The sequence below is a fragment of the Rhizobium aureum genome (genome assembly GCF_030182495.1).
GTDB lineage: Bacteria > Pseudomonadota > Alphaproteobacteria > Rhizobiales > Rhizobiaceae > Rhizobium > Rhizobium tropici_C.
In genome coordinates this window covers 1-54,834 of sequence record NZ_JAQJCI010000007.1, presented here as the reverse complement: position 1 = coordinate 54,834, position 54,834 = coordinate 1, and the positions used below count along the sequence as shown (strand labels likewise).

60 protein-coding genes (1 of these 60 only partly in view) are annotated in these 54,834 nt (G+C 61.4%); 28 read left to right on the top strand and 32 right to left on the bottom strand.

Going from position 1 to position 54,834, the window contains the following annotated elements; translation table 11 throughout:
• The 3 genes from PH552_RS18050 to PH552_RS18040 form a co-directional block, all read right to left on the bottom strand.
• Nucleotides 1-233 carry the 5' portion of an SDR family oxidoreductase gene (locus PH552_RS18050; protein ID WP_112343581.1) on the bottom strand. 640 nt of this gene lie to the left of the window's left edge, so the window shows 233 of its 873 coding nt (coding positions 1-233); the start codon lies at nt 231-233; its stop codon lies off the left edge, out of view.
• Nucleotides 233-1,390: a tRNA epoxyqueuosine(34) reductase QueG gene (gene queG, locus PH552_RS18045; RefSeq protein WP_183762325.1), complete on the bottom strand. Its 1,158-nt coding sequence runs from the start codon at nt 1,388-1,390 to the stop codon at nt 233-235. The genes PH552_RS18050 and queG overlap by 1 nt, the downstream gene beginning before the upstream one ends.
• A gap of 76 nt (nt 1,391-1,466) precedes the next feature.
• A complete protein-coding gene (locus PH552_RS18040; protein ID WP_112343583.1) occupies nt 1,467-2,159 on the bottom strand; it encodes a glutathione S-transferase family protein in 693 nt (230 codons plus the stop codon).
• A gap of 148 nt (nt 2,160-2,307) precedes the next feature.
• On the opposite strand from PH552_RS18040, the gene PH552_RS18035 reads away from it, so the two are divergent.
• Nucleotides 2,308-3,108, top strand: a complete 801-nt coding sequence (locus tag PH552_RS18035) for an undecaprenyl-diphosphate phosphatase (protein ID WP_112343584.1) — start codon at nt 2,308-2,310, stop codon at nt 3,106-3,108.
• 70 nt (nt 3,109-3,178) lie between these two features.
• Here the strand turns inward: PH552_RS18035 and PH552_RS18030 are convergent, their stop codons facing one another.
• The 7 genes from PH552_RS18030 to dnaN all read right to left on the bottom strand — a co-directional run bounded on the left by PH552_RS18030 (nt 3,179) and on the right by dnaN (nt 8,324).
• Nucleotides 3,179-3,343, bottom strand: coding sequence for a hypothetical protein (locus PH552_RS18030; RefSeq protein WP_169644184.1), 165 nt, complete (start codon nt 3,341-3,343; stop codon nt 3,179-3,181).
• A 289-nt stretch (nt 3,344-3,632) separates the two neighbouring features.
• Nucleotides 3,633-4,613, bottom strand: coding sequence for a complex I NDUFA9 subunit family protein (locus tag PH552_RS18025; RefSeq protein WP_113251314.1), 981 nt, complete (start codon nt 4,611-4,613; stop codon nt 3,633-3,635).
• Nucleotides 4,614-4,725: 112 nt separating this feature from the next.
• Complete coding sequence (locus PH552_RS18020; RefSeq protein ID WP_075856622.1) at nt 4,726-5,013, bottom strand: DUF1330 domain-containing protein; 288 nt, start codon at nt 5,011-5,013, stop codon at nt 4,726-4,728.
• A gap of 27 nt (nt 5,014-5,040) precedes the next feature.
• On the bottom strand, nt 5,041-5,733 hold the full coding sequence (pyrF, locus tag PH552_RS18015) for an orotidine-5'-phosphate decarboxylase (RefSeq protein WP_169644189.1): 693 nt from the start codon (nt 5,731-5,733) through the stop codon (nt 5,041-5,043).
• A gap of 1 nt (nt 5,734) precedes the next feature.
• Nucleotides 5,735-6,322 (bottom strand): histidine phosphatase family protein, encoded by a 588-nt coding sequence (locus tag PH552_RS18010; protein WP_183762328.1) that lies wholly within the window; start codon nt 6,320-6,322, stop codon nt 5,735-5,737.
• Between the two features lie 19 nt (nt 6,323-6,341).
• Nucleotides 6,342-6,935, bottom strand: coding sequence for a phospholipid N-methyltransferase PmtA (pmtA, locus tag PH552_RS18005; RefSeq protein WP_112343587.1), 594 nt, complete (start codon nt 6,933-6,935; stop codon nt 6,342-6,344).
• A gap of 270 nt (nt 6,936-7,205) precedes the next feature.
• Nucleotides 7,206-8,324, bottom strand: coding sequence for a DNA polymerase III subunit beta (gene dnaN / locus PH552_RS18000; protein ID WP_112343588.1), 1,119 nt, complete (start codon nt 8,322-8,324; stop codon nt 7,206-7,208).
• A gap of 252 nt (nt 8,325-8,576) precedes the next feature.
• Between dnaN and rsmI the strand changes: the two genes are divergently transcribed.
• From rsmI to PH552_RS17970, 6 genes are all read left to right on the top strand, one after another.
• Nucleotides 8,577-9,485 carry a 16S rRNA (cytidine(1402)-2'-O)-methyltransferase gene (rsmI, locus tag PH552_RS17995; protein ID WP_169644195.1) on the top strand — a complete coding sequence of 303 codons (909 nt, stop codon included), beginning with the start codon at nt 8,577-8,579 and terminating at the stop codon, nt 9,483-9,485.
• Entirely contained in the window at nt 9,478-9,858 is a 381-nt protein-coding gene (locus PH552_RS17990) for a YraN family protein (protein WP_169644197.1), read from the top strand. Before rsmI ends, PH552_RS17990 begins: the two co-directional genes overlap by 8 nt.
• A gap of 102 nt (nt 9,859-9,960) precedes the next feature.
• Entirely contained in the window at nt 9,961-10,956 is a 996-nt protein-coding gene (locus PH552_RS17985; RefSeq protein ID WP_169644199.1) for an exonuclease/endonuclease/phosphatase family protein, read from the top strand.
• Nucleotides 10,957-11,052: 96 nt separating this feature from the next.
• Nucleotides 11,053-11,556 carry a cupin domain-containing protein gene (locus PH552_RS17980; protein WP_183762331.1) on the top strand — a complete coding sequence of 168 codons (504 nt, stop codon included), beginning with the start codon at nt 11,053-11,055 and terminating at the stop codon, nt 11,554-11,556.
• A 107-nt stretch (nt 11,557-11,663) separates the two neighbouring features.
• Complete coding sequence (gene gshB, locus PH552_RS17975; RefSeq protein ID WP_112343592.1) at nt 11,664-12,611, top strand: glutathione synthase; 948 nt, start codon at nt 11,664-11,666, stop codon at nt 12,609-12,611.
• 191 nt (nt 12,612-12,802) lie between these two features.
• A complete protein-coding gene (locus PH552_RS17970; RefSeq protein ID WP_183762333.1) occupies nt 12,803-14,335 on the top strand; it encodes a YifB family Mg chelatase-like AAA ATPase in 1,533 nt (510 codons plus the stop codon).
• Nucleotides 14,336-14,429: 94 nt separating this feature from the next.
• Here the strand turns inward: PH552_RS17970 and cysK are convergent, their stop codons facing one another.
• A complete protein-coding gene (gene cysK, locus PH552_RS17965) occupies nt 14,430-15,398 on the bottom strand; it encodes a cysteine synthase A (protein WP_112343594.1) in 969 nt (322 codons plus the stop codon).
• Nucleotides 15,399-15,533: 135 nt separating this feature from the next.
• Nucleotides 15,534-16,151, bottom strand: coding sequence for a LysE family translocator (locus PH552_RS17960; protein WP_183762336.1), 618 nt, complete (start codon nt 16,149-16,151; stop codon nt 15,534-15,536).
• 129 nt (nt 16,152-16,280) lie between these two features.
• Between PH552_RS17960 and PH552_RS17955 the strand changes: the two genes are divergently transcribed.
• From PH552_RS17955 to PH552_RS17945, 3 genes are read left to right on the top strand one after another with little or no spacing between them, the layout of a single operon-like run.
• Entirely contained in the window at nt 16,281-16,838 is a 558-nt protein-coding gene (locus tag PH552_RS17955; protein WP_183762339.1) for a cysteine hydrolase family protein, read from the top strand.
• A 24-nt stretch (nt 16,839-16,862) separates the two neighbouring features.
• A complete protein-coding gene (locus tag PH552_RS17950) occupies nt 16,863-17,495 on the top strand; it encodes a LysE family translocator (RefSeq protein ID WP_183762342.1) in 633 nt (210 codons plus the stop codon).
• The gene (locus tag PH552_RS17945; RefSeq protein WP_183762345.1) at nt 17,495-18,115 is read left to right on the top strand and encodes a hypothetical protein; all 621 of its coding nucleotides are present in this window, start codon (nt 17,495-17,497) and stop codon (nt 18,113-18,115) included. The genes PH552_RS17950 and PH552_RS17945 overlap by 1 nt, the downstream gene beginning before the upstream one ends.
• Nucleotides 18,116-18,145: 30 nt before the next feature.
• Here the strand turns inward: PH552_RS17945 and PH552_RS17940 are convergent, their stop codons facing one another.
• Nucleotides 18,146-19,060, bottom strand: a complete 915-nt coding sequence (locus PH552_RS17940) for a DMT family transporter (RefSeq protein WP_113249837.1) — start codon at nt 19,058-19,060, stop codon at nt 18,146-18,148.
• 108 nt (nt 19,061-19,168) lie between these two features.
• Here PH552_RS17940 and PH552_RS17935 point away from each other — a divergent pair, with 108 nt between their 5' ends.
• Nucleotides 19,169-19,633 (top strand): Lrp/AsnC family transcriptional regulator, encoded by a 465-nt coding sequence (locus PH552_RS17935; protein ID WP_183762347.1) that lies wholly within the window; start codon nt 19,169-19,171, stop codon nt 19,631-19,633.
• A gap of 9 nt (nt 19,634-19,642) precedes the next feature.
• On the opposite strand, the gene dut is transcribed toward PH552_RS17935, so the two are convergent.
• Complete coding sequence (gene dut, locus PH552_RS17930) at nt 19,643-20,113, bottom strand: dUTP diphosphatase (protein WP_169644209.1); 471 nt, start codon at nt 20,111-20,113, stop codon at nt 19,643-19,645.
• A gap of 91 nt (nt 20,114-20,204) precedes the next feature.
• Between dut and PH552_RS17925 the strand changes: the two genes are divergently transcribed.
• From PH552_RS17925 to tsaA, 3 genes are all read left to right on the top strand, one after another.
• Nucleotides 20,205-21,788 (top strand): peptide chain release factor 3, encoded by a 1,584-nt coding sequence (locus tag PH552_RS17925; RefSeq protein ID WP_112343600.1) that lies wholly within the window; start codon nt 20,205-20,207, stop codon nt 21,786-21,788.
• Nucleotides 21,789-21,898: 110 nt separating this feature from the next.
• On the top strand, nt 21,899-22,924 hold the full coding sequence (locus PH552_RS17920) for an iron ABC transporter substrate-binding protein (protein WP_183762350.1): 1,026 nt from the start codon (nt 21,899-21,901) through the stop codon (nt 22,922-22,924).
• Nucleotides 22,925-22,947: 23 nt separating this feature from the next.
• Complete coding sequence (tsaA, locus tag PH552_RS17915; RefSeq protein WP_183762353.1) at nt 22,948-23,478, top strand: tRNA (N6-threonylcarbamoyladenosine(37)-N6)-methyltransferase TrmO; 531 nt, start codon at nt 22,948-22,950, stop codon at nt 23,476-23,478.
• A 33-nt stretch (nt 23,479-23,511) separates the two neighbouring features.
• Here the strand turns inward: tsaA and PH552_RS17910 are convergent, their stop codons facing one another.
• Nucleotides 23,512-23,706, bottom strand: a complete 195-nt coding sequence (locus PH552_RS17910) for a TOBE domain-containing protein (RefSeq protein ID WP_183762356.1) — start codon at nt 23,704-23,706, stop codon at nt 23,512-23,514.
• A 7-nt stretch (nt 23,707-23,713) separates the two neighbouring features.
• Complete coding sequence (gene betC, locus PH552_RS17905; protein WP_183762359.1) at nt 23,714-25,228, bottom strand: choline-sulfatase; 1,515 nt, start codon at nt 25,226-25,228, stop codon at nt 23,714-23,716.
• 161 nt (nt 25,229-25,389) lie between these two features.
• Between betC and PH552_RS17900 the strand changes: the two genes are divergently transcribed.
• Nucleotides 25,390-26,292, top strand: a complete 903-nt coding sequence (locus PH552_RS17900) for a choline sulfate utilization transcriptional regulator (protein ID WP_183762362.1) — start codon at nt 25,390-25,392, stop codon at nt 26,290-26,292.
• Nucleotides 26,293-26,302: 10 nt separating this feature from the next.
• Here PH552_RS17900 and otsA read toward each other — a convergent pair whose 3' ends face one another.
• Complete coding sequence (gene otsA / locus PH552_RS17895) at nt 26,303-27,679, bottom strand: alpha,alpha-trehalose-phosphate synthase (UDP-forming) (RefSeq protein ID WP_183762365.1); 1,377 nt, start codon at nt 27,677-27,679, stop codon at nt 26,303-26,305.
• Between the two features lie 51 nt (nt 27,680-27,730).
• A complete protein-coding gene (otsB, locus tag PH552_RS17890) occupies nt 27,731-28,525 on the bottom strand; it encodes a trehalose-phosphatase (RefSeq protein ID WP_183762378.1) in 795 nt (264 codons plus the stop codon).
• A gap of 663 nt (nt 28,526-29,188) precedes the next feature.
• On the opposite strand from otsB, the gene PH552_RS17885 reads away from it, so the two are divergent.
• The gene (locus PH552_RS17885; RefSeq protein WP_183762381.1) at nt 29,189-30,004 is read left to right on the top strand and encodes a class II glutamine amidotransferase; all 816 of its coding nucleotides are present in this window, start codon (nt 29,189-29,191) and stop codon (nt 30,002-30,004) included.
• Here PH552_RS17885 and coaBC read toward each other — a convergent pair.
• Entirely contained in the window at nt 29,991-31,202 is a 1,212-nt protein-coding gene (coaBC, locus tag PH552_RS17880; protein WP_183762384.1) for a bifunctional phosphopantothenoylcysteine decarboxylase/phosphopantothenate--cysteine ligase CoaBC, read from the bottom strand. The genes PH552_RS17885 and coaBC overlap by 14 nt on opposite strands.
• 214 nt (nt 31,203-31,416) lie before the next feature.
• On the opposite strand from coaBC, the gene PH552_RS17875 reads away from it, so the two are divergent.
• Nucleotides 31,417-31,863, top strand: a complete 447-nt coding sequence (locus PH552_RS17875) for a nuclear transport factor 2 family protein (protein ID WP_183762740.1) — start codon at nt 31,417-31,419, stop codon at nt 31,861-31,863.
• Nucleotides 31,864-32,014: 151 nt separating this feature from the next.
• On the opposite strand, the gene PH552_RS17870 is transcribed toward PH552_RS17875, so the two are convergent.
• Nucleotides 32,015-32,779 (bottom strand): SDR family oxidoreductase, encoded by a 765-nt coding sequence (locus tag PH552_RS17870; protein ID WP_169644233.1) that lies wholly within the window; start codon nt 32,777-32,779, stop codon nt 32,015-32,017.
• A 119-nt stretch (nt 32,780-32,898) separates the two neighbouring features.
• Between PH552_RS17870 and PH552_RS17865 the strand changes: the two genes are divergently transcribed.
• Nucleotides 32,899-33,804 (top strand): LysR family transcriptional regulator, encoded by a 906-nt coding sequence (locus PH552_RS17865; protein ID WP_183762388.1) that lies wholly within the window; start codon nt 32,899-32,901, stop codon nt 33,802-33,804.
• On the opposite strand, the gene PH552_RS17860 is transcribed toward PH552_RS17865, so the two are convergent.
• Complete coding sequence (locus tag PH552_RS17860) at nt 33,805-34,680, bottom strand: LysR family transcriptional regulator (RefSeq protein ID WP_183762391.1); 876 nt, start codon at nt 34,678-34,680, stop codon at nt 33,805-33,807. It lies immediately after the preceding gene.
• Between the two features lie 98 nt (nt 34,681-34,778).
• On the opposite strand from PH552_RS17860, the gene PH552_RS17855 reads away from it, so the two are divergent.
• The 5 genes from PH552_RS17855 (at nt 34,779) to PH552_RS17835 (ending at nt 37,771) form a co-directional block, all read left to right on the top strand.
• On the top strand, nt 34,779-36,062 hold the full coding sequence (locus PH552_RS17855; RefSeq protein ID WP_183762743.1) for an MFS transporter: 1,284 nt from the start codon (nt 34,779-34,781) through the stop codon (nt 36,060-36,062).
• A gap of 14 nt (nt 36,063-36,076) precedes the next feature.
• The gene (locus PH552_RS17850) at nt 36,077-36,463 is read left to right on the top strand and encodes a VOC family protein (RefSeq protein ID WP_183762394.1); all 387 of its coding nucleotides are present in this window, start codon (nt 36,077-36,079) and stop codon (nt 36,461-36,463) included.
• A gap of 90 nt (nt 36,464-36,553) precedes the next feature.
• A complete protein-coding gene (locus tag PH552_RS17845) occupies nt 36,554-36,895 on the top strand; it encodes an ArsR/SmtB family transcription factor (protein ID WP_112343615.1) in 342 nt (113 codons plus the stop codon).
• Nucleotides 36,879-37,361 (top strand): SRPBCC family protein, encoded by a 483-nt coding sequence (locus PH552_RS17840; RefSeq protein ID WP_112343616.1) that lies wholly within the window; start codon nt 36,879-36,881, stop codon nt 37,359-37,361. Before PH552_RS17845 ends, PH552_RS17840 begins: the two co-directional genes overlap by 17 nt.
• A 5-nt stretch (nt 37,362-37,366) precedes the next feature.
• On the top strand, nt 37,367-37,771 hold the full coding sequence (locus PH552_RS17835) for a GFA family protein (RefSeq protein WP_183762397.1): 405 nt from the start codon (nt 37,367-37,369) through the stop codon (nt 37,769-37,771).
• Here the strand turns inward: PH552_RS17835 and PH552_RS17830 are convergent.
• The 11 genes from PH552_RS17830 to ubiE all read right to left on the bottom strand — a co-directional run bounded on the left by PH552_RS17830 (nt 37,768) and on the right by ubiE (nt 49,642).
• The gene (locus PH552_RS17830; protein ID WP_169644246.1) at nt 37,768-38,172 is read right to left on the bottom strand and encodes a type II toxin-antitoxin system VapC family toxin; all 405 of its coding nucleotides are present in this window, start codon (nt 38,170-38,172) and stop codon (nt 37,768-37,770) included. The two genes, PH552_RS17835 and PH552_RS17830, sit on opposite strands and share 4 nt — an antisense overlap.
• On the bottom strand, nt 38,169-38,411 hold the full coding sequence (gene vapB / locus PH552_RS17825) for a type II toxin-antitoxin system antitoxin VapB (RefSeq protein WP_112343619.1): 243 nt from the start codon (nt 38,409-38,411) through the stop codon (nt 38,169-38,171). The genes PH552_RS17830 and vapB overlap by 4 nt, the downstream gene beginning before the upstream one ends.
• Nucleotides 38,412-38,476: 65 nt before the next feature.
• The gene (locus PH552_RS17820; protein WP_183762400.1) at nt 38,477-39,151 is read right to left on the bottom strand and encodes a spermidine synthase; all 675 of its coding nucleotides are present in this window, start codon (nt 39,149-39,151) and stop codon (nt 38,477-38,479) included.
• Between the two features lie 123 nt (nt 39,152-39,274).
• Nucleotides 39,275-40,936, bottom strand: coding sequence for a thiourocanate hydratase (locus PH552_RS17815; protein WP_183762403.1), 1,662 nt, complete (start codon nt 40,934-40,936; stop codon nt 39,275-39,277).
• Between the two features lie 254 nt (nt 40,937-41,190).
• A complete protein-coding gene (locus PH552_RS17810; RefSeq protein ID WP_037149213.1) occupies nt 41,191-41,520 on the bottom strand; it encodes a TfoX/Sxy family protein in 330 nt (109 codons plus the stop codon).
• A 110-nt stretch (nt 41,521-41,630) separates the two neighbouring features.
• A complete protein-coding gene (locus PH552_RS17805; RefSeq protein ID WP_183762406.1) occupies nt 41,631-42,752 on the bottom strand; it encodes a thiohydantoin desulfurase in 1,122 nt (373 codons plus the stop codon).
• Nucleotides 42,753-42,755: 3 nt separating this feature from the next.
• Complete coding sequence (locus PH552_RS17800) at nt 42,756-44,030, bottom strand: Zn-dependent hydrolase (protein WP_183762409.1); 1,275 nt, start codon at nt 44,028-44,030, stop codon at nt 42,756-42,758.
• Complete coding sequence (locus PH552_RS17795) at nt 44,030-45,412, bottom strand: dihydroorotase (protein WP_183762422.1); 1,383 nt, start codon at nt 45,410-45,412, stop codon at nt 44,030-44,032. The genes PH552_RS17800 and PH552_RS17795 overlap by 1 nt, the downstream gene beginning before the upstream one ends.
• A 27-nt stretch (nt 45,413-45,439) precedes the next feature.
• Nucleotides 45,440-47,023: an aromatic amino acid lyase gene (locus PH552_RS17790; RefSeq protein ID WP_169644260.1), complete on the bottom strand. Its 1,584-nt coding sequence runs from the start codon at nt 47,021-47,023 to the stop codon at nt 45,440-45,442.
• Between the two features lie 205 nt (nt 47,024-47,228).
• The gene (gene ubiB / locus PH552_RS17785; protein WP_112343625.1) at nt 47,229-48,803 is read right to left on the bottom strand and encodes a 2-polyprenylphenol 6-hydroxylase; all 1,575 of its coding nucleotides are present in this window, start codon (nt 48,801-48,803) and stop codon (nt 47,229-47,231) included.
• 62 nt (nt 48,804-48,865) lie between these two features.
• Nucleotides 48,866-49,642: a bifunctional demethylmenaquinone methyltransferase/2-methoxy-6-polyprenyl-1,4-benzoquinol methylase UbiE gene (ubiE, locus tag PH552_RS17780; protein ID WP_112343626.1), complete on the bottom strand. Its 777-nt coding sequence runs from the start codon at nt 49,640-49,642 to the stop codon at nt 48,866-48,868.
• Nucleotides 49,643-49,887: 245 nt separating this feature from the next.
• Here ubiE and mutM point away from each other — a divergent pair, with 245 nt between their 5' ends.
• The 5 genes from mutM to tnpA form a co-directional block, all read left to right on the top strand.
• Nucleotides 49,888-50,778 (top strand): bifunctional DNA-formamidopyrimidine glycosylase/DNA-(apurinic or apyrimidinic site) lyase, encoded by an 891-nt coding sequence (gene mutM / locus PH552_RS17775; RefSeq protein ID WP_183762426.1) that lies wholly within the window; start codon nt 49,888-49,890, stop codon nt 50,776-50,778.
• 40 nt (nt 50,779-50,818) lie between these two features.
• Nucleotides 50,819-51,592 (top strand): enoyl-CoA hydratase, encoded by a 774-nt coding sequence (locus PH552_RS17770; RefSeq protein ID WP_112343628.1) that lies wholly within the window; start codon nt 50,819-50,821, stop codon nt 51,590-51,592.
• 192 nt (nt 51,593-51,784) lie between these two features.
• The gene (gene rpsT, locus PH552_RS17765; protein WP_004108374.1) at nt 51,785-52,060 is read left to right on the top strand and encodes a 30S ribosomal protein S20; all 276 of its coding nucleotides are present in this window, start codon (nt 51,785-51,787) and stop codon (nt 52,058-52,060) included.
• 869 nt (nt 52,061-52,929) lie between these two features.
• Nucleotides 52,930-54,480 (top strand): chromosomal replication initiator protein DnaA, encoded by a 1,551-nt coding sequence (gene dnaA / locus PH552_RS17760; protein WP_169644266.1) that lies wholly within the window; start codon nt 52,930-52,932, stop codon nt 54,478-54,480.
• A 174-nt stretch (nt 54,481-54,654) separates the two neighbouring features.
• On the top strand, nt 54,655-54,834 hold a 180-nt coding region (gene tnpA, locus PH552_RS17755), incomplete at its 3' end, for an IS200/IS605 family transposase (protein ID WP_285166204.1).

Below are 54,834 nucleotides of genomic sequence, written 5' to 3'. Positions count from 1 at the left end.
CCTGATTTGCCCGGCGCGATCGACTGCACCAGATGCGTCGCGGTTTGCATGGCCTCGGTCAAGGCGGGATCGAGCGTCTCGCCGTCGAAGACGAAGGCCTCGATGCCTTCTTTCGTCAGCAGCTCGGCCTTATCGGCGGAGCGGGTCGTGCCCGTGATGTGAACGCCTGCGCCGGCGAAAGCCTTGGCGATGGCTGTTCCCGAATAGCCGCAGCCGAAAATCATCACATGCATCATACTACTCCCGCCAATGTCCATTCCGCGCGAACCTCTTCGTTCGCTTCGTCGTCCCTTTCTGCCGCAAATGCTCGGAGCTCGCCAGCCGTCATCAGTCGCGACAGCGCCCAGATCGCCATGCCGCGTACGACGGGTGAGGGATCCCCAGCCAGTTGGCGGCATCTCTCGATAAAGGAACGCTCGCCCGAATTGCCGGCCGCGATCAATACATTGCGGATGAACCGGTCCCGGCCGATGCGCTTGACCGGCGAGCCGCTGAAGAATGTGCGAAAGGCCGCGTCGTCCAGATCAAGCAGAAAGGCGATCGACGGTTCCTTCAGATCGTCGCGGGCGACCAGCTTCATTTCCGAAGCGGCGCTTGCGAACTTGTTCCAGGGGCAGGCGGCAAGACAGTCGTCGCAGCCATAGATGCGGTTGCCGATCAATGGTCGTAGCTCAGGATCGATCGGTCCCTTGTGCTCGATGGTGAGATAGGAAACGCAGCGGCGCGCATCGAGCTGGTAGGGCGCAGGGAAGGCTGCGGTTGGACACACGTCGAGGCAGGCCCGGCAGGAGCCGCAATGGTCTATCTCCGGCTCATCGAGCTCGAGATCGGCCGTAGTGAACATCGAGCCGAGGAACAGCCAGGAGCCGAAGGCGCGGCTGACCAGATTGGTGTGCTTGCCCTGCCAGCCGAGGCCGGCAGCCTCTGCAAGCGGCTTCTCCATGACCGGCGCCGTATCGACGAAGACCTTGACGTCCTCCTTCGAGCGCGCGGCAAACCGGGTGGCGATCTCCTTCAGCCGGCCCTTGATGATGTCATGATAGTCGCGGTTTCTGGCATAGACGGAGATTGCCGCCTTGTCCTTCTTCTCCAGGATGCCGCGCGGATCTTCGTCGGGGCCGTAATTGAGGCCGAAGACGACGATAGAGCGTGTCTCGCTCCAGAGCACGTGTGGATTGCCCCGCCGGTCGCGCGTTTCCTCCATCCAGCCCATGGTGCCGTGATGACCCTGGTCGAGGAACTGCCCGAGCCGGACAGCCGCTTGCGGAATGGCATCCGGCCTGGTGATGCGACAGAGATCGAAGCCGTGCGCGCGCGCTTCCTCCCGCAGGAAAGCCGTCAGCGTGCTTCTGCGCTTGTCCGCTTTTTCCGTTTCGCGATCATCGGGCATGTCGAGCCCTCGTCATGGCAATTCCAGGATAAGATGCGTTAGCGGTTTTCCGGCCGGAATTGCGCAAAAAAACGCTCTAGAAATCCAGGTCGGCGTAGTGCGAGACCGGAGTGACACCGCGCACGCGCTCTGCCAGGATCGGGCGGAAGGACGGGCGCGATTTCAGCCGCTGATACCATTCCTTGGCCACAGGCGATTCCGTCCAGTCGATCTCGCCCAAATAGTCTAGCACCGAAACCGAGGCTGCGGCGGCAAGATCGGCATAACTCAGCCGTTCGCCCGCGAGCCACTGCCGCGAGCCCGCAAGCCAGGACAGATATTTCATATGCTGCCGGATATTGCCGCGCGCCATGCGCATCACCTTGGAATCCGGCGCGCCGCCGCCCTGTTCGGCGGTCATCTGCAGCTTGAACACACGCTCGCGCGTGAGCGGGCGGGTGACGTCCTGCTCCATCTTCTGCATGAACCACTCCGTCAGCCGGCGAATCTCAGCGCGCTGGAACGGATCTTCGGCCAGAAGCCGGCGATCCCGTTTCAGCACTCCATGCGTCTCGTCGAGATATTCGGAGATCACGGTTGCGCCACAGAGTGCCCGCATGCTGTCATCGACATACACGGGCAGGGTGCCGGCGGGATTGAGCGCCAGGAAATCGCGTCGCTTTTCCCAGGTCTGTTCCTCGATCAGTTCCGTCTGATAGCCGTATTCGGTCAGGATCAGACGAACGAACCGTGAGGAGGATGACATCGGGTGGTGATACAGCGTCGGCATTGGTACTCGGGTGTTTCTGATTGATGCTACGGAGCTTTTGGTCGCTATTCTGCGGCCCTAGTCATTTGTCATCGGTTGAAGCTATAGGATCTTGGCCTAGTTTGCACAAGCGAATCGGGCCGCCCGGCCGTTTGACAAAGGACACGATATGGCTGAACAAATTATTATCGCGCTGGTTTTGGGCCTTGTGGAGGGGCTTACGGAGTTCATTCCGGTCTCCTCGACGGGCCATTTGATATTGCTCGGACATTTTCTCGGCTTCAAGGAAGCCGCCACTTTCGACGTTTTGATCCAGCTCGGTGCGATTCTCGCCATCCTGCTCGTCTATTTCAATCGGCTCGTTCAGATTGCCAAGGCACTGCCCGTCAGCGTCAAGGCCCGCCATTTCGTTCTGGCCGTCCTGTTCGGCTTCCTGCCGGCCGCCGTCATCGGCGCCCTGGCGCATGATTTCATCAAGACCGTGCTGTTCGACTCGCCGAAGGTCATTTGTATCTCGCTGATTCTCGGCGGCATCGTCCTGCTTGTGATCGACAAGATCCAGTTCAAGCCGAAATACACCAGCGCCTATGAATTCTCCTGGCCGATGGCCATCAAGATCGGCTTCTTCCAGTGCCTGGCCATGATCCCGGGAACCTCGCGCTCCGGCTCAACTATCGTCGGCGCGCTCCTGCTCGGCGCCGACAAGCGCTCCGCCGCCGAATTTTCCTTCTTTCTCGCCATGCCCACAATGGCGGGCGCCTTTGCGCTCGATCTCTGGAAGAGCCGTCACGACCTGAGCATGGATCAGGGGCTGCTGATCGTCGTCGGCTTCTTTACCGCATTCATTTCGGCGCTGTTCGTGGTGCGCGCGCTGCTCGATTTCGTCTCGCGTCGCGGCTACGCGCCTTTCGCATGGTGGCGCATCATCATCGGCGTACTCGGCCTGATCGGTCTTTATACGATCGGCTGAGGCGAATCGCCTGATACCAGGATACCGAAGAGCAGGAAGGCCGGTGAGAACCGGCCTTTTTCGTGCCTGATCAGTTCTGGGAGGACGTGTCGATAGAGCCCGTTGTGCAGGGATCGACGCCGTAGGTCGGCGCACATTCGCCCTTTACCGAGGCGATGCTGCCGCGGGCTACGAAAGAGCCGGCGAGAATCACCAATGCCGCGCACGCAAACAAAAGCGCGATAGACTTGCCCATCGAAAAATGCCTTTCCGCAGAAGTGTGAAGCGCGCCGCGGACCGGTTCATTGTCCAAGCCTGAGACGCGCGGCTGTGTTAGTCAGTGAGATGAGCAATAGCAATAAATGTTCATGTTAAATTTGACGTTAATGCGACTATTTCCGCAGTGCGTCTTTTAGGCAACGCTAAGCTGTGAATGAGAGCGGGATTGCGGGGCACGCAAGCCCTCTGCCGCGGCATTCGAACGACAAAAAAAACACCGCGCGGCGGAGCCGGCGGCGTTTTGAATTCGTTGAGCTGCCGAATCGTCAGGCAGCCTTGCCGGAACCGGTGAACTGACCCTGCGGACGATAGCGGACGAGATAGGACGGCAGCACGGAGATGAGCAGCGTCGGCAACAGGCCGATGCCCTTCAGCGTGCGTCCTTCCGCTTCCGCCTGCTTGGAAACGACGTTGTCGCTCTTCAGCAGCGTGACCTGATCGGAGGTGATCGGCGGCGTAATGAGCGGCACGAGCGAAGCAACCGAGCCGATCAGCGAAGCCAGGCCGAAGGGAATGGAGACGAGCGACTTCTTGCGGTTGATGACGGAAAGCGTGGTCTCGAGACATTCGCGGAAGGACAGCACTTCCGGGCCGCCGAGCTCATAGGTCGTGCCGGCCTTCAGCTTGCCGTCGACGCTGCGGGCAACGGTCTCGGCAATGTCCCCGACGTAAACAGGCTGGAACTTCGTCTTGCCGCCGCCGATCAGCGGCAGGAACGGCGCGGTGCGCGACATGTCAGCGAACTTGTTGAAGAATTCGTCTTCCGGTCCGAACACGATCGAAGGGCGCAGGATGATTGCATCCGGCTTGATCGATAGGATCGCGGTTTCGGCGCGAGCCTTGGTTCGGGCATAGACCGAAGGAGAGTTGGCATCGGCGCCCAGTGCCGAAATATGCGTCAGCGAGGCACCGGCATTGCGGGCGGCTTCCGCAATCGCCTTGGCGCCGAATTCCTGCACGGCGTCAAAGGTGTTGCGGCCGCTTGGGGCAAGGATGCCGACGCAGTTGACGACATGCTGAGCGCCTTCGACCGCGCGGTCGATGGAATTGCGGTAGCGCACATTGGCCTGAACGATCGAAATCTGGCCGAGATTGCCGAGCGGCTGCAGGAAGCCGGCAAGATCGGGACGGCGCACGGCAACGCGAATGCGATAGCCGCGCTTGGCGAGCGCACGCACGACATGCCGCCCGATGAAGCCTGATCCTCCGAACACGGTCACGAGCGGCGGGAGGTTGGACAGGGTCATGGTAGGCTCCTCGAAAGGCTTTGATTGGGCTGATCTGGTTTCGTCTTAGCCGATCCCGGCGCCGAGGTGAAGTGCTATCGCGCTGCGTTGCAGCGTCGCGTTTTCAAAGGGTTTAAACCCCTTCGACGACGACCATTTCTGCATCCGCGACCTGCTGGCGGATTTTGGCGGCGATCTGGTATTCCGGCGAATTGTAGCAATCGACGGCATGCTGCAGCGATGGAAATTCGATGACGACGTTGCGGCCGCGTGCCTGTCCCTCAAGCGGGGTAAACGCTCCGCCGCGGGCAAGGAAATTCGCGCCGTATTTCTCGAAGGCAGGCTTCGCGGCGGCGACATAATCCTTGTAGCGCTCGGGGTCGCGGACATCCACGCGCGCGATCCAATATCCCTTTGGCATGTTTTCCTCCCTGATTGTTGTCGTGGTTTAGAGCGCGGCGTCCATCTCGGCGAGGATGGCGCGGACGGCTTCCTTCGGATCGGCCGCCTTGACGATCGGCCTTGCGACGACCAGATGGCTCGAGCCGGCCTTGATAGCAGCGGCCGGCGTCATCACGCGCTTCTGGTCGCCCTTGTCGCTGCCGGCTGGCCGGATGCCGGGGGTCACCAGCGCCATATCAGGCCCGATGATCTTGCGAACGGCGGCCGACTCCTCCGCCGAACAGACGATACCGCCCATGCCGGCGAGATGCGCCTGTTCGGCCCGGCGCAGCACCAGCGTATGCGGATCATATTCATATCCCGCGGCGATGAGATCGCCTTCGTCCATCGAGGTCAGCACGGTGACACCGAGCAGGCAGAGGTCGGAGCCCTTGGCCGCTTCGACAGCCGCCTTCATGGCTTTCGGATACGCGTGCAGCGTCAGCATCGACATGCCCATCTTGACGATATTCTCCACGCCGGAGGCGACCGTATTGTCGATGTCGAGCAATTTCATATCGAGGAAGATCTTCTTGCCGCTGGCGGCAAGGTCGCGCGCGAATTCCAGGCCGCCGGCAAAGGCGAGCTGATAGCCGATCTTGTAATAGAGGATATCGTCGCCGAGGGCGCCGACCACTTTTTCGGCCTCCTGAAGGTTTGGAACATCCAGTCCAACGATCAAGCGGTCGCGTGCGGTCATCTCAGGCCCATCCCATCCAATCTTCCATGGGTGTCCAGTCGCATGAGACGGCGCGCTTCGCAAGATCGAAACAGAAAAGATTGCCGCCACCCGGCGGCTGATCACCCTGGCGCGCGATCGGCTTTCCCTCCAGATGGCATTTCAGCAGCGTGCCGACGCCGCCATGGCCGACGAAGGCGATCGGCACGTTCGGATCGTGGCGCGCAAGAACGGCCTCGACATTGGAGACGATTCTCGCCTGCGCGTCGATGGCGCGCTCCCAGCCGTTGAAGCTTTCATGCGGGTTGGCGAAGAACCAGTCCGCTGCTTTCTCGAACTCCGGCGGCGCCAGAAAACCTGTGGCACTGCGATCGTTTTCATGCATGGCCTCGATGATCTCGATCGGCGCACCGCTTGCCGCCGCCAAAGCTTCGGCCGTTTCGATCGCCTTGCGTTCGCCGCTGGAGACGATCAGGCTCAGCTTGCTGGCCCAAGGCCGGCTCGCCGCCAGCCGCGCACGCTCGGCGCCAGTGTCGGACAAGCCCCATTGCGGCACCGGCACATTCGGGTCGATCCGCACCTGCGGGTGCGTGACATAAAGAGCGTACATGGATTTCTCAGCGATTGTCTCAGCCGCGGCTATAGACCCAGAGCTGGGCCGGCGGAATATTGCGGACGATGAAATCATAGTGGCGGATATGATAGCGGTCCGGCTTGGCGATAATAGGCGAAACCGGCCCGTAGGAAATCTGCACCACCGGCCGGCCAGGCGGAATGCGGTCCAGCAGGTTTTCCAAAAGCGCGACACGCGCCTTCATGGGAAAATTGAGCAGAGGAATGCCTGAGACGACGGAATCGAAGGTCTGGCCGCGCAGCACGCCAAGCGTCGTATCGAGATCAAAGGCGTCGCCATTGATGAAATGCACGCCGGGATAAAGTTTGACGAGGTGGTTGTAGAAATCGGTCGAGTATTCGATGGCGACGAGGTTTTGCGGCTCGACGCCACGTGCCAGGATCGCCTTGGTGATGGCGCCAGTTCCCGGCCCGAGTTCCAGCACGGGCAGGCCCGATTGCGTGTTGATGACACCAGCCATCTTGCGCGCCGTGATCGATGAGGTGGGAACGATCGATCCCACGGTCTTCGGCCCTTGCATCATGCCCTTGAAGAAACGGATCTCCTCGTCGAACTTCTTGCCCAACCGTTCCTTGAGACGCAGCGCCATGCTCTCCCCCACCAGATGTTACGATCGCGACTTACATACCGCTTCTCTAGGATCTTGCAATGCGATGACGTAAAAACAAGAGAAAATGTCGCAATTCACAAAGGATCAAATAAAAGCGCCCTTGCGTTGCATAAACGCATGAAAGGGCGCTTTGGTTTCGCAGAGCCGGATGATTTCAGGTCGAACAGACCTGAAATCATCCGGCTCTTGAATCAAAAAAGTGGAGCATGATGTCGTCAGAAAACAGCTCACACTTTTCGGCATCATGCTCTACACGCGCATCGGCATCAGCACATAAAGCGCGTCGTCGCCGGCCGTGTCGCGGATGAGCGTCGGCGATCCGGCATCGGCCAGCAGGAACACGGCCGCGTCGCCGGAAAGCTGCGCGGTAATGTCGAGCAGGTATTTGGCATTGAAGCCGATTTCCATCGGATCCATCTCATAGCCGACGGCAACCTCCTCGGTCGCGCTGCCCGAATCCGGATTGTTGACGGTCAGCAGCAGCTGGCCGTCGGATAGTGCCAGCTTCACGGCACGGCCACGCTCGGACGAAATCGTCGAGACGCGGTCGACGGCCTGGGCGAAGGTCTGGCAATCGACCCGCATTTCCTTGTCGTTGTTGGCCGGAATGACGCGCTGATAGTCCGGGAAGGTGCCGTCGATCAGTTTCGAGGTCATGACGATGGAGCCGATCGTCAGGCGGATCTTGGCGTCGGAGACTTCGACGGTGACGATCGCATCCGGCGTGTCCACGAGCTTCTGCAGCTCGCCGACTGTCTTGCGTGGGATGATGATGCCGGGCATGCCTTCGGAGCCGGAAGGGGCGCTGACATCGGCGCGGGCCAGGCGATGGCCGTCCGTGGCGACAGCCCTGAGCTTCAGGTCGCCGCCGCTCTCGATCGTGTGGAAGAAAATGCCGTTCAGGTAGTAACGAGTCTCTTCGGTGGAGATCGCAAATTGCGTGCGGTCGATCAGCATCTTCAGATCCGAAGCCTTCAGCTTGAACGAATGGCTGAAGCTACCGGCGGTGAGATCCGGAAAGTCCGATTCCGGCAGGCATTGCAGCGAAAACTTCGAACGGCCGGAGGCGACCGTCATCGAGCTGCCGTCGGTGTTGGTGGCGAGAAGCACTTCCGAGCCGTCGGGAAGCTTGCGCACGATGTCGTAGAGCAGATGCGCAGGAACCGTGGTGGCGCCGGCCTGTTCGACATTGGCGGGCGTCGCCTCGGTGATTTCGAGATCGAGGTCGGTCGCCTTCATGTCGAGGTTCGTGCCATCGGCCTTGAGCAGCACGTTGGACAGGATCGGGATCGTGTTGCGACGCTCGACCACGCGATGCACGTGGTTCAGCGACTTCAGGAGGTTCGACCGCTCTATTGTAATACGCATGGATGCTACCGCTTTCGACCGTGACTAGCCGGGCGGCCCGAGGCGCCCGAGCGACATGTTTTCGGACAAGGCCCGAAAGATTGGACAGGCAACTTGGCAGACTTCTCCATCCGAATGCAAGAGGCATGGATCAATTGCCAGGCGTCAATTCGCCATTTCGTCGGCAATGCTCCACAGGAATTGCACCGCTCTTGCCGTCCGTGCGCGCCTCGCCCATAAAGGCTGCTTATCCCAAGTGAATTCAGGACCGGCATGAACGAAGAGCAATCAGACGGCGGGACACGCAGTTTCCGCCTGCATAACAATCAGATCCCGGCCCGCCCCCTCGAACCGGCGCTCTATCTGGTCGCTACGCCAATCGGTAATCTCGGCGACATCACGCTGCGGGCGCTGGAAACGCTGGCCGGTGCCGACGTGCTCGCCTGCGAGGATACGCGTGTGACGCGCGTCCTGCTTGATCGCTACGGCATCCAGAACAAGCCCTACTCCTATCACGAGCACAATGCCGACGAGGCCGGCCCGCGGCTGCTGCAGGCTTTGGAGGCCGGCCGCTCGGTGGCGCTCGTCTCCGATGCCGGTACGCCGCTCGTCTCCGATCCCGGCTATCGGCTGGCCGTGCAGGCGATCGAGGCGGGTTATAAGGTTGTGCCCATTCCAGGCGCCTCCGCGCCGCTGGCGGCCCTTGTCGGTTCCGGCCTGCCGAACGATGCCTTCTTCTTCGCCGGTTTCCTGCCCGCCAAGGACAAGGGCCGCCGCGACCGCCTGGCCGAGCTGGCAACCGTCCCCGCGACCCTCATCTTCTTTGAATCGCCGCATCGCATCGCCGCGACCCTTGCCGCCGCCGCCGATGTGCTTGGCGGTGAGCGCACAGGCGCCGTCTGCCGCGAGCTGACGAAGACCTTCGAGGAATTCCGCCGCGGCACGTTGTCCGAACTCGCGTCGTTCTATGACGCCGTCGACAATGTGAAGGGCGAGATCGTCTGGCTCGTCGGCCCGCCCGGCGAAAGCGTTGCGGCAGAGGCCGATGTCGATGCCATTCTCGCCGATCTCTCAGGGACGATGCCGACCGCCAAGGCGGCAACCGAAGCCGCGCGTCTGACCGGCCTGCCGCGAAAGGAGCTTTATCAGCGCCTGCTGGATATGAAGGAGCGTCATGGCTGAGCCGAGGTTTGAGGTTGGCGAAAAGCTCAAACGGCAAAAGGCCTGGCGTCGCGGCCATATGGCCGAATATCTCGCCGCCGCCTTCCTGATGCTCAAGGGCTATCGCATTCTCGCCATCCGCCACCGCACCAAGCTCGGCGAAATCGATATAGTCGCCCGCAAGGGTGATCTCGCCATCTTCGTCGAGGTCAAGTCGCGGCGCGGCGCACAGGAGGCGATCGACGCGGTTTCCTTCTCCTCGCAAAACCGCATCCGTGCCGCGAGCGACCTATGGCTCGCCCGACAGCCGGATTTTGCCCGCCTGTCACAGCGCTATGACATCGTCGCCATGTTGCCCGGCCGCTGGCCGCAGCATTTTCCGGATGCGTTTTGAGCACGGCGTTACAGGACCGTCACAAAATCATCCTATTGCCGAGCGATCAACGCTCGCGATTTTCCCGCCGGCGCGCATCATCTCGTTTCGACAGGCCTTATCATGATCCGCAACATCGTTTCCGCCTTTACCGTTCCCTCACAGGAGGAGCGCAGGGGCTTCGTTTCGCTTGAAAAAACCGCGGCCATTCATGCCGAGAAGCTTGCATCGCTCGCCTGCCTGAATGCGGTGCGCATCGGCGGGGCGGGCGCCAGGATCGAGGCTCTGTCCTTTCCGTTTACGGTCGCGGCCTGGAATCTCGAGCGCTGCCTGTTTCCGGAGGAAAGTGCGGCCAAGCTGCGGGAAACCGGCGCACCGCTGGTGCTGCTGTCGGAAATGGATCTGGGCATGGCCCGCACAGAACAGCGGGATCCGACCACCATCATCGCCGGCGAACTCGGCATGAGCCATGCCTATGGTGTCGAGTTTCTGGAGTTGAGCCTCGGTTCGGAGATCGAGCGCTCTTACTGCCGCGATGATTTCAATGAGAAGGGCTTTCATGGCAATGCCTTGATGGCTTCGGTCGCCCTGAAGGATGCTTTCTTGTTCCGCCTGCCGGGCGAGGCCGTCTGGTTCAACGACAGCAACGAGCAGCCGCGCATCGGCGATCGCTGTGCCGTTGGCGCGATCGTCGAGACCGAGGCGGGTCCGATGGTCGCCGTTTCCGTTCACCTCGAAAGTGTTGCGACCGCTGCCTATCGCGAGCGGCAGATGGCGGCACTGATCGATGAGGTCGAAGCCTTCGCACCCGGCCTGCCGATCCTGATCGGCGGCGATCTCAACACCGGCAACCATACCGGCGGCGATTATTCGACGGATACGCTTTTCGCCATGGCCGAAGGCCGTGGTTTCGAATGCCATGGCGGGCCGCTCGATCAGACGAGCACGCGTCCGAGCCTGATCACGCGTTTCCCTGACCGCGCCATGAAGCTCGATTGGTTTATCACCCGCGGCTTGAAGATCGGCCAAAGCCATCTCGTGTCTTCTCTCAATGGTGAGGGCAAGCCGCTCTCCGACCACGATATGGTCGTATGCACGATCGAAGGCTTTTCAGCCTGATCGCTGCAATCGTTAAAATGCGCTGGGTTTCATGAACCGCGCCGTTACCGCTTCCATGCGATGAGGTCGCAGACGCGCATGGAATTGGGGGATTGCATGGTCTTGAAACTGATGTTGGCGAGCATGGCGGCTTTTGCCGCGCGTGCCGTCCCGGCCGTAGTCGCGCTGCCGCAGTCGAAAAGCTTCGTAGCTGGCGCCAGCAACGAAATGGAAATGAAGCCGTCGCCGATCGAACCCTCCTGGGTTTTGTCGGGTAATCCGGTCGCCCGCATCGCCGAGCATTCGCGCGGGCAGGACGATGCCGCGATGACGGCGTTGTGGGATTGCACCGCTGGCGAGTTCCGCTGGTATTTCGGCTGGGACGAAACGGTGATGATCCTCGAGGGTGAGGTGCATATCACTACGGAAGACGGCGTCGAGCGGACGCTCAGCGCCGGCGATGTCGCCTATTTCGCCGGCGGCACCTGGGCGACATGGCGCATCGATCGCTACCTGCGCAAGGTCGCCTTTCTGCGCAAGCCGTTCCCGAAGCCTCTGACGATGGCTTATCGCCTGCGCAACTTCGTCCGCCAGGGCGGCGCACAGGGTCTTGCCGCCTGAGTGCGGCAGGCCTGTCGAGCAAACCTCCGGCGGAAGCCCTTGAATAGTCGTTGCGTTTGGATGCGGGCCGACCTACATCTGTGCGCAAATCCGAGCGAGGGCTGATTATGGCTGGTATCAAGAATGTTGCGGTCCAGATGGACCATGTGAAAAGCATCAACATTGCGGGTGACTCCACCTTCGCCATGAGCCTCGAGGCGCAGAACCGTGGCTACAAGCTCTTCCATTACACGCCAGAGCGGCTGAGCATGCGCGACGGCAGGATCTATGCCTCCGTCGAGCCGATGATCCTGCGCGACGTCAAGGGCGATCACTTCGAACTCGGCGAACCCGAGCGCGTCGATCTCTCGACGATGGACGTGGTGCTGCTGCGCCAGGACCCGCCCTTTGACATGGCCTATATCACCTCGACACATCTGCTCGAACGCATCCATCCGAAGACGCTCGTCGTCAACGATCCGGCATGGGTGCGCAACTCGCCTGAAAAGATCTTCGTCACCGAATTCGCCGATCTCATGCCGAAGACGCTGATCACCCGCGATCCGGCTGAAATCCGCCGTTTCCGCGATGAAATGGGCGATATCATCCTGAAGCCGCTCTACGGCAATGGCGGCGCCGGTGTGTTCCACTCGACCCGCGACGACCGCAATCTCTCGTCCCTGCTCGAGATGTTCGGCCAGCTCTTCCGCGAACCCTTCATTGCCCAGCAATATCTCCCCGACGTGCGCAAGGGCGACAAGCGCATCATCCTCGTCGATGGCGAGGCCGTCGGCGCGATCAACCGCGTGCCGGCCGAGCATGACGCCCGCTCCAACATGCATGTGGGCGGTCGCGCCGAAGCGACCGAGCTGACAGCGCGCGAGAAGGAAATCTGCAAGCGCATCGGACCGGCCCTGAAGGAGCGCGGCTTCCTGCTCGTCGGCATCGACGTCATCGGCGACTATATGACCGAGATCAACGTGACGTCGCCGACCGGCCTCCGCGAAGTCAAGCGCTTCGGTGGCGCCGATATCGCCAGCCTGCTCTGGGATGCGATCGAAGCCAAGCGATCCTGACCGGCAGTTCCCGCCACGCTTTCAGCTGAATGATCTATTTACCCCCGCATGTCGATAATTTCGACATGCGGGGTGAAATTTTTGTTCGTTTATTGTTCTTGTTTCATTCCTTGTCTTATGCCAGATTGCAACCCGAAGTTTGCTGATCGGGGCACGTAACGGCAAACGGGTTCGGCGACAGGGGATAGGGCATGGTAGCGCGCGTCAGTACGGTGGCGTTTCAGGGGATCGAAGGCGTACCCGTCGAAGTGCAGGTGATGATCGCGCCGGGCAAGGTGCTGATGCATATCGTCGGCCTGCCCGACAAGGCGGTGGCCGAGAGCCGGGAGCGGGTTCAGGCGGCGCTGCACGCCTCCGGCCTTGCCCTGCCGCCGAAGAAAGTCACGGTCAATCTCGCGCCGGCGGACCTGCCCAAGGAGGGCAGCCACTTCGATCTTGCCATCGCGCTTGGGCTGATGGCGGCGCTCGGCGCGATCCCCGCTGATGCCCTGTCGTCCTACACCGTTATCGGCGAACTCAATCTGGATGGCACGATTGCACCCGTTGCCGGCGCGCTTCCCGCCGCGATCGCCGCCAATGCCATGGGCAGAGGGCTGATCTGCCCGGCCGAAAGCGGCCCCGAAGCCGCCTGGGCCGGCAAGGAGATCGATATTCTGGCGCCGCGTAGTTTGATCGCGCTCGCCAATCATTTCCGTGGCACACAGGTCCTGTCACGGCCGGAACCGTCAGTCCGCGCCAATGCCGCCAACCTGCCCGACCTCGCCGATATCAAGGGGCAGGAAAGCGCCAAGCGCGCCCTGGAAGTGGCGGCCGCCGGCGGCCATAATCTGCTTTTCGTCGGGCCTCCCGGCTCCGGCAAGTCGATGCTCGCCTCGCGCCTGCCGTCGATCCTGCCGCCCTTGTCGACGAATGAACTGCTGGAAGTGTCGATGATCCATTCGATCGCCGGTCAGCTTTCCGGCGGCAAGCTCTCGGACCGGCGGCCTTATCGCGCGCCGCATCATTCCGCCACTATGGCGGCGCTCGTCGGTGGCGGCTTTCGCGCTCGGCCAGGCGAAGTGTCGCTCGCCCATCACGGCATTCTGTTCCTTGACGAACTACCGGAGTTTTCGCCGCAGGCGCTCGATGCGCTGCGCCAGCCGCTGGAAACCGGCGAATGCGTCATCGCCAGAGCAAACCACCGTGTCTCCTATCCGGCCGGCATTCAGCTCGTGGCGGCGATGAACCCGTGTCGTTGCGGCATGGCCGGCGAGCCGGGGCATACCTGCGCCCGTGGGCCGCGTTGCGCATCCGATTATCAAGGCCGCATTTCCGGCCCCTTGCTCGATCGTATCGATATCCGCATCGACGTGCCGGCGGTCTCCGCCGCCGACCTCATCCGGCCGACAGCCTCGGAAAGCAGTGCTGATGTCGCGCTCCGCGTCGCCCGCGCCCGCGAACGGCAGCGGGAACGCTTCGAACGAGCCGGCATGAAGGACGTCGCCACCAACGCCCGCTGCTCGACAGCGGTGATCGAAACCATCGCCGAGCCGGATGCCGCCGGCCTGCAATTGCTGCGCGACGCGGCCGAGAAGATGAAATTCTCCGCCCGTGGCTATCATCGCATTCTCAAGGTGGCGCGTACCCTTGCCGATCTCGATGACAAGCCGACCGTCGGGCGCATCCATCTTGCCGAAGCCATCTCCTACCGGATTGCCGGCGAGCGACTGACCGCGCATGCCTGACAATTCGAGACTCTGCAGCACCCGATCGCCTTCAGCCTGCTCAAATAAAAAGGGCGCCGCAGCACCCCTTTCTCAATCAATTACTGCCGTTAACTCAGCCGCCAAGTCCTTCGAACAGCGCCGTCGAGAGATAACGCTCGGCGAAGGACGGGATGATGACCACGATGGTCTTGCCTTCGTTTTCGGGACGCTGGCCGATCTTGATCGCGGCCGTCAATGCTGCACCCGAAGAAATACCGACTGGCACGCCTTCGAGCTTGGCGACGAGCCGCGCCTGCTGGAACGCCTCGTCATTGCTGACGGTGACCACCTCGTCATAGACATGAGTGTCGAGGATCTTCGGCGCGAAGCCGGCGCCGATGCCCTGGATCTTGTGCGGGCCGGGATTGCCGCCGGAGAGAACAGGCGAATCCGTCGGCTCGACAGCGATGACCTTGATGTCGGGCTTGCGGGCTTTCAGAACTTGGCCGACGCCGGTGATCGTGCCGCCAGTGCCGATGCCGGCAACGAAGATATCGACCTTGCCTTCGGTATCGTTCCAGATTTCCTCGGCTGTCGTCTTGCGATGGATTTCCGGATTGGCGGGATTTTCGAACTGCTGCGGAATGATCGCATCCGGCAGGCTCGAGGCCAGCTCTTCCGCCTTGGCGATCGCACCCTTCATGCCCTTCGGTCCCTCGGTCAGCACCAGCTCGGCGCCGAGCAGCGCCAGCATCTTGCGCCGCTCGATCGACATGGTCTCGGGCATGGTGAGGATAAGGCGATAACCCTTGGCGGCGGCGGCGAAGGCGAGCGCGATGCCGGTATTGCCCGAGGTCGGCTCGATCAGCACGGTCCTGCCGGGAGCAATCTTGCCCTGCGATTCCAGGCTCTCGATCATGGCGACACCGATGCGGTCCTTCACGGACGCGATCGGATTGAAGAACTCGAGCTTTGCCAGGAGGTTGGCCTTGACGCCCTTCTCCTTCGCCAGCTTGTCGAGGCGGACGATCGGCGTGTCACCAATGGTCTCGGTGATCGAGGTATAGACGCGGCCGCGACCGGGTTTGCGGGTGTCGGACATGGGTAGCTCTCCCTACGTTTGAATTATGCGGTGACAATAGGATCAAACGCCTGCGGACACCAGAGTGCGCGCCCTTTGTGCCGCATCGGCCGTGAGAAAAGAATCTCCGGGAACCTTTCTCCGGGGATGTTTATTTCACGCGGCACGTGCCGCGATGAAGGCGGCCGTAGCGGCGAGGATGCTGGCCGCGACCCGGTTCAGGATCTGCAGCGCCCTCGGCTTCTTGAGGAAGGTGCGCGCCCGCGACGCCAGCAACATATAGGGCACGAGAACGATCAGAAGGACGACGAAGGTCGCCGCCACCAGCGTCGCATATTCGCGCAGCCCGATGCTGCCGATATCGATCAGGGTCGGCACCAGCGCGACATAGAAAAGCATGGTCTTGGGGTTGCCGAGCGTGACAAGCAGGCCGGAGAGGAAGGACATGCCGGCGCCGTTCGATTTCTTCGCGGCAACGTCGGTTGCAAGCAGGCCCGCTGTCCAGAGCTTCCAGGCGATATAGCCGAGATAAAGCGCACCGGCGATCTTGATGAGGATGAAGACCTCGGTGAAAGTCTGCGCGACAAAGGCAAGCCCGAGAACGACCGCCGTCAGGTAGATGGTGTCGCCGAGCACGAGGCCGAGGCCCATGAAGAAGGTCTCGCGAAAGCCGGAGCCGAGGGCGCGCGCCACGATTGCCGTGATGCCCGGGCCGGGAATGGCCGCCGCGACGAAGAGCGCGCCGCAATAGGCGAGCAGGGATGCGAGCGTCATGACTATTTCCTCCTCAGATGGTGCCTGCTCTATCGCACCACCTTTGCGTTTTCAAGCGATTGCGCTGATGCTGCGAACATACTACCAAGGCGTTGACGACGCGTCGAAACCGCTCTGCCCAAGGATATCATGTCTTCCGCATTGCTCCTGATCGATCTTCAGAATTCCATCCTGACCGGCCTCGGCACGCCGGAGCGTCAGCCTGATATCGATGCTGCGTTGGAGGCTGTTATCGCCAAGCTCGCGGCGCTGAAGCACAGCGCCCGCGCCGCTGGCATTCCCGCCTTCATCGTCCAGCATGACGGCACCCCAGGGCATCGCCTGGCGAAACGCGGCGAAGGCTGGCAATTGCGCCGGGAAATCGCCCCTGAAGCCGGCGATGTCGTGGTGCACAAGACGAGCTGCGATTCCTTCTTCGAGACGGATCTGGAGGTGCGGCTCAAGGGCCGTGGCGTCACCCATCTCATCGTCGGCGGCTGCATGACCCAATTCTGCGTCGATACGACCGTGCGGCGCGCCGTTTCGCTCGGTTTCGACGTCTCGCTGATATCCGACGGGCACACGACGGCGGATATGGGCAAACTGAGCTTCGAAGAGATTGTCACCCACCACAATATGCTGCTTGACGGCTTCGATGCCGGGCCGCATGAAATCAAGCTGGTCGCATCCACCGACATCTCCTTCTGAAGCCCTCTCTCCGCCGGAGTCTCCATGCCGCATCTGACCAGTATCATCACCTTTGCCCTGATCGCCGTCGGAATGGTGGTGACGCCAGGGCCGAACATGATTTATCTGGTGTCGCGGTCGATCTCGCAGGGGCCGGCGGCGGGACTGATCTCGCTTGGCGGCGTGGCGCTCGGCTTCGTCTTCTATATGCTTTCGGCTGCGCTCGGTATCACGGCCTTCCTGTTCGCCGTGCCCTTTGCCTATGACGCGCTGCGTCTTGTCGGTGCGGCCTATCTCGCTTGGCTCGCCTGGAATGCCTTGAAGCCGGGCGGTCGGTCCGCCTTTCAGGTCCGCGATCTCCCAAAAGATGGGCCGCGCAAACTCTTCGCTATGGGCCTGGTGACCAGTCTGCTGAACCCGAAGGTCGCGGTCCTCTATCTTTCGCTGCTGCCGCAGTTCATTGATCCCGCTAACGGCAGCGTCTTCAGCCAATCCGTCATTTTCGGCTTTACCCATATTGCTGTCAGCCTCACGCTCAATTCCATCTTTGCGCTGACGGCCGGCTCCGTCTCGCTGTTCTTCTCAAGCCGCCCGTCCTTCATGCTGGTGCAGCGCTGGCTGATGGGCACGGTGCTGGCCGGGCTCGCCGTACGAATGGCTTTCGAGGCGCAGCGCTGATGCGAGCCGTCATCGTCGGTCTTCTGACGCTCGCCTCGCTCGCAAGCCTAGCGCCGCTCGCTTTGGCGGCAGAGAAGGGAACGCAGACGATCGTCTTCATGCGCCATGGCGAAAAGCCAGAAGCAGGTCTCGGCCAGCTGAGCTGCCAAGGTCTTAACCGGTCGCTTGCCCTGCCGCCGGTGCTCAGCAAGCTCTTCGGCAAGCCTGCGGCGATCTTTGCGCCGGATCCGTCGAAGCGGAAGGAGGATTCAGGCATCTCCTACGACTATATCCGTCCGCTCGCCACCATCGAGCCGACTGCCGTTGCGTTCGGGCTGCCTGTTGATACCAGCTTCGGCTATGAGGACATCGATGATCTGAAAGCCGAGCTGAAGAAGCCAGTCTATGCCGGCAAGCTCATCTTCGTCGCCTGGGAACATAAGCAGATCGTCGATCTCGCCCGCCAGCTGATGAGCGAGAATGGTGGCGATGAAAAAGCGGTGCCGAAATGGCATGGCAAGGATTTCGACAGCCTCTATGTGCTGCACATCGGCGGCAAGGCTGGATCAGGCGCGACCTTCGAGAAGATGGCTGAGGGGCTCGATGGCCAACCGCAGAGTTGCCCGCAGCCGGCTAAGTAAACCTGGAACACCGGCCACATGAGCAGGTGATCATTCGGCGGCGCCTTTGGAAAGATGGTGATTTCTATTCCAGGGCAGGGGGATCGTCCATCCCAGGTTCATGCCGGCGGCAGCCGCGAGGATGATGATCGCGCCGATGACCTGGGCTGCGCCGAGCACATGGCCGAAGGCGAAGCGATCGACCACGATGGCGGCGATCGGATAGATGAAGGATAACGCGCCGGTCAGATGCGTCGGCAGCTTCTGGATGGCGCCGTAAAGCAGCACATACATCAACCCGGTATGGACGACGCCCATGGTGACGAGGATCGACCAGCCGCCGACATCCTGGGGTGCGGCCGAGAAATTGGTGAAGGGCGCCAGCATCAGGATGCCGGTCGAAACCTGGATGAGAGCGATCAGGTGCGGCGGCGTGCCCTTCAACCATTTGGCGGCGATGGCTGCCAGCGCATAGAAGAAGGCCGCGCCCAGCGAAAGCAGGATGCCGATCGTATAACTACCGGTGCCGGCTCCCTCGCTCGGCTTGCCTTCGACGATCACAGCCATGCCGGCAAAGGCGAGAGCCAGCCAGAAGAGCTTGGTGAAGGTGATCCGTTCGCCGAGGAACAATGCGCCGAGCCCCAGCAGCATGAAGGGCTGCGTATTGTAGACGGTCGTGGCAATAGAAATGGAGGCGTGCGAATAGGCGGCGAACAGCAGCAGCCAGTTGAGGACGATGGCAATCCCGCCACCGACGGCGATGGAAAATGTCTTGAGATTGACGATGCCGGGGCGGAGCAGGCCCATGGCAGCGCAGATGACGAGCAGTGTCAGCGCGCCGAAGAAACAGCGCCAGAAGACGACCCCGCTCACCGCCTGTCCGGACATCAGCACAAACCAGCCGATCGTCCCTGAAATCAGCATGGCTGCCGTCATTTCCACTGTGCCGCGTTTTATCTCGTTCATCACCTTGACTCCCATCTATCGGAGCCAATCATATTGCGACGGGAGCATGGATAATATAGATTTATTTAGGCAAGGAAATCTCATCACCTAATTAAGTAAGGCTATATCATGAGCGCCCCTAACGCTTCCCTCAATCTCGACGAGATCGATCAGCGAATGCTCGAGGCATTGGCGCGCAATGCCCGGATATCCTTGAAAGAGCTGGCGGAAGTAGCCGGCCTGTCGTCGCCGAGCGCGGCGGAGCGGCTGCGGCGGCTGGAGGAGCGGGGCATCATCTCGGCCTTCACCGTCGATATCGCGCCGGAGGCGATCGGCTATCCGCTACAGGCGATCGTCCGCGTCCGGCCTTTGCCCGGTCAGCTCCATGTCGTCGAACGGATCATCCAGGAGACGCCGGAATTCATCGAATGCGACAAGGTCACCGGCGACGATTGCTTTATCGGAAGGCTTGTGGTGCGCTCCATGGGCGAACTCGATGGCATACTGGACAAGATCACCGAGCGCGCGGAAACCAACACCTCGATGATCAAGGCGACACCGGTCAAGCGCCGGCTGCCGCCGCTTTCCCGCTAAATTCTTGCGTCAAACGCCGGTCGAGCCGAAACCGCCTGCGCCGCGCGTGGTTTCGCTGATCTCCGCAATCTCGGCGATACGCACTTGCATGACTGGCGCTATGACCATCTGCGCGATGCGCATGCCGCGGGTGATCTCGAACGGCTCCTCGCTGAGGTTGGCCAGCAGCACCTTCACTTCGCCGCGATAGTCGCTATCGATGGTACCGGGAGAGTTCAGGCAAGTGATGCCATGCTTGAAGGCAAGCCCGGAACGGGGGCGGATCTGCGCCTCGAAACCTTCGGGAACTTCGAAAATAAAGCCCGTTGGAACGAGAACCCGATTCCACGGCGCGATCGTCAGCGTCGCACCGTCGTCGATGGCGGCGCGCAGGTCCATACCGGCCGCGCCCTTGGTTTCGTAGGCCGGCAGTTCCAGGCCCTCGCCATGCGGCAGGCGGATGAGGTTCAGGGTCGGAGTGATATCGGTGTGAATGGTCATGCCGCAATAGTTTGCGCTCGAAAGCCGGAGGTCAATTGCATTTAGGACTTTGAGTCGCTAGATACGGCGCCAATTCACAGGATTCACAAGCATGGCCGAAAGTCTCGCCGAGGCGGTCTCCCGCCGCCGCACATTTGCTATTATCGCTCACCCGGACGCGGGCAAGACGACGCTCACCGAAAAGCTGCTGCTGTTCGGCGGCGCCATCCAGCTCGCCGGTGAGGTCAAGGCGAAGAAGGATCGCATGCAGACGCGCTCCGACTGGATGAAGATCGAGCGCGAGCGCGGCATCTCGGTCGTCACCTCCGTCATGACCTTCGAGTATGAAGGCAACGTCTTCAACATCCTCGACACACCCGGCCACGAAGACTTCGCCGACGATACCTATCGCACGCTGACGGCCGTCGATGCCGCCGTCATGGTCATCGACGCCGCCAAGGGTATTGAGCCGCGGACGCTGAAGCTGTTCGAAGTCTGCCGCATGCGCGACATCCCGATCATCACCTTCATCAACAAGATGGACCGCGAAAGTCGCGATCCTTTCGAAATCCTCGATGAGGTCGAAGAGAAGCTGGCGCTCGATACGGCGCCGGTCACCTGGCCGATCGGTCGCTCCAAGACGTTCTGCGGCTCTTATCATCTGGCTGACAATACGGTTCGCGGTTCCGATACCGAGGTCGAGGCGACGAAGGTGAACGGCCCGCAGGCGGTCGCCGACCGGTTGCCGGAAAACGAGCGCCAAGCCTTTATCGACGAAACGGAACTGGCGATCGAAGCCTGCCGCCCCTTCGACCGGGACTCCTTCCTGGAAGGTCATATGACGCCGGTCTTCTTCGGCTCGGCGCTGCGCAATTTCGGCGTTCGCGATCTCATCAATGCGCTCGGTGCATTCGCGCCGCCGCCGCGCGATCAGGTCGCCGACATCAGGACGGTGCACGCGACCGACGACAAGATGACGGCCTTCGTCTTCAAGATCCAGGCCAACATGGACCCGAACCACCGCGACCGCATTGCTTTTGCGCGCATCTGCTCCGGCAAGCTGGAGCGCGGCATGAAGGCGCGGTTGTCGCGCACCGGCAAGCAGCTCGGTCTCACCGCGCCGCAATTCTTCTTCGCCTCGCAGCGCCAGCTCGCCGATACCGCCTATGCCGGCGATGTCGTCGGCATTCCGAACCACGGCACGCTGCGCATCGGCGATACGTTGACGGAAGGCGAATCGCTGGTCTTCCAGGGCGTACCGAACTTCTCTCCGGAAATCCTGCGCCGCGTGCGCCTTGAGGATGCCATGAAGGCAAAGAAGCTCAAGGAAGCCCTGCAGCAGATGGCCGAAGAAGGCGTCGTGCAGCTGTTCTCGCCCGAAGATGGCTCGCCCGCCATCGTCGGCGTCGTCGGTGCCCTGCAACTCGACGTCTTGAAGGAGCGGCTGATGGCCGAATACGGCCTGCCGGTTTCCTTCGAAATGTCGCGCTTCTCCGTCTGCCGCTGGATCTCGGCCGATCAATCCGCCGACCTCGAAAAGTTCGTGACCGCACGCCGCGGCGACATCGCCCGCGATCTCGATGGAGACCCGGTCTTCCTCGCTCAGGACGGTTTCTCGCTGCGCTACGAGGCGGAACGTTACCCGGCTATCAAGATGGCCGCGATCAAGGAATATCATGCCGTCAAGGCGGCATGACCGGTTCGGATGCGTTTCGTTTTGGAATAGTGCCTTCGCGATGTTCCATCCGATATAGCGCTATGCCATAGTGCCGCCCGATGATCTCCTTGATCGGAACAGGCATTTTCATGATGAAATTTCTTGCGGTTCTTGCTCTGGCCTTCGTCGGCCTGATGCCGGTCGCAGCCGAGGCGCGAATCATTACCGATGCGGCCGGACGCACGGTGTCGGTGCCGGACAAGATCAACCGTATTTTGGTGGCCGGGCCACCCGCCGCCGCACTGGTCTATGTGCTGGCGCCGGAAAAACTGGTGGGTTGGGTCCATGCGCCCGATGATGCCGCCAAGGCCTATCTGATGCCGTCCGTGCGATCGCTGCCGACAGTTGGCCGTTTGACGGGCAAGGATGGAACCATCAGCTCGCAGACGGTCGTGGACGCCAAGCCCGATATCATCCTCGATGCCGGCACGGTCGATCCCACCTACAAGGCGTTGGCAGACAAGGTGCAGAGCGAGACGGGCATTCCCTATATCCTCATCGACGGCAGCTTTGCCCGCACAGCCGATACGCTTCGCGACGTCGGCGCCCTGATCGGCGTCGAGGGTCGCGCCAACAAGCTGGCCGATTATGCCGATGCCGAGATCAAGGATCTGAACGAGAAGCTTGCGACATTGCCCAACGATCCGCGCCCGCGCGTCTATTATGGTCGCGGCGCCGATGGGCTGGAGACAGGCCTTTCCGGCTCGATCAATCTGGAAATCCTCGATGCCGTCGGCACGATGAATGTTGCCGCCGCCGCCGGCAAGGGCGGCCTTGCCAAGGTGACCGTGCAGCAGGTCGTCAGCTGGAACCCGGATATCATCATTGCCGAGAGCCCCGCTTTCGCCGCTTCGGTGAAGAGCGATCCGCAATGGGCTGGGATCAAAGCAGTCAAGGACGGCAAGATCTTCGTGCCGCCCTCCTTGCCCTTCGGCTGGTTCGGTTCCCCGCCCGGCGTCAATCGGCTGCTCGGCGTGCGCTGGATGGAGAAGCTCATTTATCCGAAGCTCTTCCGCAGCGATTTTTCCGATGATGTGAAGCAATTCTACCAGCTGTTCTATCAGGTCGATCTGACCAATGATCAGTTGGCAGCGCTATTGAAGGGCATGAAGTAAGCTCTGTAGTCGAGGAGGCATTCATGGTCCGGGAAAACGAAATTCGCGAAAATGAGGTGGCCGTCGAGCCGCCCGCAGTTGTGGATGCCGGTCTCACCTTCATCGGCCGTATTTTCACGCCCTGGACCTCGCGCATGGAAACGCCGCGCCAGGGTCGGCATGATGGCCCCATCTGCCGGATCGAGATCTTCGAGCCTTGGGTGGCGGCGCTGCAGGGCGTGGAAGCCTTCGAGCGGCTGGAGGTTCTCTATTGGTTGGATCGGTCGCGCCGGGACCTCGTGCTGCAGAGCCCGGCCAATAGCGGCAAGGTGCATGGCACCTTCTCGCTGCGCTCACCGGTTCGGCCCAATCCCATCGGTACATCCATCGTCAAGCTGGAAGCGGTCGAGGGGAACGTATTGCTGGTGCGCGGCCTCGATTGCCTGGATGGTACGCCCTTGCTGGACCTGAAGCCGGACCGCACCCTGTTCAAACCGATCGCGCCGCCGCAGCCCGGAGATTTCCAGACCGGCGACGGCGAGACGGCACATTACTGCCGGAAGCGAGATGCTTAGGGCGCGTCATGAAACCGCTCCAAGCTATTGCTATCAGTCCACCGCGACCATGACGTCCGATGCCTTGATGACGGCATAGGCCGAGGAGCCCGTCGTCAGGCCCAGCTCGTCCACGGCCTCGTTGGTGATCGAGGAGGTGACGATCGAGCCGTTGCCGATGTCGATGCGGACATGCGCCGTCGTCGCGTGACCGGCGCGACAATATCGTCCTCTCCGGCGACAGGCCATCGAAATCCTACTCGCCGCGCGGATAGCGCTGGTTCTCTTCCAGCACGTTGAGGTCCATATGGTTGCGCATGTAGCGCTCCGATGCCTTTTGCAGCGGCTGGTAGTCCCAGGGATAGTAGGCGCCGTTGCGAAGCGCGGTGTAGACCACCCATCGCCGTGCCTGGCTCTCGCGCACGGCAGCGTCGAAGCTTGAAAGATCCCAGCGCGCCATGGCCTGCGCCGTCAGCCGGCTCAGCGTTTCCACGTAGGCCGGATCGCCGGCCAGATTGGTCAGCTCCTTCGGGTCGGCGTCGATGTCGAAGAGCATCGGCGGATCCTTCTCGCAAAGGATCAGCTTGTAGCGGCCGTCGCGCAGGCCTACGAGCGGCGCCTCGGAGCCCTCTGCGGCATATTCCATCGGCACGGGACTGCGGCCTCCGGTTCCAAGAACCAGCGGCGTCAGGTCCTCGCCATCGGTCCAGCGGCGCAGCGATGCGATGTCGATGCCGGCAAGGGCGGCGAGCGTCGGCGTCACGTCGAGCGTCGAAACCGGCTGGTCGATCCGCTTCGGCTGCCAGCCGGGCGCTGAGATCATCAGCGGCACGCGGGCGGAACCTTCGAAGAAGTTCATCTTGAACCACAGGCCGCGCTCGCCGAGCATGTCGCCGTGGTCGGAGACGAAGAGGATGATCGTGTTGTCGGCCATGCGGCCGCGCTCGAGCGTGTCCAATATCTCGCCGATCTTCTCGTCGACATAGGAGATGTTGGCGAAATAGCCGCGGCGCGCCCTGCGGATCTGTTCCGGCGTGATGTCGAAGGCGGTGTGGTCGCAGGCCTTCATCAGCCGCTGCGAATGCGGGTCCTGCCGTTCGAAGGGAATTTCGCCGACTTGCGGGTCGAGCGCCGGGCAATCCTCATAGAGATCCCAGAAGCGCCGGCGCGCGACATAGGGGTCGTGCGGATGCGTGAAGCTGACGGTCAGGCACCAGGGCCTTTCGTCTTGGCGGCGGGAGAGATCGTAGAGCTTGCGGGTCGCGTGATAGGCAACCTCGTCGTCATATTCCATCTGGTTGGTGATCTCGGCGACACCGGCCCCGGTGACCGAACCGAGATTGTGATACCACCAGTCGATACGCTCGCCGGGCTTGGTATAGTCCGGAGTCCAGCCGAAATCGGCGGGGTAGATGTCTGTGGTCAGCCGCTCCTCGAAGCCATGCATCTGGTCCGGGCCGACGAAATGCATCTTGCCGGAGAGCGCCGTCTGATAGCCGGCGGCGCGCAGGTGGTGGGCGAAAGTCGGAATATCCGAGCAGAATTCGGCGGCATTGTCATAGACGCGCGTGCGGCTCGGCAACTGCCCGGACATGAAGGAAGCCCGCGCCGGCGCGCAGAGCGGGCTTGCCGTATAGCTGTTGGCAAAGCGCACGGAACGCTTCGCCAGAGCCTTCAGGACCGGAGCATGCAGGAACTCGGCCGGGCCGTCGGGAAAGAACGTCCCGTTGAACTGATCGACCATGAGGATGAGGATATTCGGGCGGGACATGCCGGTGTCTTTCTCGATAATCAGAGGCCGATGGCTGCGAGGCGGCTCATTGCAGGCAAGCGCATGGCGGTGATTCCTTGTTATTGGATTATTTTATTGAACATCACTGGAGTTCCCGCTGTGAAGCAGGCATTTTTCGATAGATGCCAAAAGGAAATTTTATGGTTGAACGTCTCGTCGATCTTGGTTGGCTGCGGATATTTCTGGAAGTGGGCCGCTCCGGCAGCCTCTCCGCCGCCGCTGCAGCGCTTGGCCTGACGCAACCGGCCGTCAGCTATCAGATCCGCCGCATCGAAGAGCAGATGGGCGTATCCCTGTTTCGCCGCCAGCATCGCGGCGTCGAGCTTTCGCCGGAGGGCCGGCGCCTGTTCGAGATCGTCGAAAAATCCGTCGGCAGCGTCGACCATCTGGTGCGCAGTTTCCGCGCCGAGGCGGAACGGCCATCCGTCCGCCTGCGCACGGATTATGCTTTTTCCGCGCTGTGGCTCATTCCGCGCATGCATGCATTCCGGTTGCTTCACCCGGAAGTGGATATCCAGATCGTCGCCACACAGCGGCTGGATCGTGGCGGGCCGGAAAGTGGCGATATCGCCGTCTTCTTCGGCACGCGCAACGAATTCGGTCCTGACGCCACCTTGCTTCTGCCGGAAAAGGTCGTGCCGATCTGCACCAGGGGTTTCGCGGAGCGCCACGGCCCGTTCACTGATCCCTCGCAGCTAGCAGGCACCACGCTCGTCCATCTCGATACGGAGATCCCGTCGCCCTGGTTCGACTGGGAAAGCTATCTTTCTGCCTTCAGCATTGCCCGCGACGCCTATGCCGGCCGCGGCGATCTGCGCTTCAACACCTATTCGCTGGTCGTGCAGGCAGCGCTCAGTGAGCAGGGCGTTGCCATCGGCTGGATGGGCCTTGTCGATTCCCTGCTCTCCGCGCGGACGATGGTGACGGTGGGTCCCATGCTGGAGGCGCCGGAGCGCGGCTATTGGCTGCTGCCACCGGCCGCCGCGAACCCGGAGGCGGAGCAGCTGGTGCAATGGCTGCTCACCGAAGCCGCCACCGGATGATCATCATGGTCTATTCCGCCGTAAGATCGGCAAGAAACGTCTCGCACCAGCGCGATACGTCATTTTCCAGCAGATAATCCATCATGCCGCGCCAGCGCTCCTGCCGCTCCTGTAGCGGCATGTTGATGGCGCGCGCCAGCGCGTTGGCGGTGCCGTCGACATCATAAGGATTGACCAGCAACGCGCCCTTCAGCTTGCGCGCGGCCCCGGCAAAGCGCGATAGCACCAGCACGCCCGGGTTTTCAGGGTCTTGCGCCGCGACATATTCCTTGGCGACGAGGTTCATACCGTCGCGTAGCGGCGTCACGAGCCCGACCTTCGCAAGCCGGTAAAGGCCTGCCAGGATCGGGCGGCTGATCGAACGGTTGATATAGCGGATCGGCACCCAGTCGACCGTCCCGATCGCGCCATTGACCCGGCCCGCCTGTTCGGCAACCGCGTTCTGCATCGCCTCATATTCGGGGACTTCCGAGCGAGATTTCGGCGTGATCTGCAGATAGGTGATGCTGCGTTGGTGAGCGGGGTTGTTGGTGATGAAGCGTTCGAAAGCGTCGATGCGCTGCGTGATGCCCTTGGAGTAGTCGAGCCGGTCGACGCCGAGGATCAGGTCGCGGCCTTCAATGCTTTGCCGCACCTTCTGCACCATGCTGTGCGACGCGGCCCTGCGGGCAAATTCGGCAAAACCCGCCGTCTCGATACCGATCGAGTAGGCGCCGCCGCGAAAATCATGGCCGTGGGCGCTGAAATGGCCGGGACTTCTCTCGATGCCCATCCCCTCGCGCTTCAGGCAGCCCGCAAAGTTTTCAAGATCGTAATCGGTTTGGAAGCCGAGCAGATCGTAGGAGGAAAGGCCACGCATGATCTCCTCATGCACCGGCATGGCAAGCACGACATCAGCCGGCGGCCAGGGAATGTGCAGGAAGAAGCCGATGCGGTTCTTCAAGCCCATCTGCCGCAGCTCCGCCGCAAGCGGAATGAGATGATAGTCATGCACCCAGATGATGTCGTCAGGCTCGATCAGCGGTGCAAGCCGGTGGGCGAAGAAGCGGTTGACCCGGAAATAGCCGGTCATTTCCTTGCGGGCATATTCGGCGAGATCGAGCCGGTAATGGCAGATCGGCCAGAGCACGCGGTTCGCAAAGCCCTGATAATATTCTTCGACATCGGTCTGGGTCAGATCGGTCAGCGCATAGGTGATGTTGCCGTCCTGCGTCATCTTCAGCGGCTCGGGCTCGACGTCGCCGCTCGATTTGCCGGACCAGCCCATCCAGATGCCGCCGCGCTCGGCAAGAGCTGCTTGCAACGCCACGGCAAGGCCGCCCGCAGCTGCTGCACCCTTGTGATCGGGCACGGAAACGCGGTTGGAAACAATGATGAGACGACTCAACGGTAACTTCCTTTCGAGAAGGCTGGGATCGGTGTCGACGTGATCGACTGATTACTTGACGAGCGTTCCCAGCACGTCCCTTAAACGCGCAGGCGAGCCAATGGATGCACGCGCAAGCGTTTTTCCGTTGGCATCGCCGATGCGCACGGATTGGCCGCCGAGACGGTTGGCGGCGGCAAACATCGTCTCGTCGGTCACGTCGTCGCCGATCGCAACCGGGCGGCGCCCTTCGAAGGGCGTTTCGGCAAGAAACGCCTCGACGGCGTATCCCTTGCTGGCATGCGCGGGGCAGATTTCGATCACCATCTTGCCGCGCTGCAGGTTCCAGTCGGAACCGGCTTCCTCCAGATGGCGTTGCATGACCTCGCCGATTTCGGCCTCGTATGCGGGTGCATGCCGGAAGTGAACCGCAACCGCGGCCCCCTTGTCCTCGACGATGGCGCCGGGCCAGGCTTGGGCCTCGTAGGAGATGGTCTGCTTCATTGCTTGGAAGGCTGGCGGAATATGCGCTCGCCGCAGCCGCCCGGCCGCATCACGCCGCTCCGCGCCATGCAGGCCGGCGACAGGAAAGCGGAAGGGCGCGAAAAGGGGATCGACGAATTCGATGGCGCGGCCCGTCACCAGGGCGAGCGCGCCGCCGAGCTGGCGGGAAAGCGCATGCAGCGTGCCGGGCAGATAGTCGGGCACGACGATCGCCTCCGGCCTTTCGGCGAGATCGAGCAGGGTTCCGTCGATATCGAGGAACAAGGCCCAGTCCTGCGGATACAATGAGAGTGCGGTAAGGGCCGGCTCATTCAGCGGCCTCGGTTTGGCTTCACCCTGTTCGGGCCGTTCCTGAGAAGACATGCTGGGTTAGCTAAGGCGCTCTTCCCATTTGGCAAGACAAAAAATAGCAGCTCAAAATCAAAAGGGGCCGCCTTAAGCGACCCCCCATGAGCTTTGGCCCGTAACTGGCCTGAAGCGACGAACGCTTCGGGAAGGTGCTGGTCAGAGCGAGGGCTGCCTCGCAACGTTCACAACCATTTCCATGCCGTATACAAAGACCGAAATCTCACTAGACATTGGATCACCTTCCTTTCGTTACGTTTCAGACAAGCTAAACGTAGCTCAAATTTGACCTGATGCAAGAGGCACGGTCTTGAAGAGCTTCACACTTATTGTCGCAGTGAAATGTGTTGCCCGCCGCATGTCGGGCAAGAGCCCTGCCGCAGCGGCCTTCACAAAGAAAATGTTGCGATGCGAAACGTGAACGGACGAAGCGTCAAATATCTGTCATCTTGCACCGCGCGGCATGGAAAATTAAGACTTTATTATCCATTCCGCATAAACAATCGTCCTAGAGCCGGATGATTTTAGGTCGGCTCGACCTAAAATCTGAATCCGCTCTAGAATCGAAGAAGTAGAGCGTGATGTCGTCCGAAAACCGCCTACACATTTCGGCATCACGCTCTGGATTTGCCATTCTCCCGCGAGACAGGAACACAGGCGGGAATCGGAGTATTAAGACACATGTGTCGCTGGGCAGCCTATCGTGGAGACCCCCTCTATCTGGAGGAGCTGGTGTCTTCGCCCGCCCACTCCCTGATCGAACAATCCCATTGCGCCACGCGCGCCAAGACGGCGACCAACGGTGACGGCTTCGGCATCGCCTGGTATGGCGACCGACCGGAGCCTGGCCGTTACCGCGATATCCTGCCGGCCTGGTCCGATTGCAATCTGAAGAGCCTGGCGCGGCAGATCCGTTCGCCGCTCTTCCTCGCCCATGTCCGCGCGGCCACCGGCGGCGGCACACGGCGCGACAATTGCCATCCCTTCGTCTTCGAGAACTGGTCCTTCCAGCACAATGGCCAGATTTCCAATTTCGACCGCCTGCGCCGGCCGATGGAAGCCATGCTCGACGACCGGCTGTTCCATGCCCGCAGCGGCACAACCGATTCCGAACTCCTGTTCCTGTTGGCGATGCAGTTCGGTCTTACGACGAACCCGACGGCGGCGATCGCTCAGACCATTGGTTTCGTCGAGGGCTTGTCGCTGCATCTCACGGGCTCGGTGCTGGTGCGCTTCACGGCGGCCTTCTCCGACGGCAAGTCGCTCTACGCCATCCGCTATGCGACAGACCGCAAGGCGCCGACGCTGTATGCCTCGCCTGTCGGGTCAGGCTACTGCCTCGTATCGGAGCCGCTGAACGACGATGTCGATGCCTGGCGCGAGATCCCCGATGGCAGCGCCGTTCTGATCGACGACACGGGCGTCCATGTCACGCCCTTCCAGCCGGAAGAGCATGCCGTCGGAGAGATCCGGACACCGGCTGCTATCCCTGCTTGAACTGTTCCGATATCAGCGCCGCCAGCCGCACCGCCACTTCATCCTTGTCGAGATCGGGCCACTGCTCGACGCCGCCGTGACTGACAATCTTCACGCGGTTTCGTGTACCCCCCATGATGCCGGTTGCTGGCGAGACGTCGTTGGCGACGATAAAGTCGGCGCCTTTGCGTTCGAGCTTCGCGCGGGCATTGCTCTCGACATCCTGGGTTTCGGCGGCAAAGCCGATGACGAGTTTCGGCCGCTGCGTATGGTGGCCGACCGTTTTCAATATGTCGGGATTTTCGGTGAGCGCCAGCGTTGGGATCGATTCGCCCGGATGTTTCTTGATCTTCTGGTCCGATGCGGAAGCGACGCGCCAGTCCGCGACCGCCGCCACCATCACGGCGATATCAGCCGGAAGGGCCGCAAGCACCGCGTCGCGCATCTCATCCGCCCGCTCGACATGGATGACGTTGAGGCCGACCGGATCGGGTATGGTGACCGGGCCGGAGACGAGCGTGACATCGGCGCCGAGCGCAGCAAGCGCCGCGGCGATCGCATGTCCCTGCCGTCCCGACGAGCGGTTGGCGATGTAGCGGACCGGGTCGATCGGCTCATGTGTCGGTCCCGAAGTGACGACCGCCTTCTTGCCGGCTAGCGGCTTGGCGCCGTCGTCCAGCCGACGCTCGACGGCTGCGACGATATCGAGCGGTTCCGCCATCCGGCCAGCGCCGCTTTCGCCGCTCTCGGCCATTTCGCCGGTCATAGGGCCGATGAAGGCGATGCCGTCGCTGCGTAGAGTTTCGACGTTGCGCCTAGTCGCGGGATGGGCCCACATCTTGGGGTTCATGGCGGGGGCTGCGAGGACTGGTCTGTCCGTGGCGAGCAATATGGTCGAGGCGAGATCATCGGCCAGCCCGTTTGCCATCTTGGCGAGCAGATCGGCAGTCGCGGGCGCGATCAGCACGAAGTCGCAGTCGCGCGCCAGCCTTATATGGCCGACATCCTGCTCATCCTGCCGCGAAAACAGATCGGTGAAGACATGGTCGGCGGCAAGCGCGCCGACGGCAAGCGACGTGATGAACTCCTGTGCGCCCGATGTCATAACGGGCCGCACGCTTGCGCCGCGCTCGCGCAGCCGGCGGATGAGATCGAGGCTTTTATAGGCCGCGATACCGCCGGAGATGATGAGGAGGATGCGCTTTCCTGCGAGAACCATGCCTGAACCCGTCGCCTGTTCTTTTGTTCACAAGCCTAAGCCTTTGGCGTGTCATAGGCAATCGGGGCATTGCCATATGATGGTTGTGGGCCACGCTCGCCTCCATTTTCAGCGTGTAATCACGTGGGTCTCACGTCCTTGTCATTTGCGAGTGCCTTCCGTCCCGAACAACACTGAACGCATTAACGATCGAAGGAGTAACGTCTTGAAACTGATGAAAGTCGCTGTCATCGCCCTGCCAGTCATGGCTGCCGCCGTGCCGGCCTTTGCCGAGCGTGCCTATTCGCCACAGGAGCAGAAGAACAAGGAAATCGTTCTGGATTTCTACCAGAAGGCGCTGAACGACAAGGATTTCGACGCGGCTTCCAAATATCTCGGCAAGTACATCCAGCATAATCCTCTTGCAGCCGATGGCCCCGAAGGCCTGCGCGGTTTCCTGGATTACCTGAAGAAAAATTATCCGCAGTCGAAGAGCGAGATCAAGCGCGTGATGGTCGATGGCGATTATGTGATCCTGCGCGTCCACGCCATTCGCCAGCCGGGCGATCGCGGCAGCGCCATCGTCGATATCTTCCGCGTCGAGGACAACAAGATCCAGGAACATTGGGATTCGGTGCAGCCGATCCCCGAGACCTCGAAGAACGACAATACGATGTTCTGAGCGGAGGGGTCGCAAGGGATATAGAATCCACGGCTCATTCAAAGCATTCAAGCAACATGATCCCGCAACCATTTCATATGTTGCGGGATCATGTCCGCGTTCCGATCATCGCCGATGTGGGCGACGATAATCGCGCCGAGAAAAGGCGCCGTCAGGTACGTGTGATCGAAAGGCCACCGTCCACCAGCGAAGCGGTGCCGCTGACGAAGCTTGCGTCATCGGAGGCAAGATAGAGAACCGAGCGAGCGATCTCTTCGGGGCCGGCGACGCGCTTCAGCGCATGCAGATTGGTTATGAAAGCCTGCTTTTCGGCCGTATCGTTCATGTCGCGATACATATCGGTATCGACCGCACCCGGCAGTACGGCATTGACGCGCACATTCTGCGGGCCGAATTCCGCAGCCAGCGTTTGCGTCAGGCCGATCAGGCCGGATTTGCTGGCGGCATAGGCGGCGACGCCCGGGAAGCTGACGGTATGGCCGACAAAGGTCGATGTGAAAATCACGGAGCCACCGCCGTGCTTGATCATTTCGCCGATCTGGTGCTTGGCGGCCAGGAAGGACGCAGTGAGGTTGATCGCCAGCGCTTCGGAAAAGCCTGCCTCCGAAACTTCGGTGCTGGGGCCGGCCTCGCCGATTGTGCCGGCATTGTTGAAGGCAATATCAAGCTTGCCGTAACGCTCGACTGCAAGGGCGACCAGAGCTTTGTGATAGTCTTCCGAGCGTACATCGCCGGCCAATACGGCTGCTTCACCGCCGGCTGCCTTGATCTCGGCGGCAAGGCTTTCCAGCTCTGCCGCGCGGCGAGCGCCGACGACAACCTTGGCACCTTCGGCGGCGAAGAGCTTCGCGGTGACGCGGCCGATACCGGAACTGGCGCCGGTGACGATTGCGACTTTTCCATTCAAGCGGTTCATTGTTCCATCTCCTGTGTGAGAATGTGTCTTTCGGTTTGTCCGATACGAGGAAGATGGCCTTTTCCGATCGTTCGGATTAGTCTTTAAAAAGAGGAATTCGAATTCGGAGTTTCCGAACGATGCTGAAGATCGACGGGATCGTGACGTTCGTGACTGTAGCCGAGGCCGGCTCGATCAGCGAGGCGGCGCGGCGCCTGCGCCTGTCGAAATCCGTGGTCAGCGAGCGCCTGTCGGAAATGGAGAAAGCATTGGGGGCAACCCTGCTTCACCGCACGACCCGCAAGCTGACCCTAACGGAGGACGGCACCGCTTTTCTGCAGCGCGCGACGCGCATCGCGCAGGAGGTTCGTGAGGCGGCGGCCGATCTTGCCGAACGGCGCGGCACGCTGATGGGACCGCTGCGCATCGCCGCACCCGTCACCTTCGGCCGCCTGCATCTGGGGCCGGCCCTCTATCCGTTTCTCGCCGATCATACGGAGATCGAGCTGACGCTCGATCTCGATGATCGTCGGGTCGATGCCGCTTCGGATGGCTATGATGCGATCATACGCCATGGCCTGATCGCCGACTCGCGCCTCGTCGCATGGAAGCTCGCCCGCAGCCGCCGCCTTCTCGTGGCCTCGCCGGATTATCTGAGCCGTCACGGCAAGCCCGCTTCGCTCCCCGATCTTGGGGATCACCGCGGGATTTTCTACACGAATCGCGGCGTCGCGGACTGGCGTTTCGAGCGACCAGAGGGCGCTGTGGTCATCCGTGCGAAGCTGGCACTGGGCGTCAACAATGGCGATGTCCTCCACGATGCAGCGATTGCCGGGCTCGGCATTGCCCTGCTGCCGGCCTTCATTGCCGGGCCTTCGGTGCGGGAGGGGCGCCTCGTCGAGATCGATGTCGGCTACCGCCCGGAACCGGAATTCATCTTCATGGCCCATCCGGAAGGCCGCAATCCCTCGGCCAAGCTTCGAGCCCTCGCCGATCATCTGAAAAAAGCGTTCGGCGATCCACCCTATTGGGAGCGGAACAAATAATTACGCAATCAGGCTCATGAGGTTGGCGATGACGGGCGATCGCTGCGCCTTAAGGCTGGCAAGGCCGAGCCGCGCCACGACGGGCGGCCCATCGATTTGCCGATAGGCGACGCCGTCGAGCTTGATCTGTGCGATCGAAGCCGGAACGATGGAAACGCCCAAGTTTGCGGCGACGAGATTGACGACAGATGGGATCTGCGGCGCTTCCTGCGTCACCACGAGGTCGAAGCCGGCTTCGCGGCAAGCGGCGACGATATCGTCATAGAGGCTGAGCCCCACCATGCGCGGGAAGAGAATGAAGGGCTCGCCCGCGAGCGCCGCAATCGGCACGCGTTCCTTTTTCGCCAGCGGATGATGGGCCGGCAGCGCGATCAGCATCGGTTCGTCGGCAAAGCGTTTCAGGCGTACGTCTCTGGGGTCTTCAAGGCCTGGCCGAATGAAGGCCGCGTCGATCTCACCGCGCATCAGCCGCTCCATCAGCGCATTGGTATTCATCTCTGTGAGCGATATCAGCACTTCCGGCCAGTGCCGCCGAAACTCGCGAATGGTCGATGTGACGATTGTGTTGAAGGCGGAAGAGGCGGTGAAGCCGAGCGACAGGCGGCCGATCTCGCCGCGATTGGCGCGCTGGGCGGCAAGCTTCGCCTTTTCCGCCGCATCGACCGCCATTTTCGCTTCCGCGAGAAAGGCCTCGCCCGCCGCCGTCAGTTCTGCGCCATGCGGTACGCGGTGGAACAGTTGGGCGCCCACCTCGTTTTCCAGGTCCCGGATCTGCTGGCTGAGCGGTGGCTGGCCGATGCCGAGACTGGCCGCCGCACGGGTGAAGTTTCCCGCTTCCGCCAGCGCTAGAAAATAGCGGATATGACGCAGCTCCATCGCTATCTCCAAAAGCTATTAAGATCGCCTGTTCCATATATTGGACTAATGGAGTGGGTCTGGCTAGATTCCAGGGCAAGAAAGGTCAGGTGCCACCGATGTTTCGCGCCGTAAGTCAGCAGCAAACCACTGCGTCCGAAGTTCCTTCCCGCCCCGAATTGACGCTCGTCAGGAACGAGCCGCCAACCGAGACCCGCCAGTTTCTGACGCGCGGCACGCCTGCCTTCCGCCGCGCGACCATTGGGCTGTTTCTCTCCGGTTTCGCCACTTTCTCGCTGCTCTATTGCGTCCAGCCGCTGATGCCGATCTTCGCCGAAGATTTCGGCGTCACGCCGGCAGCAAGCTCGTTATCGCTCTCGCTTTCCACAGGCTTCCTGGCCTTCGCGATCTTCGGCGCTGCCGCTGTTTCCGAAAGCCTCGGCCGCCGCAGCCTGATGTTCATCTCGCTGCTCGGCGCGGCCATCTGTACGATCGTCTGTGCGGTGTCGCCGAGCTGGCATATGCTGCTCGTCGTTCGTGCGCTCGAGGGCTTTCTGCTGGGCGGCGTGCCGGCTGTCGCCATGACCTATCTGGCTGAGGAAATCGAACCGCGCGGCCTCGGCGGCGCCATGGGCCTCTACATCGCCGGCAATGCCTTTGGCGGCATGGCCGGGCGCGTGGTGACCGGTACGATCGCCGAATATCTGAGTTGGCGGCCGGCGCTGGCAACGGTCGGCATTCTCGGCCTGATCGCTGCTATCGGCTTCCTCTATCTCCTGCCGCCGTCGCGCAATTTCACCCCGCGCAAGGGCTTTGATGTGGCCTTCCACCTGAAGGCTTGGAGCGGTCACTTCGGCAATGCGGCGCTGCCGCTGCTCTTTGCCATCGGTTTTCTCGTCATGGGCTCCTTCGTCACAGTCTATAACTATGCCGGCTTTCGTTTGGTCGCTGACCCCTATGATCTCAGTCAGACCGAATTGGGCCTGATCTTCACCGCCTATCTCTTCGGCATCGGCGCCTCCTGGGCGGCTGGTCTGCTCGGCGATCGCATCGGCCATTTCGTCGTGCTGCCGGTGGGCGTGCTGATCGCCGCGCTCGGGGCGGCGGTGACGCTTTCCAGCTCCTTGCCACTGATCATTCTCGGCATCGTTCTGGTGACGATCGGTTTCTTCATGACGCATTCCGTTGCCAGCGCGCTGGTGGGGCGGCTCGCCCATGGCTTCAAGGGGCACGCCTCCTCGCTCTACCTGCTCGCCTATTATCTCGGCTCCAGCATAGCGGGCTCGGTCGGCGGCTATTTCTGGCTTGCCGATGGTTGGAATGCCGTGGTTGCCTTTATCCTCGTCATGCTGGCACTCTGTCTCGTCAGCGCTTTTGCCGTTGCCAGGCTGGCGCGTGGTTGAGTCAGGAGGCCGCCATGATCCGCATCGACCATCTCGATCATCTGGTGCTGACGGTCGCGAGCATTGAGGAGAGCTGCGATTTCTACACCCGGGTTCTCGGCATGGGCATAGAAACCTTCGCAGAGGGCCGCAAGGCCCTGACCTTCGGTAACCAGAAGATCAATCTGCATCGCGCCGGACATGAATTCGAGCCCAAGGCCGAACGGCCGACACCGGGCTCGGCCGATCTTTGCTTCATCAGCACAACGCCTCTGGGTGATGTCATCGCTCACTTGCAAGCTGAAGGCGTTGCGATTGAGGAAGGCCCGGTGCGCCGAACCGGCGCGACCGGCCCCATTCTCTCGGTCTATTTCCGCGATCCGGACCAGAACCTGATCGAAGTGTCCAATATCATTTCCTGAGATTGCGCGGCGGTCGGCGCTTCTTGACACAGCTCGTTGCAGCCTGTAGTAAACCAGTAAGTTAATTAACTTTTTGGTTTAATAAGTCCTATGGATGTATTGAGCATGACCCTCTCGGCCCTTGCCGATCCGACCCGCCGGGCAATCCTGGCGCGGCTGGCGGCCGGCGAGGCATCCGTCTCCGAGCTGGCCGAACCCTTCGACATGTCGCTGGTCGCCGTCTCCAAGCATTTGAAGGTGCTGGAGAAAGCCGGCCTGATTTCGAAGGGCAGGGAGGCGCAGTGGCGCCCCTGCCGGCTGGAGCCCAAGCCGCTCCGGCAGGTGGACGACTGGCTGGAGAGCTACCGGCTATTCTGGAGCGACAATCTCGATCGCCTGGAAGCCTATGCGGCACTATTGCAAAAGGGAGAAAAGAATGACCCCAGCAACTGAGGGCGGCAGCATACGCTCACCGCGCGAGATCGTGCTGACCCGCGAAATCGCCGCGCCGCGCGCTCTGCTGTTTCGTCTCTGGACGGAGCCGGAGCATATGGTGCGCTGGTGGGCGCCCCAGAACATGACCGCGCCATCCGTCTCTGTCGATTTGCGGGAAGGCGGTGCCTGGCGGCACTGCATTCTGACACCGGAGGGCAAGGAATATTGGAGCCATGGCCGCTATCTGGAGATCGTCCCACCCGAGCGCCTCGTCTTCACCTTCGCCTGGGAAAACCAGGAGGGGAGGCCCGAACATCCGATGCAGGTGACCGTCGAATTTCACGAGCGTGGCGAGAAGACGTACCTCGTCTTCCGCAAGGTTGAGCTACCCGACGACACCGAGCTGAAGCTGCAAACCGGCGGCTGGGAACAGGCGCTCGACAAATATGTCGCTTACGCAGAAGCCACCTCAAGGGAAGGATGAGAGTGATGAAGAAGACTTATCACGGAAGCTGCCATTGCGGCGCCGTCGCTTACGAAGCCGATCTCGACCTGCAGGGCGGCACCTTCAAGTGCAACTGCTCGATCTGCAAGAAGAAGCGCAATTGGCTGGCTGTCGCCACACCCGCCGATTTCCGCCTGACCTCGGGCGAGGAGAGCATCGGCGAATATCAGTTCGGCCCGCGCATCCTGCATCACCTCTTCTGCAAAAATTGCGGCATCAGTTCCTTCAACTGGGGTGAAAACCCGGCACTTGGCGGCAAGTTCTATGCGATCAGCATCAGCTGCCTGGACGATGCCACCGACGAGGAACTCGCCTCGCTTCCCGTCGGCTATTTCGATGGCCGCGACGACCGCTTCGATCGTGCACCGGAAGAAACGCGTTATCTTTAGCCGCTCGACGAGGATTCCCAGTCTTCGAAACGTAGATTGGGAACGCGTTCAAACTCTCTGACATTGTGCGTTATCAGGATCAGATCGCGGGCGACGGCTTGTCCCGCGATCAAAACGTCATAGGCACCGATCGGTGTGCCGAGAGAAGCAAGGCCTGCGCGAATTTCGCCGGCCGCACGGGCATCTTCCTTATCGAAATCCAGCGTCTCGAATTGCAAGGCATCGACACGTGCCAGATTGTCGGAAACGCGCTGACCCTTGTAGGCGCCATAAAACAACTCATGTACGACGATGGCCGGAATGGCGAAATCCTGCGGCTTGTGTCTGCGAAGCTCGCTGACGAAGCCGGAATGTCCTTTCATCAGGGCGATGACAGCATTGCTGTCGAGTAGATATTTCACTTGAAGATATCCAGCTCGGGGCGTTGCTGCTCAGCCGGCTCTTCCTCGGTTGCTTCTACGAAGTCTTGATCAACTGGCCCCGTAACAGACTCCAGCCAATCCCAATCTTCGGCGATCGGCTCCAGAATGATTGCTTTTCCCTGCCGGCGGATGCGCACTTCCTCGCCATCGAGCCGGAATTCCTTCGGCAAGCGTACGGCCTGCGAGCGGCCGGACCAGAAGATCTTTGCGGTGTCCATGCCATGGCTCCCTTGAGATATGACATTGATATATAGCATCTCGAGCGCTATTTCAATTCGAGGCGTTATGATCCCGATTTTGTCGCCAGCCAGATGACATGGCGTGCACCAGTCTTACCATTGGCGCGCGTGTTGACCACCTCGGCGGTAAAACCACTGTCGCGCAACCGCCTTGTGAAGCGCTCGTCAGGCCCTGAAGACCAGACCGCGAGCACGCCTCCCGGGCGCAGCGCATCGCGCGCTGCCTTCAGGCCCTGATAGTCGTAAAGGCCGTCATTGGCCTCCGACGTGATGCCATCCGGGCCGTTGTCGACATCGAGCAGGATGGCGTCGTAAGCTGTCTTTCTGGCACGGATGAGCGGACGCACATCGCCTTCGTGGATCGCGACGCGCGGATCGTCGAGACAGCCGTCGAAGACCGTTGCCATCGGTCCGCGTGCCCACGTCACGACAGCCGGAACCAGCTCCGCAACGGTGATCTTGGCGTCCGCACCGAGTTCGCCGAGTGCCGCGCGCAAGGTAAAGCCCATGCCGAGGCCGCCGATCAGGACGTGCGGCGCCTTCCGGCCCTTGATCTTCTCGCAGGAAAGCGTGGCCAGCGCCCGCTCGGAGCCGCTCAGGCGACTGTTCATCAGCTCGTTGGTGCCAAGCATGATGGAAAATTCCTGGCCGCGCTGCTTCAGGCGCAGCTCGCCGCCGCCGGGGATTTTCGCAGTATCGAGCAAGGTCCAGGGGATCACGGGCAAATTCTCCAAAGCAATTCCAGAAAAACTGCGTAGCGGTTTTCCTGGAATTGCATGCAAACAGGTCGTTTCGAATTGCCCGGGACCATAGTCTCTGGAAGCTGCTAAGAACAGACGCGCCTATCCCAAACGGATATAGGGCACATCCTTTTTCGCGACTTCGTCTAGCGCTTCCTCATAGCCGGCATCGGCGTATCGCATGACGCCTAGCGCGGTGTCGTTGGTCAGTGCATGATCGAGCCGTTCGTCGGCGGCAGCCGTGCCGTCGGCAACTACGGTGACGCCGCAGCTCGTCATATAGCCGGCATAGCCGCCGCCGCCGGAGTGGACGACGACGAGATCGGCCATCGAGGAGCAGAGCATCATGGCGTCGATCAGCGGCCAGTCGGCGATGGCGTCGGAGCCGTCCTTCATGCGCTCGGTCATGATGTTCGGGTGTGCCATGGCGCCGGCATCCAGATGGTCGCGCGAGAAGGCGATCGGACCTTTGAGTTCGCCGCTCGCCACGAGCTCATTGACGCGGCGGGCAAGCGCTGTCCGCTCGCCATGGCCGAGCCACGCGATGCGTGCCGGCAGTCCTTCGAAAGGCACGTGCTGACGGGCAAGCTTGATCCAGTTGGTGATAATCTTGTTGTCCGGGAACATGTCCAGCAGCAGATCGTCGATGCGGGCGATATCGCTCTCCTCGCCGGAAAGAGCCATCCAGCGGAAAGGCCCGATGGCACGGCAAAAGAGCGGCCGCAGATAGGCTTCGGTAAAGATCGGAATATCGAAGGCATTGGCGACGCCGCCTTCCTTCGCCTGCGTGCGGATGAGGTTGCCGTTGTCGAAGACTTCGGAACCCTTTTTCTGGAAATCCAGCATGGCCTTTACATGCTCGACGATCGAGGCGCGGCTTGCCGCCATGAGCTGGCCCTGACCGTCGTCGCGCAAGTCCCGAACCTGCTGCAGGTTCATGCCTTTCGGCACATAGCCATAGACGAGATCGTGCGCCGAGGTCTGATCGGTGACGATATCGGGCACGATGCCGCGGCGTGCAATCTCGGGATAGATCTCGGCCGCATTGCCGACGAGGCCGACGGAAAGCGCCCGCTTCTCCTTGACGGCCGCATCGATCATCGCCAGCGCCGAATCGAGATCGGGTGCGATTTCCTGCAGATAGCCGATCTCCTGACGCTTCCTGGCGCGCTCCGCATCGATATCGACGCAGAGGATAGCGGCCCCCGCCATGCGGCCGGCGAGCGGCTGCGCGCCGCCCATGCCGCCGAGACCGGCTGTGAGTACGAAACGGCCGAAGAGATCGCCGCCGAAGCGGCGCTCGGCGATGCGCATGAAGATTTCATAGGTGCCCTGGATCACGCCCTGGCTGCCGATATATTGCCAGGCGCCGGCCGTCAGGCCGCCCCAGCAGATCAGGCCCTTGCGCTGCAATTCGTAGAAGACTTCTGCCTTCGCCCACTGCCCGACGATATTGCAGTTCGCCATGATGACGAGCGGCGCCTTGTCATGCGTGCGAATGAGGCCGATCGGCTTGCCGGACTGGATGAGCAGCGTCTGGTTCTCATCCATTTCGGTGAGCGCCTTGACGATGCCCTTGTGCGCAGCCCAGTTGCGGGCCGCCTTGCCGAGGGCGGCGTAGACGACGAGATTGTCGGGATCTTCGCCGACCGAGAGCACGTTTTCGAGCAGGCGCAGCAGAGCCTCCTGCCGCCAACCCCTGGCACGCAGCTCCGGACCGCCCGGAATGGGGAATTTCGGGTGACGTGGATTGGCTTTCGGCATGATTGCTTTTCCTCTTGTTTGATAGTCTCCCCTTCTCCCCGGCGGGGGTCCGAAGGACGGTCGAGACGAGTGGCTCGACCCCGGTTGGTGGCCCGCCCTTCGGCAGGCGCAGTGTCCGGATGAGGGGGCGATGCGGCACATATCGTCTTCGCGTACCGCTCAGACGTTCGCTCCTTAGTCGCTCACCCCCTCATCTGTCCTGACGGACATCTTCTCCCCGCTGCGGAGAAGAGGAGTGTTCTTCAATACTCATTTCATTTCGGCGGCAGGCCTTCGACGAAGTCCAGCGCGGCCAGAAGCAGCCGCTTGCGCAGCATGTCGTTGCCATAAGCTTCCGGCCCGGCGCGCACCCAGCCCTGCATTGTCCGTCCGCCCATCTGCATGCGGTTGACGTCGTGCTGCTGAACCGCCCAGCTATCGTTGCCCTTGCCGAGGCGGATCAGCATCCCATCTTCGCGCGCGCCGCACAGTAGATGGCCGTTGAGAAGAAAAGCCCAGCCGCCGAACATCCCTTTTTCGCTAAGCCCGGGCCGTGGTCCGAGCTCCTCTCTCAGCAATTCTTCGAGACCTGCGTCACGCGCCATCTGCGCCTCCTGCGCTTTTCAGGCTTTCTTGCCGGCCAGAGCGTGATGCCGAAAAGTGTATGCGGTTTTCGGACGACATCACGCTCTACTTCTTTGTCTCGAGAGCGGATTCAGATTTTAGGTCGAACAGACCTAAAATCATCCGACTCTAGGGCGTATTTGGCGATCTCGATCCCCATGGCCTTTTCGACGGAGGGATAGACCGTTGGGTCGAGCACGCTGGCAGACAGCGGAATGATGTCCATCGGCACATGCAGGATGAAGACCTTCATGCCTTCATGCAGCTGGCCGACGCTCAAAGGTTCGCCTTCCGGCGACAGCGTGGTGATGACGGAGGGGAAGGTTGCCAGCCGCTTTCCGCCGGCATCCTCGACCGCCATGTACTCGTTCATCACATGCATGATGACGGCCTTGTCGCCGCTGCCGACCGTGATGGTGCCGATGTCGAAGGCTTCCTTCGTATAGACGACGTCCTTCTTGGTGATCGTGCCTTCGGCCAGGATATGGCCGCCGGTGGTCTTGCAGATGGCGTCGATGACGGCGCTGCCGCCTTTCTTTTCCGCCTCGATGATCGCCTCGCCGAGCGAAAGCGCCATGGAGATGCCGCCGAGCGCCGCATGCGTGCGGACGTAGGAAGCGCGAAGTGGGTTGCGGCAGGAGGCGATGAAGCCGCCGGACTGGTCGGAGGCCGCACGCAGGATCGGCGAAATCTTTGCCGTCGCGCCCTTCACGACGAGCTCGATATAGCGGTTCTCGGCGCGATTGCCGCCGACGGCGGTCTGGATCATCTGCTCGGGCGAACCGGCCATGCCGATCGAGCCCATATCACCAGTCGGATGGGCACGGATGTCGCCGACCGCGTCCACCACCTTCGTTCCGAGAATGGCCGACGGCAGCCAGCCGTTCAATGTTGAAGACCGGCCATTCTGGCCGATGATCAGGCCGGAAAGCTTTTCGCCAAGCTCGTCCTGCAGGAGTTGCACGGCTTTCACATAGTCGATGCCCTGCATTTCCCACGGAGTGGTGGAGGCCGGCGCGCCGATGGCTGCGGCCGTCGCGATCCAATCGCTATCGTTCAATTCCTCGATCGACACCAGTTCCGGCTTGCCGACATTGACGGCTGCGTAGCCGAGCATGCGGCCATGATCGGCCCAGCCGCCACCGCCTGCTGCGTAAACGGAGCCGCCCTTGACGGCCGCTTCAACATCCTTGGCAACGAGTATGCGTCCCATCGGCTACTCCCGGTTCTGTGTGAGATTCTTGTCCATGTCGCGCACCGCTTCGAAAAGCACGGCGGCACCCATGGCGATGTCGTCATTCTCGGCCCATTCCTCGGCACAATGGCTGCGGCCTTCCTTGCAGGGCACGAAGATCATGGCGGCAGGGGCGACCTTGGCGATCCAGGCCGTGTCGTGGCCGGCGCCGGAGGCCATGCGGCGATGCTTGGCGCCGACAGTCTCGCAGGCGCTCTCGAGCGTTTCGAGCAGCACCGGAGCACCCGGCGTCGGCATATTGTCGGAGACGCGAACCGGCGGGTTGATCGTCACGCCATAATCGGCGGCAATCGTCTTCACCTCATCGTCGATCCAGGCCAGGAAATCCTCCATGTCGCTGCGGATTTCGGCGCGGCCGTCGATCAGGAGCACGACCTTGGACGGCACGACATTGGCAGCATTCGGCTCGATGCGGAATTCGCCGACGGTTGCAGCAAAATGGCCCGGCGTTTTCGCCTGCTCGGCAGCGCGTTGACGAATATCGAGTACCAATTGCGAGGCCGCTACCAGCGCATCCGCACGGCGATCCATTGGCGTCGTGCCGGCATGGTCGGCGCGGCCTTCCACGGTGATTTCGATGCGGGTGATGCCGGCGATCGCGGTGACGATGCCGATGTCCTTATTCTCGGCCTCCAGCACCGGACCCTGCTCGATATGCAGCTCCAGGAAGCCGGCGAGATCCGGCCGCTTCTGGGAGAGCAGCACGGAGGGATCGCCGCCGACTTCGGCAATGCCTTGAGAAAGCGTGCGGTCGCCGCTGACACGGGAGAGCCACGCCTCGGGGATCTGTCCGGTCATGCCGCGGCTGCCGATGCAGGAGACGCCGAATATGCTGACTTCTTCGGCGAGGAAATCGACGATCTCCAGATCATGGTCGAGCTCGATGCCGCGATCCCTAAGGGAGCGCGCGACTTCGAGCGCTGCGATCGTGCCGGCGATACCATCGAAACGGCCGCCATCGGGCACGGTATCGGAATGTGAGCCGACAAGGATCGTGCCGAGGTCAGGCTTGGCGCCGGCGCGCCGGCCGATCAGATTGCCGGCGGCGTCGATGCGGGTCTCAAGTCCTGCCGCCTTCATCCGTGCTTCGATATAGGCACGCCCTTCGAGGAAGAGTGGCGAGAAGGCGCGGCGCGTCCACGGGTGGCCCGGATCGGTAATCCTTGCCAGCGCATCGATATCCTCGGCGATGCGATCGGCGTTTACGGGCAGGTTGTGGCGCTTGGGGTCGGTCATCAGGCTGCATCTCCGGCAAGAATTTGGCGAGGCAAGGGACGGACGAAGCTGCCGGAGCCAGGTTCGGCCAGCACCTTCTGTCCCTCGGTGATCTGCTTGCCTCTAAGATAGGCGGCGGACACAGTCCAGGGCAGGCGAATGCCGTTATAAGGGCTCCAACCGACGACGTTGTTATCGCTGGCCGCCGCGTCATAAACCATTTCGCGCGGTTCCAGCACGACGATATCGGCGTCCTTGCCCGGCGTCAGCGCGCCCTTGATATGGTCGAGGCGGAAATGCTTAGCCGGGTTTTCCGCCATCAGCTTCGCCGCCCAGGTCAGCGGCACGCCGCGCTCCAAGGCTCCCTTGATGAAGAGCGGCACCATGACCTCCAGTCCCGGCACGCCGGAAGCATTCGCCAGCATGTCCGGATTGGTTTTGCGGTTTTCCGACCAGCTGACGTGGTCGGTCGAGACGAGCCAGACATTGCCCTCCGCCACCTTGCGCCACAAGGTTTCCACTTCGGCACGCGGGCGGATCGGCGGATTAATTTTCGCCTTGCCGCCAAGGCGCCGCACATCGTTTTCCTCGTCGAGCGTCAGGTAATGGATGCAGCACTCGACCGTTGCTTGGAAGCCGTCGCGGCGATAGGCGCGGGCGATGTCGTAGCCGCGCCCCAGCGAGCAATGCACGACATGCGCCGGGCAGCCGGTATCCGCGCCCGTTTCGAAGATCGTGTGCATGGCCAGAAGCTCTGTGATAGGCGGACGGGACAGGCCGTGAGCGCGATAGTCGGTGATACCGCTCGCCTTCACCTGCTCCATGTAGGTGCGGACTGCTTCATCATCCTCATTGTGCACACCGGCGGTCAGGCCCGTGGGCGCGATGGCAGCAAAGCAGGCCTCGAGCAGGGCGGGCGGAATGCGGGGAAAGCGCTTGGGATCGGTGCCGAAGGTGGAGAATTTGAAGGCGGAAACGCCGGCCTCGACCATCTCGGCGATACGCGCCGGACCTTCTTCCGGATCGATCGTGCCGTAGAGGGCGAAGTCGACGCGCGATTGCGGCGCGGCATGGTCGATCTTCTTCTTCACCGCTGCTGCCGAGCAGACGAGATTGCCTTCGTCATAGGGCATGTCGACGATGGTGGTGACGCCGCCGGCGGCTGCCGAACGCGTCGACCAGACGAAATCCTCCTGGTCCTTCTGCGAGAGCGAATGCACTTGCGCATCGATCGCGCCGGGCAGGATCAGCGCCTTGCCGAGCAGGTGCCGCTCGCGTGCGGCCGGCGGCACGCCGATGCCGACCTCGGCGATTTTGCCGTCGCGCACGGCGACATAGCCGGCTTCCACGACGCGTTCAGGCAGAACCACGGTGCCTTGCAGAACAAGATCGAAATCGGCCATGTGTATTCTCCCCGCTCGTAGGTTGGTTCAGATGGCAACGGTGTCGCGATAAAGCCGCTCTTCGACCCGCTCCAGCGAGCCGAGCGCGAAGAAATCATCATAGGCGAGGATCGGCTTGTGGGCGATCAGTTCAGAGACGAAGGATTCCGAGCCCAGCTCCTCCTCGATCGCCTCGACTTCGGCCGAAAGGGGACGGTCGACGACATAGAAGTCGGCATGCTTGCGCACGACGTCGTAGAGCATACGTGCGACGCCTTCCGGCTTGTCGCCGAGAATGTCCATCGCTTGGGCCGACAGCAGGGCCTCAAGGGCGGCAAGGCGCTTCAGTGCCCGCATCTGCCGTTCGAAACGTTCGATGACCAGCGGCAGGAAGGCGGCCTCGTCTTCCATGCCGGCCGCAACCACCAGCGACTGTGCCGAGACCGGATTGGACATGGAGAGAACGCGCGAGAAGATCTCGCCGGCGAGCTTGATGATCGGGCCGAAGCCGGTCGCGATCCTGCCTTCGGGTACGAGATTGACAGGCAGGCCGCGCCGCTGGCCGTTGCCGAGCAGGACGCAACGATTGAAGGCATTGCGGGCCGCATGCGCCATGCAGATGACGGCCGCTTCCAGAAGCACGGTGACATCGAGCGGAAGAGAGCCGCCGGAGGTCATCACACGCCCATCGACGATGACCGGGTTGTCGTCCGAGCGGCCGGTGGCGGCCAGAATCTTGTGGCCGGCGGTCAAGAGGTTTTCGATGACGGCACCGAAGACCTGGGCGATCATGCGCAGGCTCAGCGGGTCCTGCACGTGGGTCGCGACCGGCCAGGGCCATTCATCCGAAGCATTGCAGAGCCAGGCGCCGATCAGGGCCTCGCGGGCGGTGCCGACATGGCGCACGGAAATCCATGGATCGCGTGAGGCGCCGAGCGCGCCGGCGGCCATCATGCCGGTCGCGAGCAGCACGCGGATCGAGGCGGCGGCATTGCGGGTCGTCTCGGCAGCGGCGGCGAAGCTGACCGCATTGACGCTGAGCGAGGCCAGACTGTCGCGCGGCATCATCCTGACGGGAGCGATACCGGCGGCATCGAAGGCATCGGCCGCCTGCATGCGGCGGCCGCGATAGACGGCCTCGCCCACGCCGGTCAGAACCGCGCCGATCTGGCCCATCAGTCCGATATCCGCACAACCGATCGAGCCCGTACGCCTGACGACAGGAATGACATCCGCGCTCAACAGCTGCAGATAGGCTTCGATCAGTTCTTGCGAGCATCCGACCTGACCGGTGAGAGCCGTGTTAACCCTGATCGCCATGGCGTTGCGCACCACCGACATGGAGAAGGGCGCCCCGGTGCCGAAATGGTGGGCGCGCACGAGGCCCAGATTGAAGGCATCGAGATCTTCAGGAGACCATTCGACATCTTTCATGGCTCCGACACCGGTCGTGGAGCCATAGACCGGCATGCCCGATTGAATGGTGCTTTCGAGAACGCTGCGTGCCAACCGTATGCGAGCCATGCCGTTTTCCGATGCCGACGGCAGGACGGCGCCCGCTCCGATCCGCACCAGATCGCTGAACCCGAGGGGTTGCCCGCTGAGTTCGATACCGGCTCTCTGACGCTCCATCTTTGCTGTTCTCCTTTTTTACAAGGCTATGCGAGCCTTATCATCAATGGGATATCCCAAATGGCGAACACCTTGATCTGTGCCGGACGACTGATTTTGAGGCGAGCGCGCGCATCGCGCAACTCTATGTTTGCGCGCGCATATGGCTTCCCGCGCCGGCCAACTATTTCGGCCGAGGCGAGAAGAGCATCAGAAGGCTGGGCGATCAGCCGAGGTGCCAGGCGATATAGAGAAGCGTCAGCGCGATCACCCAAAGCGCGAAGCGGCCGGAGCGGCTGTGCTTGGCCTCGGCCTTGCCGATCGCTTCGGCGGTCTGCGGATCGAAACGCAGGCCGTTTTCGCTCATGTGCAGCAGTTCGTGATGGAATTTTTCGGTCTTGGCGGCAATCTCGGGCGCAGCTTCGGCAAGCTTAACGGCTGCCTTCAAACCATCCCTCAGATCGGTCATGATCCGTTTCGGGCCGAGATTGGTGCGGATCCAATCGCCGACGACCGGTTCGGACGCCTTCCACATGTTGAAGCGCGGATTGAGCATGCGCGACACGCCCTCGACCACAACCATGGTCTTCTGCAGCATCACCAGTTCGGGCCGGGTTTCCATGTCGAAGAGTTCCGTCACTTCGAAGAGCAGGGTCAGAAGCTTACCCATGGAGATGGTTTCGGCCGGCTGGCCATGGATCGGCTCGCCGATCGCGCGGATGGCCTGCGCAAAGCTCTCCGTATTGTGATGGGCGGGCACGTAGCCCGCCTCGAAATGCACCTCGGCGACCCGGATATAATCGCGGGTGATGAAGCCGTAGAGGATTTCGGCGAGGAAGCGGCGCTCCTTCTTTCCGAGACGGCCGACGATGCCCATGTCGACGGCGACGATCATGCCCCTGGGATCGACGAAGAGATTGCCAGGGTGCATGTCGGCATGGAAGAAGCCGTCACGCAGCGTATGGCGCAGGAAGGACTGGATCAGTGTATCGGCGAGCGCGTTAAGATCGTGGCCGGCGGCCTTCAGCCCCTCGACGTCGGACATCTTCACGCCGTCGATCCATTCCATGGTGATGACGTCGCGGCCGGTGCGCTCCCAGTCGACCTTCGGAACGCGGAAGCCCGAGTCCTTCTCGGTGTTCTCGGCGATCTCGGAAAGCGCGGCTGCTTCCAGCCGCAGATCCATCTCGACCTTGGTGGTCTGCTCAAGCGTCTTGGTCACTTCCACCGGCCGAAGGCGCCGGCTGGAGGGCATGAATCGCTCCTGCATCCCCGCCACGAGATACATCGCCTTGATATCGTTTGAAAAACGTTGGCGAACGCCAGGCCGGACCACCTTGACGGCGACGCGCTTGCGGCCTTCTGCCGTCTCGATTTCGGCCGGATGCACCTGCGCTATCGAAGCGGCGGCGATCGGTTCACCGAAGCTGACATAGAGGTCCTCGATCCGCCGGCCGAGCGACGCTTCGATGGCCGCCGTTGCCATATCATGCGGAAAGAAGGCCATGCGGTCCTGGAGCTGCGACAGGTCGTTGGCCATGTCGACGCCGACGACATCGGGGCGCGTTGCCAGGAACTGGCCGATCTTCACATAGGAAGGACCGAGCCGTTCGACCGCCTTGGCAAGCCGGTCGCTACGCGCCTGGCTCTTCGCTTTCCTGCGGGCGAAGATGCTGACGAAGGATTTGGCGAGGCTGACGGAGGGCGGCAGCCCTTCCGACGGCAGCGCCATGACCACGCCTTCGCGCACGAGCACCCAGCCGACCCGAACAAGGCCGAAATATGCGCTGAAAGCACTCATATCGTCTCAAGGTCTCGGAACACGGAGGCCATAAGCCGGATCAGATGACTGGATATCATGCTTCAGAGCTTCCAGCCTGAGTGCAGCGCGGCGATGCCGCCGGTGTAATTGGTGAAGCTTACGCGCGAGAAGCCGGCCTCGCGGATCATCGTTGCGAAGTCCTGCTGATTCGGGAACTTGCGGATCGATTCCACCAGATATTGATAGGGCTCTGCCTCGCCTGTGATCGCCTTGCCGAACTTTGGAATGGCGTTGAAGGACCAGGCGTCATAGACGCGGTCGAGCAGCGGCAGATCGACTTCGGAGAATTCGAGCACGAGCAGCCGGCCGCCGCGCTTCAGCACGCGATAGGCTTCCTTCAGCGCGACATCGATATGCGGCACGTTGCGGATGCCGAAAGCGATCGTATAGGCGTCGAAGGAGTTCGGCTCGAAGGGCAATTCCTCGGCATTCGCTTCGACGAAGGTGAGATTGTCGGCAAGCTTCTTCTTTTCTGCGCGTTCGGCGCCGACGGCAAGCATCGAACCGTTGATGTCGAGCACGGTCGCATGCGCCAGCCTATTCGAGGCCTCCACGATGCGGAAGGCGATATCGCCCGTGCCGCCGGCAACATCGAGTATCTTGTAACCGGGATCCTTGCGGGGATTGAGCGCCGCGACCATCGCATCCTTCCAGGCGCGATGCATACCCATGGACATGACGTCGTTCATGACGTCGTAGCGCTTGGCGACCTTGTGGAACACCTCGTTGACGAGGCCCTGCTTTTCGCCATCGGCCACTTCGCGGAAGCCATAGGATGTTTCCATGCCGCCATTGGCGGAGGTGCGGCTTTCTGCCATCGGCTCAACTCCATTACACGACAGCGCCGCGCGTCATATGCGATGCGCAAAGGTCGCTACAGCACTTTAAATCTGCTGCATAATTTATTCCTTAAATCGATTCCGATTTAAGGAATTACACAGTATTGAGCGGCGGACCATAGCGAAATCACGTTTGCCACGCTATCTCATCAGCCTGATCACCGCCGCGATGCCTTGGGCTATAGCTCAGATCATAAGCGGTTGAAACATAAAGATGGATAGCCATGCCGGAATTACCAGAGGTCGAAACCGTCAGACGGGGGCTCGCGCCTTCCATGGAGGGCGCCGTTCTGAAGGAGTTGGAGCTGCGCCGCAACGACCTGCGCTTTCCTTTTCCGATCGATTTCGCCCGGACGGTTGCGGGGCGCGGCATCACGTCGCTGTCGCGCCGCGCCAAATACCTGCTGATCGATCTCGATGATGGCAAGACGATCATCGCCCATCTCGGCATGTCCGGTTCGTTCCGGGTCGAGGCGGGGGCTGGGGCCGGCACGCCGGGAAGCTTCCATCATCCCCGTTCCAAGGATGAGAAGCACGATCATGTCGTTTTCCATCTGGCTGGCGATAACGGCGATGCGCGTGTCATCTATAACGACCCCCGCCGTTTCGGCTTCATGGACATCGTCAGGCGGGCCGACATGGTCAGTCACCCCTTCTTCAGCGATCTCGGCCCGGAACCCACCGGCAATGAACTCGACGCTGATTATCTGGCTAAGCGCTTTGCCGGCAAGGCGCAGCCGCTGAAAAGCGCGCTGCTGGATCAGAAGAACATCGCCGGTCTCGGCAATATATATGTGTGCGAGGCGCTTTGGCGTTCGCATCTGTCGCCGTTGCGCGCCGCCGGCACGCTGGTCACGGATGCCGGCAAGCCGACAGAGACGCTGCGGATGCTGGTCGATGCCATCCGCGAGGTCATTGCCGATGCGATCGCCGCGGGCGGCTCGTCACTGCGCGATCATATCCAGACGGACGGCTCGCTCGGCTACTTCCAGCATTCCTTTTCCGTTTACGATCGCGAAGCCCAGCCTTGCAGTACGCCCGGCTGCGGCGGTACGGTCAGCCGGATCGTGCAGGCGGGACGCTCTTCTTTCTACTGCGCCTCCTGCCAAAGCTGATGGAAGGCCGAAGCTGATTCAAGAGAAAAGGGAGAGACAGGTGGCTTACGAAACCCTCATCGTCGAAATGCATGGGGCTGTCGGCCTCATCAAGCTCAATCGGCCACAGGCGCTGAATGCGCTGAACTCCACCGTGCTTTCGGAGCTGAAGCAGGCCTTTGCCGCCTTTCACCAGGATGATGCCATCGGCGCGATCGTGCTCACCGGTTCGGAAAAGGCCTTCGCCGCCGGTGCCGATATCAAGGAAATGCAGTCGCTCGATTTCGTCGACGCCTACAAGAACGATTTCTTCAGCGGATGGGCTGATATCGCCAATGCCCGCAAGCCGGTTATCGCGGCGGTCAGCGGCTTCGCGCTCGGCGGCGGCTGCGAGGTGGCGATGATGTGCGATTTCATCATCGCCTCGGAGACGGCCAAATTCGGCCAGCCGGAAATCACCCTCGGCGTCATCCCTGGCATGGGCGGCTCGCAGCGCCTGACCCGCGCCGTCGGCAGGGCAAAAGCGATGGATCTGGTGCTGACCGGCCGGATGATGGATGCAGCCGAGGCCGAGCGTTCGGGCCTTGTGGCGCGCGTCGTGCCTGCCGACAAGCTCCTGGACGAGGCAATGGCGGCCGCCGCCAAGATCGCCTCTCATTCCCGCCCATCCGTGCTCATGGCCAAGGAAGCGGTCAATCGCGCTCTCGAGACTACCCTCGAGGAGGGGTTGCGCTTCGAGCGCCGCCTGTTCCATAGCCTGTTTGCCACAGAGGACCAGAAGGAGGGCATGGCCGCCTTCATCGAGAAGCGCAAACCGGAGTTCAAGAACCGGTGAGGCCGAGATTCCGGAATTACGCGGCTTTGGCGAGAATCCGCGTTGACGACGGGGCTCATTCCGGTTATATGCCCGCCACAGTTTGGAAAGCCGCTCTGGTTTTCCGCAATTGCTCCCGCATTGCTGGATGAAGTGGCCGCAAGGCCCGCGCCGCAACGATGGAGTTTTGTTCGAATTCTAAGAGAGGCATACATGGCCAATACTACCTCGGCGAAAAAAGCGACCCGCAAGATCGCCCGCCGCACCGATGTCAACAAGGCTCGTCGCTCGCGCGTTCGCACGTTCGTTCGCCAGGTCGAAGAAGCCATCGCATCGGGTGATGCGGATCGCGCAAAGGCAGCTTTCGTTGCTGCCCAGCCGGAACTGGCTCGCGCAGCCACCAAGGGCGTGCTTCACGCCAACACCGCTTCCCGCAAGGTTTCGCGTCTTGCCAAGCGTGTGAAGGCCCTTTCGGCCCCGACCGCATAACTTTCCATTAACGATTTCGTCGTTAGACTTAAGCCCGGCCCTTGTGCCGGGCTTTTTGGATTCGGCCAAAAAATTGCCGCATTGCCAAAAAAGACCGGCTGTTCATGTCATTGGCGTGACAGAAATATACTTTTAAAAACAAGAGCTTACGGCAGGATATCTCAGCGCTGGGTGATCTGCGTGACGCATTGCCGGCTCACAAGTGAGTCAAGGGATTTTTTATTTTTTTTGTTTTGAAAGCTGTGGGAATCGCGTTTGTCGGGAATCTCTTTGATTCAACAGCGATTCTTTTTTGAAGGGCTTGTGACAGTCAAAAATGGCTTCCAGAGTCAATGGCCGCCTCTTAATTTTGTGTAAAATTCATCGTTGATATCTGCCCGCGATCCTGCCTAAATGCATTTCAACAAGGGGCGCGGATTTCACCTTAAACGGCTTCGGCAAACACCGTCATCTACGGCGGCGTGGGTGGTTTTGTCTCTTGTGACGGAGCAGTTCAGCTCCGTTTTTTCAAACAGTTGACGAGTTAAAGCTGGAAGCGGCAACGCTTGCGGAACGAGGAAGCTTGTCTGTCCTTTGCAGCCGGAGTTAGTGGCGTGGCTGTGGAGAGGGGAGAAAATTGACAGCCATGGGGCAGCGGTCGGAATACGAGGGCCGATCGATGCTCCAGTTGCAGATAGTCGGGTGAAGGCTGCTTGAGAGCGGTTTTCGCCACAGTTTTTCTGTAACGCCCGTTGGCAGGGCATGGCTGATGAACCGGTATGCGGCGCGGCTTGGGACAACGGGCGCGATTGTCATGCTATGGCGAAGAACCTAGGGGCGGCGGTGCATTGCTCTCCCGCCCTATAAGAGACTGTGGAAGGCGGCATTATATGCAGATACATACGAGGGCGACGGGTGCGTTGGAGAATGGGGACAATGCGCAGGCGTTCGGTGCGGTTTGCTTAGAAGCGGCGGGGGAAAAGGGAGACGTGGCGCAAAATAATCTGTTCGAGCGCGTTAGCGCGCGCTTGAAGGCCCAGGTCGGACCTGATGTCTACGCCAGCTGGTTCGCACGGCTCAAGCTCCATTCGGTATCGAAGAGCGTTGTTCGTCTCACGGTTCCGACAACCTTTCTGAAGTCGTGGATCAACAATCGTTATCTTGATTTGATCACCAGCCTGTTCCAGGCTGAGGATGCCGAGATCCTGAAGGTCGAAATTCTGGTCCGCACCGCGGCACGGCAGGGCGCGAAGCCTTGCGCCGACGAGCAGCCTGCGCTGCCGGATCAGGCGGCCGTGGCGCCGATCCGCCGTCCCGCCGCACAGCCGGCGGGCCATGCGGTGGCGCAGGCCGTAAGTGCTGTCGCAGCCGCGCGGCCCGCAACGGCAGGTGCGCCGTTGTTCGGCTCTCCGCTCGATTCCCGCTTCACCTTCGATACCTTTGTCGAAGGCAGCTCGAACCGTGTCGGCCTTGCCGCAGCAAAGACCATCGCCGAAGCGGGTACCGGCGCCGTGCGCTTCAATCCGCTCTTCGTCCATGCGACGGTCGGTCTCGGCAAGACGCATCTTCTGCAGGCGATCGCCAATGCCGCCGTGCAGAACCCGCGCGGTCTGCGCGTGGTCTATCTAACGGCGGAATACTTCATGTGGCGCTTCGCAACCGCGATCCGCGACAATGATGCGCTGACGCTGAAGGACTCGCTGCGCAACATCGACCTGCTCATCATCGACGACATGCAGTTCCTGCAGGGCAAGATGATCCAGCATGAGTTCTGCCACCTGCTGAACATGCTGCTCGACAGCGCCAAACAGGTCGTCGTTGCTGCCGATCGTGCTCCTTGGGAGCTGGAATCGCTCGACCCGCGCGTGCGTTCGCGCCTGCAGGGCGGCGTGGCGATCGAAGTCGAGGCGCCGGATTATGAAATGCGCCTTGAGATCCTCAAGCGCCGCCTCGATGCTGCCCGTCAGGATGATCCGTCGCTGGAAATCCCGGCCGAGATCCTCTCGCATGTCGCCCGCAACGTCACTGCCAGCGGCCGCGAACTGGAAGGAGCCTTCAACCAGCTCATCTTCCGCCGCTCCTTCGAGCCGAACCTGACGGTGGAGCGCGTCGACGAACTGCTGGCGCATCTGGTCGGCTCCGGCGAGCCGCGCCGCGTCCGCATCGAGGACATCCAGCGCATCGTCGCGCGTCACTACAATGTCTCGCGCCAGGAACTGGTTTCGAACCGCCGCACGCGCGTCATCGTCAAGCCGCGCCAGATCGCCATGTATCTGTCGAAGACCCTGACGCCGCGTTCCTTCCCGGAAATCGGTCGCCGCTTCGGTGGCCGCGATCATACGACCGTGCTGCATGCCGTGCGCAAGATCGAGGAACTGATCTCCGGTGACAGTAAGCTGTCGCACGAGATCGAGCTGCTGAAGCGCCTCATCAACGAGTAGGCCCAGCGGTCATCATTGACGGTATATTCTTCGGCCGGCTTCATCGCCGGCCGTTCCTTATATCGATAAATAAACCTCCACCTACGGTGGAGGACTGGACGAGTTCTACACGGTAGTTGAGAGACCTCCTGCTTGAACCGCTGGGGTGGCCCAGACTTCGAACAAGGAGGTTTTATGGATGAGCAAACGCTCTCGCATGCGACGTGGGACTGCAAGTATCACATTGTTTTTGGCAGCAAATACCGCACGAAAAGACTTTACGGGGACGTGCGGCGTGAGTTGGGAGAACTCTTGCGTCGGCTGGCACAGCAGAAAGGCTGCCAGATCGAGGAGGGTCATCTGATGCCCGACCAT

Excerpts from the sequence above, each read along its gene's own strand:
- queG (WP_183762325.1), bottom strand. The coding sequence starts at position 1,390 with ATGCCCGATGATCGCGAAACGGAAAAAGCGGACAAGCGCAGAAGCACG.
- PH552_RS18040 (WP_112343583.1), bottom strand. The coding sequence starts at position 2,159 with ATGCCGACGCTGTATCACCACCCGATGTCATCCTCCTCACGGTTCGTT.
- PH552_RS18035 (WP_112343584.1), top strand. The coding sequence starts at position 2,308 with ATGGCTGAACAAATTATTATCGCGCTGGTTTTGGGCCTTGTGGAGGGG.
- PH552_RS18030 (WP_169644184.1), bottom strand. The coding sequence starts at position 3,343 with ATGGGCAAGTCTATCGCGCTTTTGTTTGCGTGCGCGGCATTGGTGATT.
- PH552_RS18025 (WP_113251314.1), bottom strand. The coding sequence starts at position 4,613 with ATGACCCTGTCCAACCTCCCGCCGCTCGTGACCGTGTTCGGAGGATCA.
- PH552_RS18020 (WP_075856622.1), bottom strand. The coding sequence starts at position 5,013 with ATGCCAAAGGGATATTGGATCGCGCGCGTGGATGTCCGCGACCCCGAG.
- pyrF (WP_169644189.1), bottom strand. The coding sequence starts at position 5,733 with ATGACCGCACGCGACCGCTTGATCGTTGGACTGGATGTTCCAAACCTT.
- PH552_RS18010 (WP_183762328.1), bottom strand. The coding sequence starts at position 6,322 with ATGTACGCTCTTTATGTCACGCACCCGCAGGTGCGGATCGACCCGAAT.
- pmtA (WP_112343587.1), bottom strand. The coding sequence starts at position 6,935 with ATGGCGCTGCGTCTCAAGGAACGGTTGGGCAAGAAGTTCGACGAGGAG.
- dnaN (WP_112343588.1), bottom strand. The coding sequence starts at position 8,324 with ATGCGTATTACAATAGAGCGGTCGAACCTCCTGAAGTCGCTGAACCAC.
- rsmI (WP_169644195.1), top strand. The coding sequence starts at position 8,577 with ATGAACGAAGAGCAATCAGACGGCGGGACACGCAGTTTCCGCCTGCAT.
- PH552_RS17990 (WP_169644197.1), top strand. The coding sequence starts at position 9,478 with ATGGCTGAGCCGAGGTTTGAGGTTGGCGAAAAGCTCAAACGGCAAAAG.
- PH552_RS17985 (WP_169644199.1), top strand. The coding sequence starts at position 9,961 with ATGATCCGCAACATCGTTTCCGCCTTTACCGTTCCCTCACAGGAGGAG.
- PH552_RS17980 (WP_183762331.1), top strand. The coding sequence starts at position 11,053 with ATGGTCTTGAAACTGATGTTGGCGAGCATGGCGGCTTTTGCCGCGCGT.
- gshB (WP_112343592.1), top strand. The coding sequence starts at position 11,664 with ATGGCTGGTATCAAGAATGTTGCGGTCCAGATGGACCATGTGAAAAGC.
- PH552_RS17970 (WP_183762333.1), top strand. The coding sequence starts at position 12,803 with ATGGTAGCGCGCGTCAGTACGGTGGCGTTTCAGGGGATCGAAGGCGTA.
- cysK (WP_112343594.1), bottom strand. The coding sequence starts at position 15,398 with ATGTCCGACACCCGCAAACCCGGTCGCGGCCGCGTCTATACCTCGATC.
- PH552_RS17960 (WP_183762336.1), bottom strand. The coding sequence starts at position 16,151 with ATGACGCTCGCATCCCTGCTCGCCTATTGCGGCGCGCTCTTCGTCGCG.
- PH552_RS17955 (WP_183762339.1), top strand. The coding sequence starts at position 16,281 with ATGTCTTCCGCATTGCTCCTGATCGATCTTCAGAATTCCATCCTGACC.
- PH552_RS17950 (WP_183762342.1), top strand. The coding sequence starts at position 16,863 with ATGCCGCATCTGACCAGTATCATCACCTTTGCCCTGATCGCCGTCGGA.
- PH552_RS17945 (WP_183762345.1), top strand. The coding sequence starts at position 17,495 with ATGCGAGCCGTCATCGTCGGTCTTCTGACGCTCGCCTCGCTCGCAAGC.
- PH552_RS17940 (WP_113249837.1), bottom strand. The coding sequence starts at position 19,060 with ATGAACGAGATAAAACGCGGCACAGTGGAAATGACGGCAGCCATGCTG.
- PH552_RS17935 (WP_183762347.1), top strand. The coding sequence starts at position 19,169 with ATGAGCGCCCCTAACGCTTCCCTCAATCTCGACGAGATCGATCAGCGA.
- dut (WP_169644209.1), bottom strand. The coding sequence starts at position 20,113 with ATGACCATTCACACCGATATCACTCCGACCCTGAACCTCATCCGCCTG.
- PH552_RS17925 (WP_112343600.1), top strand. The coding sequence starts at position 20,205 with ATGGCCGAAAGTCTCGCCGAGGCGGTCTCCCGCCGCCGCACATTTGCT.
- PH552_RS17920 (WP_183762350.1), top strand. The coding sequence starts at position 21,899 with ATGATGAAATTTCTTGCGGTTCTTGCTCTGGCCTTCGTCGGCCTGATG.
- tsaA (WP_183762353.1), top strand. The coding sequence starts at position 22,948 with ATGGTCCGGGAAAACGAAATTCGCGAAAATGAGGTGGCCGTCGAGCCG.
- PH552_RS17910 (WP_183762356.1), bottom strand. The coding sequence starts at position 23,706 with ATGGCCTGTCGCCGGAGAGGACGATATTGTCGCGCCGGTCACGCGACG.
- betC (WP_183762359.1), bottom strand. The coding sequence starts at position 25,228 with ATGTCCCGCCCGAATATCCTCATCCTCATGGTCGATCAGTTCAACGGG.
- PH552_RS17900 (WP_183762362.1), top strand. The coding sequence starts at position 25,390 with ATGGTTGAACGTCTCGTCGATCTTGGTTGGCTGCGGATATTTCTGGAA.
- otsB (WP_183762378.1), bottom strand. The coding sequence starts at position 28,525 with ATGTCTTCTCAGGAACGGCCCGAACAGGGTGAAGCCAAACCGAGGCCG.
- PH552_RS17885 (WP_183762381.1), top strand. The coding sequence starts at position 29,189 with ATGTGTCGCTGGGCAGCCTATCGTGGAGACCCCCTCTATCTGGAGGAG.
- coaBC (WP_183762384.1), bottom strand. The coding sequence starts at position 31,202 with ATGGTTCTCGCAGGAAAGCGCATCCTCCTCATCATCTCCGGCGGTATC.
- PH552_RS17875 (WP_183762740.1), top strand. The coding sequence starts at position 31,417 with ATGAAAGTCGCTGTCATCGCCCTGCCAGTCATGGCTGCCGCCGTGCCG.
- PH552_RS17870 (WP_169644233.1), bottom strand. The coding sequence starts at position 32,779 with ATGAACCGCTTGAATGGAAAAGTCGCAATCGTCACCGGCGCCAGTTCC.
- PH552_RS17865 (WP_183762388.1), top strand. The coding sequence starts at position 32,899 with ATGCTGAAGATCGACGGGATCGTGACGTTCGTGACTGTAGCCGAGGCC.
- PH552_RS17860 (WP_183762391.1), bottom strand. The coding sequence starts at position 34,680 with ATGGAGCTGCGTCATATCCGCTATTTTCTAGCGCTGGCGGAAGCGGGA.
- PH552_RS17855 (WP_183762743.1), top strand. The coding sequence starts at position 34,779 with ATGTTTCGCGCCGTAAGTCAGCAGCAAACCACTGCGTCCGAAGTTCCT.
- PH552_RS17850 (WP_183762394.1), top strand. The coding sequence starts at position 36,077 with ATGATCCGCATCGACCATCTCGATCATCTGGTGCTGACGGTCGCGAGC.
- PH552_RS17845 (WP_112343615.1), top strand. The coding sequence starts at position 36,554 with ATGGATGTATTGAGCATGACCCTCTCGGCCCTTGCCGATCCGACCCGC.
- PH552_RS17840 (WP_112343616.1), top strand. The coding sequence starts at position 36,879 with ATGACCCCAGCAACTGAGGGCGGCAGCATACGCTCACCGCGCGAGATC.
- PH552_RS17835 (WP_183762397.1), top strand. The coding sequence starts at position 37,367 with ATGAAGAAGACTTATCACGGAAGCTGCCATTGCGGCGCCGTCGCTTAC.
- vapB (WP_112343619.1), bottom strand. The coding sequence starts at position 38,411 with ATGGACACCGCAAAGATCTTCTGGTCCGGCCGCTCGCAGGCCGTACGC.
- PH552_RS17815 (WP_183762403.1), bottom strand. The coding sequence starts at position 40,936 with ATGCCGAAAGCCAATCCACGTCACCCGAAATTCCCCATTCCGGGCGGT.
- PH552_RS17810 (WP_037149213.1), bottom strand. The coding sequence starts at position 41,520 with ATGGCGCGTGACGCAGGTCTCGAAGAATTGCTGAGAGAGGAGCTCGGA.
- PH552_RS17805 (WP_183762406.1), bottom strand. The coding sequence starts at position 42,752 with ATGGGACGCATACTCGTTGCCAAGGATGTTGAAGCGGCCGTCAAGGGC.
- PH552_RS17800 (WP_183762409.1), bottom strand. The coding sequence starts at position 44,030 with ATGACCGACCCCAAGCGCCACAACCTGCCCGTAAACGCCGATCGCATC.
- PH552_RS17795 (WP_183762422.1), bottom strand. The coding sequence starts at position 45,412 with ATGGCCGATTTCGATCTTGTTCTGCAAGGCACCGTGGTTCTGCCTGAA.
- PH552_RS17790 (WP_169644260.1), bottom strand. The coding sequence starts at position 47,023 with ATGGAGCGTCAGAGAGCCGGTATCGAACTCAGCGGGCAACCCCTCGGG.
- ubiB (WP_112343625.1), bottom strand. The coding sequence starts at position 48,803 with ATGAGTGCTTTCAGCGCATATTTCGGCCTTGTTCGGGTCGGCTGGGTG.
- ubiE (WP_112343626.1), bottom strand. The coding sequence starts at position 49,642 with ATGGCAGAAAGCCGCACCTCCGCCAATGGCGGCATGGAAACATCCTAT.
- mutM (WP_183762426.1), top strand. The coding sequence starts at position 49,888 with ATGCCGGAATTACCAGAGGTCGAAACCGTCAGACGGGGGCTCGCGCCT.
- rpsT (WP_004108374.1), top strand. The coding sequence starts at position 51,785 with ATGGCCAATACTACCTCGGCGAAAAAAGCGACCCGCAAGATCGCCCGC.
- dnaA (WP_169644266.1), top strand. The coding sequence starts at position 52,930 with ATGCAGATACATACGAGGGCGACGGGTGCGTTGGAGAATGGGGACAAT.